At 40.9% G+C, this 57,671-nt stretch carries 50 protein-coding genes, 1 tRNA gene and 1 pseudogene; 29 read left to right on the top strand and 23 right to left on the bottom strand.

The window, feature by feature from the left end; genetic code table 11:
* The first annotated feature begins 367 nt into the window (after positions 1-367).
* Both FCR06_RS00455 and murI read left to right on the top strand, forming a co-directional pair.
* The gene (locus FCR06_RS00455; protein ID WP_138496902.1) at positions 368-2,257 is read left to right on the top strand and encodes an N-acetylmuramoyl-L-alanine amidase; all 1,890 of its coding nucleotides are present in this window, start codon (positions 368-370) and stop codon (positions 2,255-2,257) included.
* A 127-nt stretch (positions 2,258-2,384) separates the two neighbouring features.
* Positions 2,385-3,248 (top strand): glutamate racemase, encoded by an 864-nt coding sequence (murI, locus tag FCR06_RS00450; RefSeq protein ID WP_138496901.1) that lies wholly within the window; start codon positions 2,385-2,387, stop codon positions 3,246-3,248.
* Positions 3,249-3,324: 76 nt separating this feature from the next.
* On the opposite strand, the gene FCR06_RS00445 is transcribed toward murI, so the two are convergent.
* A complete protein-coding gene (locus FCR06_RS00445) occupies positions 3,325-3,522 on the bottom strand; it encodes a hypothetical protein (RefSeq protein WP_138496900.1) in 198 nt (65 codons plus the stop codon).
* A gap of 1,131 nt (positions 3,523-4,653) precedes the next feature.
* Here FCR06_RS00445 and sds point away from each other — a divergent pair.
* A complete protein-coding gene (sds, locus tag FCR06_RS00440) occupies positions 4,654-5,628 on the top strand; it encodes a solanesyl diphosphate synthase (RefSeq protein WP_138496899.1) in 975 nt (324 codons plus the stop codon).
* 712 nt (positions 5,629-6,340) lie between these two features.
* Here the strand turns inward: sds and FCR06_RS00435 are convergent.
* Positions 6,341-6,814 carry a hypothetical protein gene (locus FCR06_RS00435; RefSeq protein ID WP_138496898.1) on the bottom strand — a complete coding sequence of 158 codons (474 nt, stop codon included), beginning with the start codon at positions 6,812-6,814 and terminating at the stop codon, positions 6,341-6,343.
* A gap of 205 nt (positions 6,815-7,019) precedes the next feature.
* On the opposite strand from FCR06_RS00435, the gene hetZ reads away from it, so the two are divergent.
* From hetZ to FCR06_RS00415, 4 genes are all read left to right on the top strand, one after another.
* The gene (gene hetZ, locus FCR06_RS00430; protein ID WP_138496897.1) at positions 7,020-8,222 is read left to right on the top strand and encodes a heterocyst differentiation protein HetZ; all 1,203 of its coding nucleotides are present in this window, start codon (positions 7,020-7,022) and stop codon (positions 8,220-8,222) included.
* Positions 8,215-9,195 (top strand): PatU, encoded by a 981-nt coding sequence (locus FCR06_RS00425; protein ID WP_138496896.1) that lies wholly within the window; start codon positions 8,215-8,217, stop codon positions 9,193-9,195. The genes hetZ and FCR06_RS00425 overlap by 8 nt, the downstream gene beginning before the upstream one ends.
* A gap of 459 nt (positions 9,196-9,654) precedes the next feature.
* Entirely contained in the window at positions 9,655-11,970 is a 2,316-nt protein-coding gene (locus FCR06_RS00420; protein ID WP_223279995.1) for a DUF3488 and DUF4129 domain-containing transglutaminase family protein, read from the top strand.
* Positions 11,971-12,038: 68 nt separating this feature from the next.
* Positions 12,039-12,812: an NAD-dependent epimerase/dehydratase family protein gene (locus FCR06_RS00415; protein ID WP_138496895.1), complete on the top strand. Its 774-nt coding sequence runs from the start codon at positions 12,039-12,041 to the stop codon at positions 12,810-12,812.
* A gap of 84 nt (positions 12,813-12,896) precedes the next feature.
* Here FCR06_RS00415 and FCR06_RS00410 read toward each other — a convergent pair whose 3' ends face one another.
* On the bottom strand, positions 12,897-13,925 hold the full coding sequence (locus FCR06_RS00410; RefSeq protein ID WP_138496894.1) for a phosphotransferase enzyme family protein: 1,029 nt from the start codon (positions 13,923-13,925) through the stop codon (positions 12,897-12,899).
* Positions 13,926-14,175: 250 nt separating this feature from the next.
* On the opposite strand from FCR06_RS00410, the gene remA reads away from it, so the two are divergent.
* Entirely contained in the window at positions 14,176-14,442 is a 267-nt protein-coding gene (gene remA / locus FCR06_RS00405) for an extracellular matrix/biofilm regulator RemA (RefSeq protein ID WP_041233849.1), read from the top strand.
* A gap of 167 nt (positions 14,443-14,609) precedes the next feature.
* Positions 14,610-15,209, top strand: a complete 600-nt coding sequence (gmk, locus tag FCR06_RS00400) for a guanylate kinase (protein ID WP_138496893.1) — start codon at positions 14,610-14,612, stop codon at positions 15,207-15,209.
* A gap of 313 nt (positions 15,210-15,522) precedes the next feature.
* On the opposite strand, the gene FCR06_RS00395 is transcribed toward gmk, so the two are convergent.
* The 3 genes from FCR06_RS00395 to FCR06_RS00385 all read right to left on the bottom strand — a co-directional run bounded on the left by FCR06_RS00395 (position 15,523) and on the right by FCR06_RS00385 (position 16,984).
* Positions 15,523-16,044: a photosystem I reaction center protein subunit XI gene (locus FCR06_RS00395; RefSeq protein ID WP_138496892.1), complete on the bottom strand. Its 522-nt coding sequence runs from the start codon at positions 16,042-16,044 to the stop codon at positions 15,523-15,525.
* Between the two features lie 260 nt (positions 16,045-16,304).
* Positions 16,305-16,454, bottom strand: coding sequence for a photosystem I reaction center subunit IX (gene psaJ / locus FCR06_RS00390; protein WP_138496891.1), 150 nt, complete (start codon positions 16,452-16,454; stop codon positions 16,305-16,307).
* A 35-nt stretch (positions 16,455-16,489) separates the two neighbouring features.
* Complete coding sequence (locus FCR06_RS00385; RefSeq protein WP_138496890.1) at positions 16,490-16,984, bottom strand: Photosystem I reaction center subunit III; 495 nt, start codon at positions 16,982-16,984, stop codon at positions 16,490-16,492.
* A 159-nt stretch (positions 16,985-17,143) separates the two neighbouring features.
* Between FCR06_RS00385 and tsaD the strand changes: the two genes are divergently transcribed.
* Complete coding sequence (gene tsaD, locus FCR06_RS00380) at positions 17,144-18,187, top strand: tRNA (adenosine(37)-N6)-threonylcarbamoyltransferase complex transferase subunit TsaD (protein ID WP_138496889.1); 1,044 nt, start codon at positions 17,144-17,146, stop codon at positions 18,185-18,187.
* A gap of 57 nt (positions 18,188-18,244) precedes the next feature.
* Here the strand turns inward: tsaD and FCR06_RS00375 are convergent, their stop codons facing one another.
* Entirely contained in the window at positions 18,245-19,156 is a 912-nt protein-coding gene (locus tag FCR06_RS00375; protein WP_138496888.1) for an alpha/beta fold hydrolase, read from the bottom strand.
* Positions 19,157-19,386: 230 nt separating this feature from the next.
* The gene (locus tag FCR06_RS00370; protein ID WP_138496887.1) at positions 19,387-20,106 is read right to left on the bottom strand and encodes a hypothetical protein; all 720 of its coding nucleotides are present in this window, start codon (positions 20,104-20,106) and stop codon (positions 19,387-19,389) included.
* A gap of 502 nt (positions 20,107-20,608) precedes the next feature.
* On the opposite strand from FCR06_RS00370, the gene FCR06_RS00365 reads away from it, so the two are divergent.
* The 6 genes from FCR06_RS00365 (at position 20,609) to FCR06_RS00340 (ending at position 25,867) form a co-directional block, all read left to right on the top strand.
* Positions 20,609-21,160, top strand: coding sequence for a GNAT family N-acetyltransferase (locus FCR06_RS00365; protein ID WP_138496886.1), 552 nt, complete (start codon positions 20,609-20,611; stop codon positions 21,158-21,160).
* A gap of 293 nt (positions 21,161-21,453) precedes the next feature.
* Positions 21,454-21,527, top strand: a tRNA-Pro gene (locus FCR06_RS00360).
* 797 nt (positions 21,528-22,324) lie between these two features.
* Entirely contained in the window at positions 22,325-23,140 is an 816-nt protein-coding gene (locus FCR06_RS00355; protein WP_189523280.1) for a Tic22 family protein, read from the top strand.
* A 25-nt stretch (positions 23,141-23,165) separates the two neighbouring features.
* Complete coding sequence (gene prmC, locus FCR06_RS00350; protein WP_138496884.1) at positions 23,166-24,053, top strand: peptide chain release factor N(5)-glutamine methyltransferase; 888 nt, start codon at positions 23,166-23,168, stop codon at positions 24,051-24,053.
* 195 nt (positions 24,054-24,248) lie between these two features.
* Positions 24,249-24,854, top strand: a complete 606-nt coding sequence (locus FCR06_RS00345) for an L-threonylcarbamoyladenylate synthase (protein WP_138497155.1) — start codon at positions 24,249-24,251, stop codon at positions 24,852-24,854.
* A gap of 98 nt (positions 24,855-24,952) precedes the next feature.
* Positions 24,953-25,867 carry a sensor histidine kinase gene (locus tag FCR06_RS00340; protein ID WP_138496883.1) on the top strand — a complete coding sequence of 305 codons (915 nt, stop codon included), beginning with the start codon at positions 24,953-24,955 and terminating at the stop codon, positions 25,865-25,867.
* Positions 25,868-25,929: 62 nt separating this feature from the next.
* On the opposite strand, the gene FCR06_RS00335 is transcribed toward FCR06_RS00340, so the two are convergent.
* The 6 genes from FCR06_RS00335 to FCR06_RS00310 form a co-directional block, all read right to left on the bottom strand.
* Positions 25,930-26,397 carry a GNAT family N-acetyltransferase gene (locus FCR06_RS00335; protein ID WP_138496882.1) on the bottom strand — a complete coding sequence of 156 codons (468 nt, stop codon included), beginning with the start codon at positions 26,395-26,397 and terminating at the stop codon, positions 25,930-25,932.
* Between the two features lie 115 nt (positions 26,398-26,512).
* Positions 26,513-26,926 (bottom strand): hypothetical protein, encoded by a 414-nt coding sequence (locus tag FCR06_RS00330; protein ID WP_138496881.1) that lies wholly within the window; start codon positions 26,924-26,926, stop codon positions 26,513-26,515.
* Between the two features lie 71 nt (positions 26,927-26,997).
* Positions 26,998-27,969, bottom strand: coding sequence for a protein translocase subunit SecF (secF, locus tag FCR06_RS00325; protein ID WP_138496880.1), 972 nt, complete (start codon positions 27,967-27,969; stop codon positions 26,998-27,000).
* The gene (secD, locus tag FCR06_RS00320; protein WP_138497154.1) at positions 27,966-29,384 is read right to left on the bottom strand and encodes a protein translocase subunit SecD; all 1,419 of its coding nucleotides are present in this window, start codon (positions 29,382-29,384) and stop codon (positions 27,966-27,968) included. Before secD ends, secF begins: the two co-directional genes overlap by 4 nt.
* 183 nt (positions 29,385-29,567) lie before the next feature.
* On the bottom strand, positions 29,568-30,551 hold the full coding sequence (locus FCR06_RS00315) for an alpha-ketoacid dehydrogenase subunit beta (RefSeq protein ID WP_138496879.1): 984 nt from the start codon (positions 30,549-30,551) through the stop codon (positions 29,568-29,570).
* A gap of 651 nt (positions 30,552-31,202) precedes the next feature.
* Positions 31,203-31,496, bottom strand: coding sequence for a helix-turn-helix domain-containing protein (locus FCR06_RS00310; protein ID WP_138496878.1), 294 nt, complete (start codon positions 31,494-31,496; stop codon positions 31,203-31,205).
* 254 nt (positions 31,497-31,750) lie between these two features.
* On the opposite strand from FCR06_RS00310, the gene FCR06_RS34125 reads away from it, so the two are divergent.
* A complete protein-coding gene (locus tag FCR06_RS34125) occupies positions 31,751-31,876 on the top strand; it encodes a hypothetical protein (RefSeq protein WP_262984630.1) in 126 nt (41 codons plus the stop codon).
* Positions 31,877-32,151: 275 nt separating this feature from the next.
* On the opposite strand, the gene hemB is transcribed toward FCR06_RS34125, so the two are convergent.
* Together hemB and FCR06_RS00300 are read right to left on the bottom strand one after the other, a co-directional pair.
* Positions 32,152-33,132, bottom strand: coding sequence for a porphobilinogen synthase (gene hemB / locus FCR06_RS00305; RefSeq protein ID WP_138496877.1), 981 nt, complete (start codon positions 33,130-33,132; stop codon positions 32,152-32,154).
* Positions 33,133-33,777: 645 nt separating this feature from the next.
* Positions 33,778-34,137, bottom strand: a complete 360-nt coding sequence (locus tag FCR06_RS00300; protein ID WP_138496876.1) for a DUF4870 domain-containing protein — start codon at positions 34,135-34,137, stop codon at positions 33,778-33,780.
* A 124-nt stretch (positions 34,138-34,261) separates the two neighbouring features.
* On the opposite strand from FCR06_RS00300, the gene FCR06_RS00295 reads away from it, so the two are divergent.
* The 5 genes and pseudogenes from FCR06_RS00295 to FCR06_RS00275 all read left to right on the top strand — a co-directional run bounded on the left by FCR06_RS00295 (position 34,262) and on the right by FCR06_RS00275 (position 43,939).
* Positions 34,262-35,890, top strand: a complete 1,629-nt coding sequence (locus FCR06_RS00295; protein ID WP_138496875.1) for a peptide chain release factor 3 — start codon at positions 34,262-34,264, stop codon at positions 35,888-35,890.
* Positions 35,891-36,263: 373 nt separating this feature from the next.
* Positions 36,264-38,504 carry a M48 family metallopeptidase gene (locus FCR06_RS00290; protein ID WP_138496874.1) on the top strand — a complete coding sequence of 747 codons (2,241 nt, stop codon included), beginning with the start codon at positions 36,264-36,266 and terminating at the stop codon, positions 38,502-38,504.
* A 624-nt stretch (positions 38,505-39,128) separates the two neighbouring features.
* Positions 39,129-39,626: an RNA recognition motif domain-containing protein gene (locus FCR06_RS00285; protein ID WP_138496873.1), complete on the top strand. Its 498-nt coding sequence runs from the start codon at positions 39,129-39,131 to the stop codon at positions 39,624-39,626.
* 800 nt (positions 39,627-40,426) lie between these two features.
* Positions 40,427-41,662, top strand: a pseudogene (locus FCR06_RS00280) (glycosyltransferase family 4 protein); the annotation flags it as partial.
* 549 nt (positions 41,663-42,211) lie between these two features.
* On the top strand, positions 42,212-43,939 hold the full coding sequence (locus tag FCR06_RS00275; RefSeq protein WP_138496871.1) for an NFACT family protein: 1,728 nt from the start codon (positions 42,212-42,214) through the stop codon (positions 43,937-43,939).
* Between the two features lie 62 nt (positions 43,940-44,001).
* Here FCR06_RS00275 and FCR06_RS32305 read toward each other — a convergent pair whose 3' ends face one another.
* The gene (locus FCR06_RS32305; RefSeq protein ID WP_189523279.1) at positions 44,002-44,160 is read right to left on the bottom strand and encodes a hypothetical protein; all 159 of its coding nucleotides are present in this window, start codon (positions 44,158-44,160) and stop codon (positions 44,002-44,004) included.
* A 485-nt stretch (positions 44,161-44,645) separates the two neighbouring features.
* Here FCR06_RS32305 and sipA point away from each other — a divergent pair, with 485 nt between their 5' ends.
* Both sipA and FCR06_RS00265 read left to right on the top strand, forming a co-directional pair.
* A complete protein-coding gene (gene sipA / locus FCR06_RS00270; RefSeq protein WP_138496870.1) occupies positions 44,646-44,888 on the top strand; it encodes a regulatory protein SipA in 243 nt (80 codons plus the stop codon).
* 57 nt (positions 44,889-44,945) lie between these two features.
* Entirely contained in the window at positions 44,946-45,503 is a 558-nt protein-coding gene (locus FCR06_RS00265) for a peroxiredoxin (RefSeq protein WP_138497153.1), read from the top strand.
* Between the two features lie 498 nt (positions 45,504-46,001).
* Here the strand turns inward: FCR06_RS00265 and FCR06_RS32300 are convergent, their stop codons facing one another.
* The 3 genes from FCR06_RS32300 to FCR06_RS00255 all read right to left on the bottom strand — a co-directional run bounded on the left by FCR06_RS32300 (position 46,002) and on the right by FCR06_RS00255 (position 49,203).
* On the bottom strand, positions 46,002-46,163 hold the full coding sequence (locus tag FCR06_RS32300; RefSeq protein ID WP_189523278.1) for a hypothetical protein: 162 nt from the start codon (positions 46,161-46,163) through the stop codon (positions 46,002-46,004).
* 454 nt (positions 46,164-46,617) lie between these two features.
* On the bottom strand, positions 46,618-47,409 hold the full coding sequence (modA, locus tag FCR06_RS00260; protein ID WP_138496869.1) for a molybdate ABC transporter substrate-binding protein: 792 nt from the start codon (positions 47,407-47,409) through the stop codon (positions 46,618-46,620).
* Between the two features lie 489 nt (positions 47,410-47,898).
* Positions 47,899-49,203, bottom strand: a complete 1,305-nt coding sequence (locus FCR06_RS00255) for a chloride channel protein (protein WP_138496868.1) — start codon at positions 49,201-49,203, stop codon at positions 47,899-47,901.
* Positions 49,204-49,334: 131 nt separating this feature from the next.
* On the opposite strand from FCR06_RS00255, the gene FCR06_RS34695 reads away from it, so the two are divergent.
* Entirely contained in the window at positions 49,335-49,487 is a 153-nt protein-coding gene (locus tag FCR06_RS34695; RefSeq protein ID WP_138496867.1) for a DUF4058 family protein, read from the top strand.
* Between the two features lie 61 nt (positions 49,488-49,548).
* On the opposite strand, the gene ligA is transcribed toward FCR06_RS34695, so the two are convergent.
* Positions 49,549-51,585 (bottom strand): NAD-dependent DNA ligase LigA, encoded by a 2,037-nt coding sequence (gene ligA, locus FCR06_RS00245; RefSeq protein ID WP_138496866.1) that lies wholly within the window; start codon positions 51,583-51,585, stop codon positions 49,549-49,551.
* Positions 51,586-52,282: 697 nt separating this feature from the next.
* Here ligA and FCR06_RS00235 point away from each other — a divergent pair.
* The 3 genes from FCR06_RS00235 (at position 52,283) to FCR06_RS00225 (ending at position 55,218) form a co-directional block, all read left to right on the top strand.
* Positions 52,283-52,807 (top strand): HNH endonuclease, encoded by a 525-nt coding sequence (locus FCR06_RS00235; RefSeq protein WP_138496865.1) that lies wholly within the window; start codon positions 52,283-52,285, stop codon positions 52,805-52,807.
* Positions 52,808-53,000: 193 nt separating this feature from the next.
* Positions 53,001-54,491, top strand: coding sequence for an ABC transporter permease subunit (locus tag FCR06_RS00230; protein WP_138496864.1), 1,491 nt, complete (start codon positions 53,001-53,003; stop codon positions 54,489-54,491).
* Complete coding sequence (locus FCR06_RS00225; protein WP_317616787.1) at positions 54,484-55,218, top strand: amino acid ABC transporter ATP-binding protein; 735 nt, start codon at positions 54,484-54,486, stop codon at positions 55,216-55,218. Before FCR06_RS00230 ends, FCR06_RS00225 begins: the two co-directional genes overlap by 8 nt.
* Positions 55,219-55,554: 336 nt before the next feature.
* Here the strand turns inward: FCR06_RS00225 and FCR06_RS00220 are convergent, their stop codons facing one another.
* Both FCR06_RS00220 and FCR06_RS00215 read right to left on the bottom strand, forming a co-directional pair.
* Positions 55,555-56,193 (bottom strand): ThiF family adenylyltransferase, encoded by a 639-nt coding sequence (locus FCR06_RS00220; protein ID WP_138496863.1) that lies wholly within the window; start codon positions 56,191-56,193, stop codon positions 55,555-55,557.
* A gap of 24 nt (positions 56,194-56,217) precedes the next feature.
* A complete protein-coding gene (locus FCR06_RS00215; RefSeq protein ID WP_138496862.1) occupies positions 56,218-57,048 on the bottom strand; it encodes a hypothetical protein in 831 nt (276 codons plus the stop codon).
* 131 nt (positions 57,049-57,179) lie between these two features.
* Here FCR06_RS00215 and FCR06_RS00210 point away from each other — a divergent pair, with 131 nt between their 5' ends.
* The gene (locus tag FCR06_RS00210; RefSeq protein WP_138496861.1) at positions 57,180-57,572 is read left to right on the top strand and encodes a hypothetical protein; all 393 of its coding nucleotides are present in this window, start codon (positions 57,180-57,182) and stop codon (positions 57,570-57,572) included.
* Positions 57,573-57,671 lie beyond the last annotated feature (99 nt).

Raw genomic sequence — 57,671 nt, 5'->3', positions numbered from 1 at the left:
GAGTCATCAAAATATTAAACTCCCAAGTTTGATCATTCTAAATTACTCTCTTGCCATTAAGAAATTACTTATCTCTTCTCCTGCTTGACGCTAACTGCTAGCAAGCGTCAGGAGCTTACCTAAAAAATTTAGGTATTCTTAGAGCGGGACAGGAGTAGGTTGTTTGTTTATTGTCATCTGATGCTTTGGAGGTCTAATTTATCTAGGCTAATGGCATGGCAAAATCAGAGGAGCGTGCTATATTTTACGCCATTAGCTGTGTCTAGATCGCAGCGCAAAACTCAAGTGTGCGCGGTGACGGTGTGAGGATTTGCCAATATGTTGAGATCTTGACGGCTCCCATGAACGTGAATCAGGAGAAAGGACTGTGAAATTACACTGGTTACTACCCAGTACTATTGGAAGTATCTTCATGCTGTCGTCGCCAGCAATGGCTGCGAGACTAGAATCTTGGCGTTTTGATGTCAATCAAAACAAACTGGAAATTAATACTTTGGGGGATGTTCAACCCCAAGCACAACTAATTTTTAATCCGACTCGCTTGGTAATTGATTTGCCAGGAACGACATTCGGGCGTCCCGAGCTAACCCAACAAGTTGGTGGTGCAATTCGCGCTATCCGCATCGGGCAATTTGACGAACAAACAACGCGCATAGTCGTCGAATTGACCTCTGGTTATACTTTAGATCCTAAGCGAGTGCAATTTGTGGGTACAACTGGCACTCGCTGGATAGTGCAATTACCGACGCCAGAAGCGGAAAATATATCTTATACAAATACTCAAGAGCAACAAGTAGATACAGAAACTTCACCGAGAACATCTACACCAGCCCTCTCTCCGAGAAATATTTATAATGTGGTGACCACAGGCTCTAATCCACCTAACAACGGAACAGTAGTCGCCAGAGTTACTCAAATTGACAACTTACGAATCACAGGCGATGGCTTTTTTATCGCCACCAGTGGCGGTAATCCTCAGATTAAAGTAAATCGTAGCAGCGATCGCCAGGAAATTAACATCGACATCGCTGGTGCAACTCTATCACCAAATTTAGAGCAGCGAGATTTGCCGATTAATCGCTACGGGGTCAGCCGCATCCGATTTTCCCAACCAGAAAGTAGCCCGTCTGTTGTTCGCATGACCTTACAGGTGGACAAAAATGGTTCTGACTGGCGAGCAACTACCAGTAGTGCTGGTGGTTTCATAGTTCTGCCCAGTCGTGGTATTGCCCAGTTACCAAGCAATAATACTCCACGCCCCGTCCCACTTGCGAACAATTCACCTGCCACTATTGAGTCTGTGGAACTAACTGGTAATGGCACACAACTGTTAATTAGAGCCGATCAAAATTTATCTGCTACAGCCGGCTGGGACAGAAGCTCTGGGCTATTCCGCATCACTATCAACAATGCTCGATTAGCTCCCAAAGTTAAAGGCCCTAGTTTTAATAATAATAGCCCTATCCTTCGTGTTCGCCTGCAACCACAAGCAGCCAACATTGTTACAGTCTTGGTGCAACCAGCAGCCGGAGTGCAAATTGGCGAACTCAACCAAGTCGGCGACCAGCTTTTGGCTCTAGAATTACGACGCTCTACTAGCATTACACCGCCCATTGTTTTACCTCCTCTACCATCACTAAACCAAGGTCAACTTCCCAGCCCCACAGATAATCCTCGTCCTATATCTCAGCCACAGCCACGCCCCTCGGTTCCTAGAGGAAAATTGCTTGTAGTGCTTGACCCAGGACATGGTGGAAAAGACTCAGGCGCCCCTGGTTTGGGAGGACTCCTAGAAAAGGATGTAGTCTTGCCTATTGGTAGAAAAGTAGCAGCAATTTTAGAGCAAAATGGCGTACAAGCTGTGCTAACACGGGACGCTGACTTTTTCGTAGAACTTCAGGGACGGGTAGATATTGCTGAGCGAGTCAACGCAACTTTGTTTGTTAGCATTCACGCTAATTCGGTTGATAATCGCCCTGATGTCAATGGCTTAGAAGTCTATTATTACGACAGCGGTTATGCTCTGGCTGAAGTAGTTCGCAATACCATCCTCAATAACATTGGTACTTTGAAAGATCGGGGAACCCGCAAAGCTAGATTCTACGTTCTCCGGAAAAGCTCCATGCCCTCGATTTTAGTGGAAACAGGTTATATGACTGGTCGAGAAGATAATCCTAGATTAGCAACACCAGAGTATCAAAATCGGATGGCACAAGCGATCGCTAGTGGCATCCTCAAATACTTACGGCAGAGGTAGTATAGTACAAATTACTTATTCCAGAGTTTGTATTTAGATTTTTTGCGTACAGAATTTAGTGGTAAATTTGTAAATTCTCTGCTAAATTCTGTATCTTATATCCAAAAACCTAAATCAATATCTGCCTGTGTATTCATCTTCCATCTTTGAAGAAAATCTTGACTATTTTGCCGAGCGAGAACCCCAACGTGCCCCAATTGGTATCTTTGATAGTGGTGTGGGAGGACTGACGGTACTACGGGAACTATATCGTCAACTTCCTAATGAATCAGTTGTCTACTTTGGGGACACAGCTAGGCTTCCTTACGGAATTCGCTCACAAGCAGAAATTTTACAATTTACGCGTGAAATCCTCACCTGGCTACAACAGCAGCGGGTAAAAATGGTGATTATGGCTTGTAACACCAGTTCTGCGCTAGCATTAGAAATTGTGCGTCAAGAATTTAGCATACCTATACTAGGAGTGATCCTACCAGGGGCAAGAGCAGCAGTACAGCAAGGAAAGCGCATCGGTGTAATTGCCACTCCCGCAACGGCTAAGAGTAATGCTTATAAGCACGCTATACTCGAAATTAATCCTAATGTCCAAGTTTGGCAAGTTGGATGTCCGGAATTTGTGCCACTGATTGAGCAAAACCGCATTCATGACCCTTATACTGCCCAAGTAGCAAGAGGCTACTTGGAGCCTTTATTAGAACAGGAAATTGACACTTTAGTCCACGGCTGTACCCATTATCCTCACCTGACACCAGTGCTGCAATCGCTCCTCCCCTCCCAAGTCCAGTTAGTAGACCCAGCTGTCCATGTTGTCGCAGCTTGTGCCCAAGAACTAGACTTACTAAGTTTAAGAAATACCTACCTACCACTACCAACTCGCTTTGCCGTCAGTGGTTCTCCACAACAGTTTTCCCAGTCCGCAGTCCAGTGGTTAGGCTATACTCCTCTGGTTGAAGAGGTTTGCTTTACTGATATTGCTATTTCTCAACTTTAATAAAATTTATTCGTCCATAGTCATTGGTCATTAGTCATTTGCAAACAACAAACAACAAAGGACAAATGACTATGGCCTATTGACTATTAACCGCTTGAGTCACTTTCGTCCTTACTGATATCTCCTGCTCATGCTTTACTTCAACAGATGAAGCAAAATTTTTAGCAACAGTCTTTGCACCCGTCCGCTTTGCTAATGCTAATAACAGGTAGACTGTGAACAAATATCCAGACGCTAAAATAAAAATCATCATAGGTACACTTCCGTAAATCATTGTTCTACCAGCACCCTTAACAACAAAATTTCATTAAATTAGTAGAACTTCAGCCAACTAAGTACATTCTTGGTGTCTGTAGTTTGCTATGGTAAATCTACCTAGAGAGATTGGATTCTCTACGGACAAATAATTTATTATGCAACTTTTTGCAGACCATACATTCCACAGCAGTTAAGTTGCCTAGAGACAACCTAATACTGCAATTCTCAGCGGTCTACTGGATCTGCCTTATTTTTGCTCACACTACTGTCAAAGGATTAACCCTTGCGCCCAAAGCGCGCTAAAGGCATGTAGCTTTGAGCCAACAAGGGCATAAAGGAGACCTTTAATACCTACTTGACGTTAGCCTACCGTTAGCGACGTTTATTTAGCGTCTCGCAGAGAAGGAGCGTCACCCGAAAGGCTTCCCATAGGGATATCGCATAGCTCCCTACTAGGAGTTTTGCATATCGTTAGAAAAATTAAAGGAGCTATCCCCTGAATTTTACCAACGAATAGTTATTTTATACACACAACTTCTTACTCAGTAAAATTACTTATTAAGTAACTTTACTTTTGCTGTGTGAGTATTTTAAAAATTTAAAATTCCTATATTTTAGCGTAACACAATAGCCCTGAATTTTAAGCCTACTCGTCTGGTRAATTTCAAATTTTTTCAATGGTTAGACTTCAATTAGAAAAAAATTTAGTCTGAGACTAGTGAAACAATCCACATTTTGTCAATTTTGTCAATAATCAATATTACTTAATTTGATTTCGTTGTCTTTGTAAATGACAATGTAAAAATGCGACAGGTAAATACCCTGATATCTTGTACCAGTTGTTTGATTCCAATTTTTGTAGAATGGGCACTGCTAAACCCTGATTTTATTTTGTACACAAACTATTACAAAATCTTACAAAATCTGAGTTACACGAGCTTCGACTAACACTCTTCTCATATTTTCTAGAAGTCATATTCATTTTAAGCATAATTGCTTATTTACAAAACCAGTATTAGCTATATTTTCACCAATAGACTTATAAGTATGGGATTAGCTGATGAAAACTTTGCGCTGGCACTGGGTTATCTTAAAATGAGTAAAGGATATGTAAACTTTCGTAACCTAAGTCAGAGTCCGCCCATCCATGACCCCAGCCACCTCCCTGTTTACCCCTGTGGAAGCAGACCTGCGACAACTAGCAGATAACCTCAAACAGCTAGTTGGAAATCGCCACCCCATTCTGTTTGCAGCAGCCGAATATTTATTCGGAGCTGGGGGAAAGCGTATCAGGCCAGCAATTGTCTTGTTAATATCGCGGGCAACAATGTTAGATCGAGAAATTACACCACGTCATCGCCGCTTAGCTGAAATTACTGAAATGATTCACACAGCAAGCTTAGTACATGACGATGTGGTAGATGAATCAGATATGCGGCGAGGCGTTCCCACGGTTCATAGTTTCTTTAACAGTAACCGTATTGCCATACTAGCAGGAGACTTTCTTTTTGCCCAATCTTCTTGGTATTTAGCAAACTTAGACAATTTGGAAGTGGTAAAGCTGCTTTCAGAAGTCATTATGGATCTGGCTACTGGGGAGATTCAACAAGGATTGAAACGTTTTCATGCTAGTCTGTCTATTGAGACTTACCTTCAGAAGAGTTATTACAAAACAGCTTCCTTAATCGCTAACAGTTCTAAAGCAGCTGGCTTACTGAGCGAAGTCTCTAGAGAAACTGTTGAGCATTTGTATAGCTATGGCCGTCATCTTGGTATAGCATTTCAAATTGTCGATGACATTTTGGATTTCACCAGTACAGCAGATACCTTGGGTAAACCAGTGGGGTCGGATCTCAAAAGTGGTCATCTGACTGCGCCTGTCTTATTTGCTTTAGTAGAAAAACCATACTTAGAAGTCCTGATTAAAAGACAATTTGCTCAAGAAGGGGATTTAGAGCAAGCATTAGCACTGATTCAAGATAGTCAAGGTATACAGCAAGCCCAAGAATTAGCTGCCGATCAGACTAAATTGGCAATTGAACATATTGCAGTTCTGCCACCGTCAGAGTCCAAGCAGGCATTGATTAACATAGCTGACTATGCATTGAGTCGGCTCTATTAAATTACTTGTCAATCACGGAATTTTAGATTTTGAGTTTTGCGAAAAGTAGAGCCAGTACTTCCTCAGCGCCTTGGATCGGAATCTTTGTTTCCCAACTTAAAGCAACTGGCGTTGAGCGGAGGTTTCCTCCGTAGACGCTTTGGGGTGAGGGAGTCGCAGTCTTATCTACAAGACGCTACGCCTTCGTGTAGCGTTCCGAATTTTATTTTTTGTAGGTTGAGTTGAGGAACAAAACCCAACAGAGACCCAAATATTGGGTTTGGTTGCGTTCAACCCAACCTACAGTTAAGATTTTCATACTCTTTTTATGGTGGGTTGTACTTAGCAGAACTAAAGAAAAAATTGAGAATTGTTCGCTGCTAACTATTTTTTTATCAATTTTAGATATAGCAAAGACTTGAAAATACTAACTGTAGGTTGAGTTTACTGTAAGAGAAGCCAACAAATCCACAAATGTTGAGTTTCGTTGCTTAATCTAATCTACGAATAGTAAATAAAAAAATGAGAATTGTTCACTGCTAACTATTTTTTAATTAATTTTAGGTATTACAAAGCGATAGGGAAAAAAATGGTTTCTTGATTCAGCAAATTTTTTCAGGCAGATTAAAAATTGAAAATTTTTCCAAAATTTATGAGCACCAGAAATCGGTGCTCATAAACTTTCAAAATAGAGATTGGGTTGTATCGAAAAAATCTCACACCCAAAACTATTCTATGCAATATCAGGGGGTATGTGTTTAGGCGATCGCATCTGTCGTAGCTGTTGTTGCATGAGTTTTTCTAGGTCAGTTCGCTGAACTTGAAAGGTATGAGTGGTCTGACCCGGCGTTTCCAAAAAAACGATACTATCTACGGGTTCTAATGCCAGCAATTGAAACAAAATATGGGTAACCGGAACAATTTTAGTTAGCATTTGAGGGTCAAGCCCAGCAGTGGAAATTAGGGAGACATCCTGTATGGTAGGAAAAGCGTAAATCACCTGCTTTTCCAATTCTGGATTAGTACGATTGCTCAACGTAGTTAAAACCCAGTTGCCCTCCGAACTTTGGAGAATATAGTACTGGGAGTAACGTAATTTTTGAGCGATCGCTCTCAGGGCAGGAGCAATTGCTGTAATCAGATTTGGTGTTATACCATCGCGGGGTGCATTGTCAATCAGCAATTGAATTTGTGTTTGTAAATCCATAATGACTTGTATACGGCTCCTGGGTAATGGCAATAACATCTATCAAAATGTGAACAATCCCATAAAACTTGGGAATAATAAAATCAGACACATCTTCAACGTAGGATTGGTCTGCGTTTAGCTTATACGCAAAACTCAAAAAGCCAACACCCACGGTCGTACAGGTTGTATTTAAATACGTTAGGGTCTTTTGAAAACCGAGACTATGAATTCAGCCGCAACCGCAACTATTCCATCTGCAACTATTCTGGGAGAAAATTCTATTGGTGTGGAGGCGATCTTTCAACTCCTGTCCAGGGAGTTTCAGCAGTCAACTAAAGCTTCAAAACAAAATTGCCACGATATAGCAAGACGAATTACCACCGAAGTCTACCGGATTTGCAGTGAAAGCAAACGTATCCAAGCTTCTGGGACTGTAGAAAGCTCGGCACTCACCCTCGCTAGACATCGGCTGCAACAGTGTCTCAGGTACTATCAGTTGGGTTCAAATCGGGGCAGGGTAGAATTACACAGTACTTTGAGCGCTATTATTTATCGTTACATTAATCCTCCTCAGAAGCAATTAAGCTATCAAGGACGGCTGACTATAATTGAAGATTTTCTACAAAGTTTTTATCTAGAAGCATTAAACGCTTTTCGGCGAGAAAATCAACTCGGTGCTACTTATCGTCCACAAACGCTTCTGGAATTGTCTGAGTACATGGCATTTACCGAACGCTATGGTAAACGACGAATTCCCTTACCAGGCCGTCAGCAGCAGCTAATTATCCTGCGAGCGCAAACTTTCTCCCAACAGCAACCCCCTGAAACCAGCGTAGATATAGAACAAGCCGCAGAAGGTAGCAATAGTGAAGCTGACGGTTGGGAAGAACCAGCCATCCAGCAATTGCGCTCCACAATGGCAAGCCAAACAGAATCCGAACCCGAAGAAGACACATTGCGCTCCGTTGTGATTACTGAATTAATGAATTATCTCGAACAACGGCAACAATCTGACTGTGCTGATTACTTTTCGCTTCGTCTCCAAGATCTATCAGCACAGGAAATTGAGTCGGTTTTGAGTTTAACCCCTCGTCAGAGAGATTACTTACAGCAACGCTTCAAGTATCATTTAATTCGATTTGCTTTGTTGCATCGTTGGGAATTAGTTCACGAGTGGCTAGAAGCTTCATTGCATACCAACTTAGGCTTAACTCCTCAGCAATGGCAAGTATACACAGCACAGTTGGATAACAAACATCGGTCTTTACTAGAGTTGAAGCAACAAGGACAAAGCGATGAGAAAATAGCTAAAACTTTAGGGCTGTCAATGGCACAACTGCAAAAACGATGGTTTAAGATTCTTGAACAAGCTTGGGAAATTCGTAACTCATTAGTGTCCGGATCAAGTGCATCTACTCATGAATAGTGACTCAGAATCCTTACAACACGAGTGTCTCTATTGGTTATTGACAGATAATGTCAAAAACGGGGAGTATCCCTCGTTAGAATGTAAGGAAAATGACGGGGTAAAAAACCTCTACAACGAAGCCACTGCTTCAAAAAACAGTGAGCTAAAATTGAGAGGAAAGCCCCAGGCCTTTCAACTGGGAGAAATTCCTACTGTGCAAGATCGTTTCCAAGCCGTCCTTAAGCGTCGGTTACAAATCCAAATCCAAGACCACCCACCGTTGTTTCCTTGGGAAACACAATTAACTGACTATCCCGATTTTGTTGATGAGCCGTCAATGACGCTCGTTCCTACCTGGGGATGGATGGCACAACAGTCGAAGTTGAATTTGCCGATTCCCCTGCCAGAAAGAGTTTTTCGGCAACTGCTAGAACAGTGTCAGGCGTTGGTTACATCTTCAGTACCGCTGGGAGCAAAATTAGTTCAAGTGGTGGAGAACTTTTTTCCAAATGAGTCTCAGGCACTCAATGATATAGCGGGGTTAGTGCTGAGAAGCACCTATCGTTCAGTGAATACTCTGGATAAGATGCCTGAAATTCAGAGTGATTACTCAGATTTACAACCCCGTCAACAGATGGCTTTGTCATTGCTGGCAGCAAAACAATTGCTGGAAAATCTGACTCTACCACTTTCAGCAACTAGTCCAGTGGTAGAAAGACAATGGCTGACCAGTGTTGGTACTTTAAACATTAAAATAGAGTACCAATCTCTAGGTAAACTTACGAAGTTACTTGTTCGAGCTGATTTACCTGTTAAAGGAACTTTGACATTGCGGGGAAGTGGCACCATAGCAATGACAACATCTTCGAGTTCCGGATATTTAAGTGTAGAGTTAGGCTGCGAGCAACTTAACTCAATTTATACCCTAGAAGTTGAGTTTCCAGAAATAGACGAACAACCTTTGTTGTTTGTGATTAGCCCCACTATGTAGTCTAAATTGCTACCGCTAGCACACTACATCACTCAACGCCGATATATTAAGATGACTTTTCCCCTAGCTGTTGCTTTGGGGCTTTGTTTCTCTTTCGAGTACTGCTAGCAACAGGGTGCTTACTTAATGTAGGTTGCCATATTTTTGGCATATGTAGACTTACCCCATAACACCAATTTTGGATAAAAAAACTCTGGCAAATAGAATTCGCGGCGATACAAATTCTCCTTTGCCTGCACGGACTAGAGAAATTTAAGTAGTCGCAAAGCCTGGGGAAAGAGTTGATTGGGTGTGTTGTGCTGATTTCGCCACGCCTCTATTTTACCAAGCCATCAATTTTTCACTTATAGACGCTTAACAAACAGGATAAGAAAACTTCGCTCAACGGGAATACTTAAAAGTAGGCGGTCAGTTCCGTCTTTAGCATTGTTTCCGTGGGATCTACACCTTAGACTCGAAATGTTTAACTTATCTAGGATGAATCGGTTTTGGCGTCTCCCTACAGATAATTTCAGGCAGCAAAATACACAGGGTTCGCCTTTGACAGAAGTGGAAGATTCAATTTCCTTACGGGTGCTGGTGCTAGCGTTAGTTATTTTGGGAATTGTGGCAACGGATATCGCTGCTGAGACTTCATTCAGTCTTTGGGCGTTACCCTTGAGTATAGTAGGTGCGATTTGGAGTTACTATCGTCGCCGCGATCGCAATGTTGCAATAAAGTTCTGCATCGCCATCGGCATGTTAATAGCACTGGGTGCTTTCTTTGGGCGGTTAGTGACAGAGTTGAATGATACACGCTTAGGTTTAGCAGAGTTATTGATTCAACTACAGGTATTGCACAGCTTTGATACACCCCGCCGCAAAAATTTGGGTTATTCGATTGTCATCGGATTGATTTTATTAGGTGTGGCGGCAACACTAAGTCAAACTTTAGCATTTGCACCCGTGTTGCTGTTATTTTTAGCGATCGCTCTGCCAACTTTAGTGTTAGATTACCGTTCGCGTTTGGGTTTGCAGTCATTAAAAACGCAAACACAAAAAATACCTAAAGGGAAATTCTCAAGTTTAAATTTTAAATTTTTAATTATTAATTTTTTTATAATTGTTGGTCTCGGACTGGCAATTTTTGCTGTTTTACCAAGGTTACCTGGTTATCAATTACGAAGTTTTCCTGTAAGTTCTCCAATAGATATTAAAGGCAGTTTTACAGGACGTACTATTATTAATCCCGGTTATGTCCGTCAAGGTAATAGTAATAATCAACGTAATGGTACAGGACAAAACCAAACTGGTCAACCAGGAAAAGTAGATAATAATTTTTACTACGGTTTTAATAGCCAAATCAACCAAAACCTGCGGGGCGAGATGAAACCCAAGGTTGTGATGCGAGTGCGATCGCAAGCTGAGGGTTTTTGGCGAGTGTTGGCATTTGACCGTTATACAGGTAAAGGATGGGAAGTTTCTCGTAATGAAGATGTTACCACCATCAGACGATCGCCTTGGTCTTACCAAATTTTTATTCCCCCACCTTTAATTACTGGTAAAACTCAAGAAGTCGTACAAACTTATACAGTGGTGTCGGATTTGCCGAATCTAATTCCAGCAATGGCTAATCCCAAAGAGCTTTATTTTCCTACACCAATGATTGCAGTTGATCAAGAAAACGGCTTGCGATCGCCTGTGGAATTATCAGAAGGCGTAACTTATACAGTACTTTCCGAAGTACCATACCGCGATCGGACTTTGTTAGGTCAAACTTCTACTAAATATCCACCAGATATTAAAAACCATTATCTCCAAATCCCGCCCGAAATTGCCCAAAAAGTCAGGCAACGCACCGAAGAAATCCTCGCCAATTACAATCAACACCAGGTAGGAAAGTCGTCTAAAAGTCTGGATTCAGCTTATGAAAAGGCTCTTTACTTAGCTCAATACCTGAAGCAATACTACTCTGTTCCACAAAATCCCTTAGAACTACCTTATTTAGATGAAAAACAAGACTTGGTAGAAGCTTTTTTATTCAAGTACAAAGGAGGCTATCCAGACCATTTTTCTACAGTTCTCACGGTGATGCTGCGTTCCATTGGTATCCCAGCGCGGTTAGTGGCGGGGTTTAGTCCGGGAGAGTTTAATCCATTCACCGGGATGTATGTTGTCCGTAATACAGACGCTTACGTGATGACAGAAGTGTATTTCCCTAAATACGGCTGGTTTGCCTTCGATCCAATTCCCAATCATCCCTTAATACCCCCCTCAATTGAAGATACTGAGACTTTTAGCGTGTTGCGGCAATTTTGGCAGTGGGTTGCTGGATGGTTACCTTCTCCAGTAACAGGTTTATTGAATAATGTATTTGGGACAATATTTAACTGGATTGGTAGAGCGATCGCTTGGTTTTTAGCTTTATTCTCTCAAGGTTGGTTCGGTGTTTTGACTGGCTTAATCTTGAGTACTACCATAGCTTTCTTTGGTTGGCTGGGTTGGGGACAGTGGCGAGAGTGGCGTAATCGTCGATGGTTAAAGAAATTACCAGCGATGGAAAGCCTTTATCAACAAATGCTGCAATGGACAGCGCAAAAAGGTTTAGGTAAACATCCTGCACAAACACCGTTAGAGTATGCCAGAGTTTCATACCAACATCATGCACCAACAACTGCTGAGGTAATAGATGAAATTTGTCAAGCCTATGTTAGCTGGCGTTATGGTGGTCATACACCTAACTTGATACGATTGCGAGAAAGCTGGCAAGGTTTGAAAAAGACTGACTTGAGGTAATAGTAACTTAACTAAGCTGTGAGCGCCCCAGTTCTAAACTTTAAGTACTAATAAAACTGAAATTACTTATGAAAATATTAGTTACTGGCAACCAAGGAATGATTGGTTCGGTTGTTGAAAAAGTTTTGCGTGCTGACGGATGTGAAGTGATTGGCTTTGATATTGTAAGTAGTGATAATATTTTAAATCCAAAGCAAATCCGTTCTGCTATTCAAGGTTGCGATGCGATTATTCATCTAGCGGCACTGCTTGGAAGCCCAGAAGATTCACCAGATGAAATAATGGCAGTCAATCTTCTTGGCACTTGGTATATTCTAAGTGCGGCAGCAGAGGCAAAAGTGAAACGTATCGTTTTCTTTAGCAGCGTTGATGCATTGGGAATCTTCAAAGGTGAGAGAAAACCGGATTATCTTCCCTTGGACGAGAATCATCCTTGTTATCCAGCCACTCCTTACGCTGTTTCCAAGCGGCTTGGTGAAGAAATGTGCCGATATTTTACTGATAGTACAGGTATCTCAACTATTTGTTTGCGACCACCTGGTGTATTTAATAAAGAGACTTATGATTTTATTATTTCTAATCGGCGAGCCAATCCCGATTTTGAATGGGATCCATTTTGGGAATACGGCGCTTTTCTTGATGTGAGAGACGCAGCTGAGGCTGCACGCTGCGCCTTACACTGCCCAAATCCTGGTCACGTAACGTTGTTACTATGTGCGGATGATATTTCTTCAGCCCATCGAACTAGTCAAGAAATGGCTCAATCGCTACTTCCTGAAGTCGATTGGCGCGGTGGTTGTGAGTATGAACATCAACCTTATAAAGCTCTGATTAATAATTAACTTGCAAAAGATATTCTTGGTTGGGTTCCGCGTTATAAATGGCGAATGTAAAGTATTCTCTCACAACAACAAGCTGTTCCAAATCTAAGACTCGAATAAAAATGTCTCGCCTTTTAGATATTTACTACAAAGCTTTTCGGTAACATAGGGTATATCTTGTGACAAGCAATCATGTTCATTCGGCTGTGATGCGAGAAACGCAAAATTATCTATTGTTGCTGCAATAAATAATGTCTCTAAAAAATTTTGATAGTCATCAGACAGTTGGCGCACGTTGTGATAGCCACTAAGAAACGATTTCCGATTTTCGGGGAATAGATGTTTAAGTGTAGAAGCAATGTCATAAAGATAGTAACCAAAGCCACACCGGGAAAAATCGATTGCTCGCGCTTCACATACATGAAAAATGTAATTATTTTCATTCAGATCTGCATGAATTAAGCCCCAATTAGAGCGTGTTTTTTCTAGTGCCGTCATCACATCACCAATTCGCTGCACCACAGTCTCAAGCACAGTGAAATCAGCAACAGAGATTGTACCAACATCTACTAGCGATCGCAGCTCTATCAGTGAGGCGTATAATTGCTCCCAGTCATATTTTGGTCGTGTGAAGTCTAAAGGTAATTTCCAAAAGCTAGTATGCTGGTGCAACCTAGCCATAAGTTCGCCAACTCGCCAAGCCTGTGTCAGTGTGGGTTGGCTGTCGAGGGGAGAACCATCGACCCAATTTAGTAGTGTACAGTTTAGCGTTTCGCTGGTTTGAGCGATTGCAACAGAGGTAACGAAAGTGCCACTCTGGTTTTGCACCGGGTATGGCACGACTAAATCGGTATCTTCATGCAACGCGGTAAGCCACATTAGTTCCGATTCAATAACAGCCTGTTGTTGCCAAATGCGATCGCAGCACCGAGTAATTGGATAATGGATACGTAGAAGAAATAATCTTTGACCGTCAAACTCTTTGGATGTAGCAGAATTTTCACTACTGAAAGTGTCAACACGAAACGTCACATTTTCGCTATGACCCAAAAATACCAATTGACTTGCACTGATATTGTAGTCAGCCAGCGCAGTTAAAGCCAAACGCTTCCAATCGATTTTGCTTGGTGTCAATTTCCGAGCCAGATACTTATTTCAAACAATATAAATGTATGTCATTTGGATACCTTATACCAGTACTATTTTCACTATATCTTTGGGTATATTTTTAGGAAAATTAGCTAATAAATGGCTAAAAAAAGCAGACATTAATTTAAAAGCGAAGGCTGGCGTCTATTTAAGCGTTGTAACTCCTGTTTATTGGCGATAACATGTAAATAAGTTTATTACAAGCTTCTCAAACTACGTTTGTAGTTAGTTTTTTATGGACATTCAATTAATCAACATCGGCTTTGGTAACATCGTGTCTGCCAACCGAGTAGTTGCCATTGTCAGTCCAGAGTCTGCCCCAATTAAGCGGATTATTACCGATGCACGGGACAGAGGTCAACTGATTGATGCAACTTACGGTCGCCGGACTAGAGCTGTAATTATCACTGATTCCAGCCACGTAATTCTCTCAGCAATTCAGCCGGAAACGGTAGCGAATCGCTTTGTGATTTCCCGCGAGCATCAAACTGTAGATAATTGACTAGCAGTGGGTTAAAATCCCACTATATTTGCAGCATATCGGCATTACCATGTGAATTAGACGAATTTTTTGTCACCAATACTACAAATTCTGTAGTTAATGGTGGGCTTGGCCACAATTACAAGACTAATAAATAATATCTATTGATTAATTCACAGGTTAAACGGATGATCCGAGTTTTACCCATCCAGAGTAGCGCTACTACCAAAGAATCTCCTAATCCAGGCAGGTTAATTGTCTTAACTGGCCCCAGTGGGGTCGGTAAAGGCACTTTAATGCGATCGCTCTTACACCGTCATCCCCAACTGTATTATTCCGTATCAGTGACAACTCGTTCTCCCCGTCCTGGGGAAATTGATGGCATAAATTATTACTTTATTAATCACAGTCAGTTTGAACAATTAATTGCTGAAAGTGAATTATTAGAGTGGGCAGAATTTACAGGCAACTATTACGGCACTCCCCGAGAAGCTGTACTTAAGCAAATTAATTCTGGCAAATTGGTATTGTTAGAAATTGAGTTAGAAGGAGCAAGACAAATTCGTGCTTCCTTCCCCAGTGCCTTCAGCATTTTTATTTTACCGCCTTGTTTTGAGGAATTGGAGAAACGGATACGCCTTCGCGGTCAAGACTCTGAAGATGCGATCGCTCGTCGTCTGCACCGTGCCCACGAAGAAATTAAAGCCGCAAATGAATTTGACCTTCAAATCGTTAATGACGATTTTCAAACTGCTTTAAATGACATCGAAGCGGCTTTGTTTAAATAACACAGTATTTTTAACAACATACCCACCTTTAGCATTAATAAACAAAGGACACAAAGAAAAAGCTTTGTGTCCTCTTTTACAAAGCTCTCAGCGAAGGTTTCCTTTGCTCATAACTTTGTACTTTGTCATTTGTTATGTGTCATTTGCCCTTTGTTCTTTATCATTTTCTGTTTGTAATTACTAACCAATGATTAATGCTTCTCTACGAGAGGCTGCGCCAACGGCTTCTGATAACGAAGACGCTCTTGCTAGCTTGTTGCCCGCAGGGGTACGCTCAGCACAAGTGACCAATGACTAATAACTAATGATTAAATTAACCAAATAAACCTCGAATTAGTTCCAAATTCCCAATCAAAAAGTAAGCAACTACTGCACCACCAATACCACCAATTAAGAAAGAACTGGCAAAGTTATTCCAGCTTTCATTGGAGTTAAAAGCATCTGTCGGAGGATTGGGTACAGTAACACTAGCAAGTGCTTTCGGAGGATTACTATTGGCATATAAAGATAAAGCACCGGTTAAAACAACAACTAAACCGATCGCTCCTAATAAGCCAGCTAAATTCGCATCAGCTGTATCCCGCAGTGGACCCAATTTGGCAAAAGGACCGAACAGCCAGTAGCCATGAGCTGCTCCCACTTCTAGCGCACGTCTACCAGGACTCAGACCTGGACGATAGGCAGGTAAGTTATTAATGAACCACTTGATCAAGGGAGAAGAATTAATCGGGGTTTCTAGGTTACCTAACTGTGGATTGCGGAATGCTGGAAAAACAACTTCCTGATTTCTCGGATCGCTAGGAAGGTCTTTGGATGCATTTACTGCTTGCGCCATATTTTATGTTCGCCTCTCAATTAAAATAAATGGTGGCATTTTTATATTAATAATAATTGTAGCTAAAGATGTCTTTTACTTAGCAAGTTTAGAAAAATTAATTTAGCTTATTTAAAAACTGTGAAACTCGCGATATATAAATTAGATCGCGAGTTTCAAAAAACTCTTTTTGCTGTCTATTTGGGCGATAATTTTGCTTAGTTAGTTTAAACATACTAACTAAACAATTTTAGAGAATTATCCTAAATCTCATTTTCCACTTATGGTAGTGGGTGGAAAAGTAAATCTGGGAAAAAGCGGTTGAATTCAATCACAATACCTGCTGTGATTGTCAACCAGATAGTAGCTGCCACTGGCGCTGTGGAAATAAATTTAACCAAATAGGATGATTGGTCGCCTTTGTCTGCCATGAATTTAGTCTCCAAAATTAATTAGTGAAATCGATTTAGCGTGGGGAAACGGGAATTTCTGAATCTTTGGCTGCTAATTTATTAGAGAGTAATTCTTGGACTGCTGCTAGTGGCCAAGTAAAGCCTGAGGCCATTATGGGTAGTGCCAAAGCTAGGTCGATTTGGATTTCTTTTTGTTCGGGGTCAGATTCCTTTTTAATCGCTATCAGATAGGTACGACCTACCCAGCCAATCCAACCAGTAATATATAGAAATAGAATGCTAGGGATCAAAAAATCACCAGCACGATCTAAACGGCCATCAACAATCAAGTGGGGGTAACCCTCAGGGCCGCACAGCGCTTGAGAATAACGCTCAAACCGCTTTTGTCCTGATTGTGGGTCACTAGTAGTATTACGGGCATTAGCTGCTAGCTCTTGAAAAGCGGGAGTGTCTTTACACGGTGTCAAGTTAGCCCCTAAAGCTTTTGCTGGGGAGGCAAAATTGCACCAAAGACAAATCGCTAAAATCAAAGCAAACAATCGTCGCATAGAGTGTTTCCTTTTATTACAAAACAAAAAGTTCTTTGTACAAAACGAAGCGGCTTGTACAGTCTTTATTTGCATAACTAGGAAGTCATCATACTCTTGGGTGGGAACCGAGTAAAGTTTAAGTAAATAAAAGTTAAAGCTTCTCAATCAGAACTCTCAATGGCAACCGTTTTAGCAATAGAAACCAGCTGTGATGAAACTGCCGTCGCAATTGTGAACAATCGTCAAGTTTGCAGCAGCATCATCGCTTCGCAAATTCCAGTCCATCAGCAATATGGTGGGGTAGTACCAGAAGTGGCGTCCCGCCAGCACTTGGAAACGATCAATCAAGCGATCGCTCAAGCTCTACAACAAGCCAAACTAGACTGGGAGGAAATTGATGGAATTGCTGCCACTTGTGCCCCTGGACTCGTAGGAGCGCTGTTAGTAGGATTAACTGCTGCCAAAACCCTGGCAATGGTACATAACAAACCTTTTTTGGGAGTTCACCATCTCGAAGGCCACATTTACGCAACTTACTTGAGCGAGCCAAGTTTAAATCCCCCTTTCCTTAGCTTACTGGTTTCAGGCGGACATACAAGTTTGATTTATGTTAAAGATTGTGGTGTCTACGAAACGCTAGGACAAACTCGTGATGATGCTGCTGGTGAAGCTTTTGATAAAGTAGCGCGATTGTTAAAGCTCGGTTATCCGGGTGGTCCAGTGATTGACAACCTGGCGCAACAGGGGAATCCCCAAGCCTTTGTTTTACCAGAAGGAAAAGTCTCTTTACCTGGTGGCGGGTTTCATCGTTATGATGCAAGTTTTAGTGGGTTAAAAACGGCTGTATTGCGTTTAGTACAGCAACTAGAGAAAGATACTACACAAATGCCTGTAGCAGATGTAGCAGCTAGCTTTCAAGATACTGTAGCGCGATCGCTAACCAAAAGAGCGATCGCCTGTGCCTTAGACTATGGTTTAGACACAATTGCTGTTGGAGGCGGTGTAGCTGCCAATAGTGGTCTGAGAAAAAATCTCCAAGCTGCCGCTATTAAACATAACCTACGCGTCCTATTTCCTCCTTTGAAATTCTGTACTGACAATGCCGCCATGATTGGCTGTGCCGCCGTTGACCATCTATCGTCTGGTCATACATCTCCCCTGACATTAGGCGTTGAATCCAGATTAGCCCTGAGTCAGGTGATGAAGTTGTATCAATACTGAAGGACTGGGGACTAGGGACTAAAGAAAATTTCTTCCTAATACCCAGTCCCCAATGCCCTATTGACTCTTAACTACTGACCTGATGTAATCAGCTACTGCATCCGGCTGCTCTAACATAGCCAAGTGTCCGCAATTAGGAATTTCTAAAACATTGTCACCACAGTATTGAAACAATCTGTGAAAGCTAGCTAAATGGCGGACATACTTGGGTTCCATAACTTTGTCTTCAGCACCAGCCAAAAAATAAACTGGCTGCTTGAGTTGGGATACCAGCTCGGGTAAACGGTTGATTTCTTCTTCAGTTGTTGAGTCTAACAGAGTTCCTAGCGCCGCTTCTGGGTCAGCCACAACAAAATCAATCACCCGCTGACGCGCCCAGTAGCGCTCTAAAGGACGTGCCACACTGGCTCTGGTAAACAGCAAATCAATCAAAGGCACTTGGGAGAGCCAGCGCGGACGGATTTGTAAAAATTTCTGACCTGCTGAGCGAAACTGTTCAAAAGCTTCTTTAAGGTAAATACCACCACCAGCATTAATACAGATAACTCCCTTAACACACTCAGGTATTCGATCTGCTCCCCATAGAGCGATCGTACCTCCTAAAGAGTGACCAATTAGCCAAGCACTAGTAATATTTAGCTGTTTGAGAAGAATTGCTAAATCCTGAGCATAGCCAGCAGGAGTATAAAGAGAATCGAAAGGTGAGCCAACCCCACTACTGGAGAGCGGCGTCAGACTCACAGACGTTTGTGCCCGACTAAAATCGCTTTTTACCTGAGACTGGGATTCACCAAAACCTCGCAAATCATAGGACAGGCACTGCAAATCATCTGATAGGCGGGAAATMACAGGTTGCCAATATCCACGGCTATTGAGCCAACCGTGGATAAATACTAAAGCATCGGGGCAGGAAGTAGGAGCCGTTAGCTCGTATGCGTGTGGAACGCCTAAGATTTCAATAGTTGCCATACTTATATCGTACCCCTAAGGGTGGGTGCGACTAAATACGAAGTGTCAAGAGTCAAACGATTTTGGATTTTAGATAAACCCCACCTGATTGAAGGGTAGGGAAATAAATCCAGCAGATTTCAACAAGTCTGAAGTACACCATCTAGGTCTGCTAGCTAGGTAGAGAACCTATTCTATTTATTTTTAGGAGTTCCCTAAATCTAAAATTTAGCGAGGAACCAAGAGTGTTTTCATTTCCCTAACAACCTGTGTCGCACCCCTTCAGCAATTTTGTGACCCAGATATTCAGGAATCAGGCTTTCATTGGGCCCCAACAAGTAAAGAATTAGTCGTGTACGTCCGCGCCATACGAGTAAATTGGCATTGACTACCAACAGATCTTCTTGCCAAATGGCGTACATCACTTTGTAAAATAAGCCTGGTTGATTATCAGCTTCAATTACTAACGCAGGTAGATGAAAAACCGGATCGACATAGAACTCAGTTTGTACCTGCTCTAAGCCAGTGTCGAGATTGAATTCTACTGCCAGCATTTCTTCTACCTCAAACCGACCTCCTAAAGCCTCACGAATGGCGCGACAGACGTTTTCTGCGGTTTTATCGGTCAAGGCTTTACTACCACGAGATACCAACAGTTTAATGAAAACTAGCATCGGCGGACGGATCTGACCGTATAGACTCAAACCGTGGATTGTTAATCCATAAGCTGCTAATACACCAAAAATATCGCTGAGAAGAAAAGATTGGTTGCGGTACGCAAAATGCAAGGCACTTTTGCYACCTTCCGGTTTGAGTTCAATCACAGCGCGTCTAGTTTTATACAGACGGTAAGCCAGGCGTAAATTTTGCAGTTGAATCTCACTACTGACAAATTGCTCATAAAACTGGGGAAACGCTCGGTTAAAGCGCTTTAGGAGTTCGAGTGTCGAAGATTTTAAACCAGAAGCCATTGTTAAGGGTAGACTCGCTTGCTTTGGTCACCTGGGGACTAAGAAGTAGGTGTTGGGAACTGGAGAGTGGGAATTTTCCCAGATATTTAAATCTCTGAGATAGTATTCACTCTTAAACTAACGTGCATTTCAGCTGCATACCAAAAATTCACAGGATCTTTGCCATAATTGGGTTTTTCTGTTTTATTTGCAGAAAAGTCACAGCGGCGGCTTGGGTCGTTTCCTACAGAGTCAGACAGAGGAATCACAACAGGGCATAATTTATGAATTACTTATATTCTTCCCTTTTGCTGAATTTTTACTAGGCTTTACAACAAAATGCTAAAGTTGAAAATGATTGGTGTGAAACATGCCCTAACTGGCTGTTACCATTACGAATCTGGCAAACAAGCCAAAAATTTTGATTGCCAAGTGTAGTAAATAAAGCTAGCTATGTTAAGCATGAATCAACACTCAAAGAGAGTGTAAACCAATTCAGTTATATTACCCGAACCACGTTGGCATGGGTTTTTGGAAAACTTGGTTTAGTACTCCTGAGTCTGTAGCGACAACTAGGACAAACTCTTTTGAAGAACATACAGCGCAAACTGCGGGCAACTCCAGCCTTAGTAGTGTTAGCGAAGCTTCTTCAAAAGAGGCTCGTATCGTCTTCAGTACAGAGCGAGATATCGATCTGTATGAACTAGAAGAACTCTGTGATGCAGTTGGTTGGTCGCGTCGTCCTCTAAGAAAAGTCAAAAAAGCCATTGAGCATAGTTTTCTTGTCGCCTCAATGTGGCAAGTCAGAGGAAACCAAAAACGGCTCATTGGTTTTGCCCGCGCTACCTCAGATCACGCTTTTAATGCCACTATTTGGGATGTGGTAGTTCACCCAGATTTCCAAAATCAAGGACTGGGCAAGGCACTAATGAAATACGTTCTCAAAAAACTTCGCAGTGAAGAGATTAGTAATGTGACTCTGTTCGCCGATCCTCACGTTGTGGACTTCTACCGAACTATGGGATTTATGCCAGATCCAGAAGGTATAAAAGGCATGTTCTGGTATCCTCACTAGCACCCAATTCAATAAAACCCGATTTGCACAATAAATCAGGTACAGTAGTGAAGTCTATTATTTTGATCTAGTTTGGCAAGTTCAGCCGCCAAGCAATTTTATGTTTTCTAAAAAGAAGTTGGCAGAAAAACCTTTATTCTATGTAAAGATGTATTTATGTTGTCTATAAAGACAGTAAAGAAAATTATGAATGAGTCCTAATTATGTGATACTATGATTTTAATGCTTATGCAAAAGCGCGATCGCTTTAGTGGGAAGTTAAAACCGAACCGCAAAAAGTAGATAAATATTGCCGGGATGTAGCGCAGCTTGGTAGCGCGCCTGCTTTGGGAGCAGGATGCCGCAGGTTCAAATCCTGTCATCCCGATTTAGTTAATAATTTGATTAATCAAACCCAGACTTATTAATGAATTTGGGTTTAATTAAATGTAAAATTAGAAAAATTAAGTATATTAAATTGCGCTCAGCTACGGAGATTGTTAGCAAATCTCTATGTATGAGTATGTAGAATCAATTATTTTCTTGAGGTTTTGGTATCTGAGCAATCAACTAAATCTACAAAATCTCTGAAAAATTTCTGCCATCTAAAGAGAATAAATTAGAGTTTTGTTGCTAAGGTGTGCAATTAAGTTGTATATTTTTACGCATAAAATCAATTTTCTTGTTTTGCTCTTGGGTTAACTTTTGAGACATAGTAACTAAGTTTCCTCTTTTAAAAATCAGATACTCCTGATACTATTCATTGTATAAATTAAAGAAAATATTTAATTAATCCCAAATGGAACGATTGATAAAGTCATAGCGTCACCCATTATCAGAGAAAGTCAATAAGATGGCATTTATTAGCTTTCAGATCAAATAAAATTTCACTGTTTAACAAGCCATAAAATAGGCATCTACAAGATTTGGCAGTGAATAGCCTCACCAAATCGATAAAAACACAACATTAGTACAGTCAATTTGTAAAGGCGATACTATATCAACGCTAAATAGGTAGAATTATTTCACTTTGACTGTTGACTATTAACACTCAACTGACATACGACTTGTTTACAAATAAATTTTCACAACTAAAATAGATTGCTATATAACTGAAGCTAGTTGGTGCTGTGCAAACCCAACCATTTCTTTAATTGAATTGTATTGTTGATGCGAGGAGCAGTTATGAAATCATTCGTTCGTTGGAGTGCAACATTAGGTATAGCTGGGAGTGTCTTTTTAGTAGGGCTTTCAGGAATAGGCAATTTACCAGGGCTAGGCAATTTAGAGGCGGTAGCTTTACCACAAGATCAGGTAGTGAAAAAGCTACAGGAAGTACCCGTATTCACTCTCACAAATCCTAAAGGTGAATTTGTGGTTCTTTCGAGAAACAACCAATCTAAAACCATCTCTCAAGTAGGATTTTTTATTAGCAAGCAAGATGCTCAAAAATTTCTTGATAGTCGGCTGAAAAAAGAAAATCCTCAACTGGCAAGCACGCTACAGGTAAGACCTTTGTCTTTGGCAGACTACTATAAGATAGTCCTAGAAAGCAAAAAGAAGTCAGATTCAGTAATTTATACTTTAGTGCCGACACAACAACAGGTAGCGTCAGCAACAAGTATGCTGAATCAGAATGGTCAAAAAGTGCAGCAATTCAACGGTATTCCCTTGTTTGTGCCTAAATTTAAAAAAGATAATAGCTATCTGACCATTCCCCTAGCAAAAGGCAACGAGCGCTACATTCCTTTCTTTTTTGAGAAAGAGCAAGCAGTAGCTCTGTTAGACGAATTTAAAAAAGCCGTACCAAAGGAAGCAGACAACACTGAAATTCAGGTAGTGGATTTGTTAGGTGTTATGGAGGCTCTCAATAGTAGCAACGATCCAAGTATCAATAAAATTGTTTTGTATCCATCGCGAGAGTCGATCAATTTTATTCGCTCCCTAGCGGCGAATCAATCAGCTGGTAAGGCTTCGCCTGCGCCAGCTCCAAAAAAATAACGGTTACGCACTCCAAGGTTGAGGCATGGGGGAGAAACATCTGATATCTGGTCTACAACTTTGGCAGTGGCGGAATGCAGCAACTCAAGCAGCGATCGCCACTGATGTTTCACCAACAGAGGTAGATTGGCTACTCCAAGAAGTTGCTGGGTTAGACCGTTTGGCACTGCGTTTGGAGTCTTTTAAAAATTGGCCGCAAATTCAGATGCAATTGCCTCTAGTAGAGTTAGACCAGCTGTGGCAGAGGCGATTAAACGAACGCCTACCAGTGCAGTACATTGCCAAAGCTACACCTTGGCGTCAGTTTAAAATCGCCGTATCGAATGCGGTTTTGATTCCCCGACCAGAAACAGAGTGCTTAATTGATTTAGCTCTAGCAGCTGCTAGCAATAATTCAGGACACTGGGCGGATTTGGGTACTGGTAGTGGAGCGATCACCATCGGACTAGCAAATGTTTTGCCAAAAGCAATAATTCATGCTGTTGATTACAGTCTGGAGGCTTTGGCCATCGCCCAAGCCAACGCCCAAAATTTGGGTTTTGCTGACCGCATTCGATTTTATCAAGGTTCCTGGTGGGAGCCACTGGCATTCCTCAAAGGTCAGTTCAGTGGTATGGTGTCGAACCCCCCTTACATACCCACCAGTACCTTACCTAGTTTGCAACCAGAAGTAGTTAACCACGAACCACATCTAGCTTTAGATGGTGGCGTTGATGGCTTAGATTGCATTCGCCATTTGATTGAAATCTCCCCAAGTTATTTGCAACCTGGTGGATTGTGGCTGATTGAGATGATGGCAGGACAGGCAGATACAGTGCGAGAACTTTTAGAAAATCAAGGTGACTATTGTAAAATCCAAATTCACACTGATTTAGCAGGAATTGAACGCTTTGCCATAGCTTATAAAAGTTAGGAATTACTAAGTTTAGCATTGCTCAAGACTAATGTTATTTATGATGACCGAATAATTACTAATTCGGAATTCGTAATTTCTGGTTACTCTAGCAGACGCTACGCTAAGCAAGTGGCGCTCGTTAGTGCGTTTGCTGTTTTCTGGCGCTTCGTCCGCAACAATAGTAAAAGTTGTGGACGAATATTGTCAGTAAACATGACCCAAGTTTCTCTAGAAAATCTAATAGTCGGCGCACGCAGTGGCTTTTTGGTGAGCTTTCCCACAGATACGGTTCCCGCACTGGCGACGATACCAGAAAAAGCCGGATTAATTTTTATAGCTAAGCAACGCAGTCAGGACAAACCTTTAATTCTCATGGGTGCTAGTGCTGAGGATTTGTGGCCTTATGTCCAAGGTAGTGAGAATGAGTATAAAATTTGGCAAAAAATAACGGATCAATATTGGCCAGGAGCTATGACATTAGTTTTACCAGCAAGTCAGCGCTTGCCAAAAATCATGAATCCTACTGATCCAACTACAATTGGTATTCGAGTACCAAACAGTGTGATCGCTCAAACTATTTTGACGCAAACAGGCCCTCTTGCCACTACTAGCGCTAATTTCTCTGGTCAGCCGCCTTTGCAAAAAATGACTGAAATTACGGCTCAGTTTCCTAACGTTCTGACTCTGGCAATGACAGAATCCCAGGATGAAATGTCAGGATTGGGTATTCCTTCCACTGTTGCCAAATGGACTCAGATGAATTGGCAGATTTTGCGGCAAGGTGCAATCAAGTTAGATTTATCTGATAACCAGATATAGATAGCTATAATGTTGTTTCCCTGGTTTCAACAATTGAGAAATCCGGAAGTTGAATTTGTGCTGTTGTGGTCAATTAACAAGTTAATAATTGCCAAAATATGAATTGGAGTAACTGGATATATTTAGGAGCCGGAATCGCACTAGCTCTGGGTTTTCGTCAACTATTTGCGCGTTTGCCAAACACTTCATCTAGCTTATCGCCAGCAGCATCATTAGACCAACAGCAGATGTCATCAACATCGCAACAGATGCAGCAAACGCAGCTGGCATATTTCATGGCAAAAGAAATGAGCCAGTTTAAAGCTGGTTTTTTAGCGCGGACGACCCATGAATTGCGATCGCCTCTCAATGGTTTAATTGGCTTACATCAGTTAATTTTGTCAGATCTGTGTGAAAATCCAGCTGAAGAGCGAGAATTTCTTGTCCAAGCTCATGAGCGAACGCTGAAATTGCTAAAGCTAATGGATGAAATTCTTAACGTTGCTAGAATTGAGCATGGTACAAATAAACTAGATATTCAGCCCAGATCCTTAGCTGATATTTTGCACGAGGTTTATAACTTAACTTATATGCTGGCAGCAAATCGCAATTTTCCCTTGCAGTTGTTACCCGCAGACCCAKAAATTTATGTTTTGGCAGATTCTCTTTGGCTGCGCCAAATATTAATCAGTTTAATAGACACTGCGATTACTCAGATGGAAGAAGGTAGCATTTATATTTCTAGCAACACTGTCTCTACAAGTAATTTTGTTAATATTTGGCTGGATGTACCAACCCATGCCATACCCTGGAGTGAGCCAATTGACTCGATTAAATCTGAAGAGTTACCAAGTCAAGTTAACTTAGAGAACATTACTCTTTCTCCAGGAATGAGGGTATTAATCAATCAAACTCTGGTGCAAGTTCTCGGAGGAAAACTAGAAATCCTGCCTTCTCCAATTATCAAGGAACCACCTCAGCAATTAAGCAGACTACAAATTTCTATTCCCTTATTCAGTAGTGCTGAGTGTTAAGTGGGGAGTGAGGGAGCAGGGGGAGAATTCCTAGCTCAACACTCAATAGTCATCAGTCAGCACTATTTAGGTGATTGTTGAAGTTCAACTTCTGTATCAGCAAGAAAACTAAGGTTAGCTAAGTTATACAATACCATCGTAGTAGTAGTGTTGGATTGGAAACCAATCTTTTTGTAGAATTCGTGTTGGTGAGTAGTCATCAAATAAACGCGTTCAACCCATCTCATGCGGGGATGACTCAAAACGGTTTCCACTAAATTGCTTCCCAAACCACTACTTCGATACTCTGGATGAATCACAACATCCCAAATCGTTGCGCGATATATGCCATCAGATGTTGCTCTAGCAAAGCCAATCAGCCGCTCACTATCCCAAACACAAATCACTGGCTCGCTGTTGGCAATAGCTATACTTAAATCCTCAATACTGCGGCCTTTTGCCCAAAAAGCTGAAATATTTAACAATTCTTGAAGTTGGTAAAGGTCAATTTCAGACTTGCGATCGCTAAATTGAATTTGAKGATTGTTCATGTATGGCACTCACTTTGGCTGGATCTTAGCTATTCCTAAATCATATTTTGCTAGAAATTGCCGAATGTGTATATGTATATGCAACCAGAGAAAATTTACTCACCTAAGGCAATATTCAATGACAAACCCACTTCCATAAAGGATGAGTTGGCCCTTGCTGACGTATTCGATAAACTTGTTTTTCTAAACGTTGTTTTTCCTGCTCTGGTAATCCCAGTAAAATATTACGACTTTGCCAAACTAATACAGCAGCGGTCATTCCGATACAAAAAGCTAAACCAAAAGTAGATAGCGGGTGATAGAAAAGTCCATATCGCACTGATATCCAAGTAAAATATTGTTGCCATAAAGAAATTTCTGTACGTAAATTCCACAAGCTAATAGGGGCAATGGTGAGCCATAAACAGCCGACAAACAGCCATCTACCATACACTTGAAGCTGATGTAGCCTTTGTACTTGTTGAGCAAACGATGGGTCAGATTTCTCAAAGTCTGAGACAGTAGTTAATGGTTCTTCTGGTTGATCCATAGGGAATAAAATTGCAAGGGGTGAGTGAGTAATTCAAAATACTTTCACCCAATTTTGAAATATATACAAGTTTAAGTATCCTGTGAAGCAGATGTATCAATCTCAGTGCTAAGTAGTTCCTTGGGTTGACTCCTACGTTCTCGCCACCAAGCCAGGAGAGAACCGGCAATGAAAATACTTGAATATGCACCCATTGTAAATCCAATGATTAAGGCAAGGGCAAAGTTTCTCAAGGTTTCGCCGCCAAATAGGAATAGGGCGAATAATGTTAGCAAAACTGTTAACGTGGTATTGATTGATCGTGTTAAAGTTTGATTGATTGCATCATCGACAACTTTATTAATGCCATCGTTAGGATGTAGATTCAGTATTTCCCGAATGCGATCGTAAATTACCACAGTATCTGTCACCGAGAAACCAGTAATAGTTAAAATAGCAACAACGAAAAGGCTATCAACTTCAATACCTGCTACTAATCCCAAGATCGAGAAAGCACCGAGTGTAATCAAAACATCATGGAACAAGGCAAGAATTGCGATTACGGCATAATCTACCTGGAATCGCACACTTAAATAAATAACAATCCCAGCAAAGGAGACAACCAGAGCTAATAACCCTTGGGTAAATAGCTGACGACCAAGTGTCGCCCCAACGATGTCTATTTGAGTGGCTTTTGGGTCAAAGGCTCCAATTTTTTCACTCAAAGCTGTTTGTAACTGGGTGCGTTGTTCGACATTTAATGTCTTTGTGCGAATAGATATTCCCTGTTGGTTTTTACCAACAACTTGGATGCTACTATTATTCAGGTTCTGAGCGTCAACTACTTCTCTGACATCGGAGATATTAATTGGTTGAGTGCAGTTGTTTGGTTGTGCACAATCACGTTCAAATTGTAGTCGCGTACCACCAACAAAATCTAAACTGGGACGTAGCGGTGCGCCTAGTTGCTGCCAAGAAATCAGCATCGCTATAATGCTAATGATCATCAGGGTGGTAGAAATTACCCACCACAAGTTCCGACGTTTGATGACACTAAGTTTCATGACTGCACCTCTGCACCAGACTTAATTGACGTTGAAAGATTGGGACAAAATAACTCTGGCTTACGCAAGTTGGGAAATCCCAATGTTAGGAATAGCAGTGTGCGACTACAAGTAATGGCAGTAAATAAATTCACCCCTAAGCCTAGCGCCAATGTCAAAGCAAAGCCTTTAACTAAACCTGCTCCTAACCAAAACAGTGCGGCACAAGAAATTAATGATGTGACGTGACTATCTAAAATGCTAGACCAAGCTCGGTAGAATCCTGACTCTACAGAACGATATAAAGTTTTACTAGCACGAAGTTCTTCACGGGTGCGCTCAAAAATCAATACATTAGCATCAACTGCCATGCCGATACTGAGGATAAACCCAGCAATACCAGGGAGAGTTAATGTAATACCTAGCAAAGCGAAGGTGGCATAGGTCAATAGCGCATAGATAATCAAAGAAAAGTCGGCAATTAACCCTGGCAGTCGGTAGTAAACTAACATAAAAATCAATACTAATAGCAATCCGCCAATACCAGCGTAAATACTACGTTGAATACTATCTTTACCTAAGGTTGCCCCAACGGTACGGTTTTCAACTATTTCTACTGGTACAGGTAATGCGCCACCGCGTAGCTGTACACCTAAGTCATTAGCTTCTTGTGCAGTAAACCGACCTGTAATTACAGCAGAGCCTCCAGTAATACCAGTAGAGGCAAATTCAATACCGACGGTAGGAGCGCTGATCAGTTCATTGTCGAGAAAAACACCAATACTGCGCCCAGTACCAGCAAGGTTTTTTGTCAGTTGAGCAAAAAGTTCACCACCCTTTTGGTCGAAGCGAATGGCAACATTCCAATTGTTACCTTGAGTGGGTTCACCATAAGCATCCTTGAGGTATTTACCAATTAGCGGGGGATTGGTGCTTTCAAACAATTGGGCGATCGCTTGATTATTTTTGAGTAAATCTTCTTGATTTTTGGTAATTGCGGCTTTATCGTTACTGTTTCTCAACTCTTGTTGCTTTGCTTTCAATTGATTTCGCGATGCTTGGAAAGCTAACAGTTGAGTTTCTGTATTCTGCTTTTGCGTGCGAAATTCTAACTGCGCCGTACCTCCTAGCACCCGTTCGGCTTGCTCTGGGTCGTTGACCCCTGGTAGTTGCACCAATATCTTGTCTGCGCCGACTGTTTGGATAACTGGCTCAGAAACACCCAAACCATTGATCCGACCTTCGACAACTTTCTTCACACCTTCCAATTCTCGTTCAGTGATTTTGGGAATTTCCGCTGATGGTTTCACCTGAATTGTTAGCTGTGAACCTCCCCGCAAGTCAAGTCCAAGAGGTATCGGAATTGTAGCAATCACCGTTATTGCGGCAATTACCAGAACTAAAATCAAGATTAATAGCGATCGCTGTCTTTGCATACCATAACTCGCAACTGACAAAGGCTATAATAGCGCTCTTTTGTAGAGTTATGAATGGGGATTGGGGATTGGTAATTTGTAATTCGTAATGACGCTCGTTCCGACGCTCCTCCGTCGCTAACGCTTCGCTATCGCTAACGTAATTCGTAATTGAAAGTTTACCTCATCTCCAGTCCCCAGGATCTACACCCGCGAAGCTACCATTTTTTCTACAGCTTCCACTATTTGCTCTGGTTGGACAATTGTTAATCGCTCCAGATTACCGTTATATGGTGTGGGGATATCTTGGGAAGAAAGCCGCAGTACTGGTGCATCCAATTCATCGAATAAGCGATCGTTAATTGAAGCGATGACTTCTGCTCCTATACCCGCAGTTCGCATAGATTCTTCTACCACAATGACTTTATGGGTTTTTCTTACTGATGCACCAATGGTATCAAAATCTAATGGTTTAAGAGATATTAAATCAATAACTTCTGGATCGTATCCTTGTTTCTCCAAAGTTTTTACTGCTTGCAGTACATGATGGCGCATCCGGGAATAAGTTATAATTGTGACATCTTTACCTTGACGCACAAGTTCTGCTTTATCTAAGGGCAGCAGGTATTCTTCTTCTGGTAAATCTTCTTTTAAGTTGTAAAGTAGAACGTGTTCAAAGAACAACACCGGGTTATCATCGCGGATCGCAGATTTTAGTAGTCCTTTAGCGTTTCTGGGTGTGGAACAGGCAACAATCTTCAACCCTGGCACCGCTTGGAAGTAGGTTTCTAATCGCTGGGAATGTTCAGCCCCTAGCTGCCGTCCCACACCTCCAGGGCCGCGAATGACCATGGGAATTTTGAAGTTACCGCCAGAAGTATAGCGCAGCATCCCAGCGTTGTTGGATATTTGATTGAAGGCTAGAAGTAAAAAACCCATATTCATACCTTCGATGATGGGGCGCAACCCAGTCATGGCGGCTCCCACTGCCAAGCCGGTAAAGCTGTTTTCGGCAATGGGGGTGTCTAGAATTCGGAGTTCGCCATACTTTTGGTACAGGTCTTTGGTAACTTTGTAGGAGCCGCCGTAGTGTCCCACGTCTTCACCAAGAACAAATACGCTGGAGTCACGCGCCATTTCTTCGTCAATGGCTTCACGCAAGGCGTTGAAGAATAGTGTTTCTGCCATTTAGACCTTTTAGTACGATTATGGTTTTAGAATTTTATCGTGTGGCTGTGGCAAATACCGTGAGCGATCGCACTAGTTGGAGTTTGGTTGTTTAAATTAACCGCCCCAGGCATAGACCTAAGAATTGCTCAAAAGTTGCTTTATTAATTATTTGTAATATACATCTCCTGTAGTATTTGTTTAATTGCTATTTTCCCTCTAAACAGGGATAAATAGCCGAGACAACTATATCAGAGTTGCTACTCAATTCTCCTATGTACGTAAATACACGGTATTAAATGTCTCCTTACTCATCAAATAGATTCGGAGAACTTTGCTGATTTTTTATACTTCAGGTGCGAGAAATTTGTTCATCAAGAGTAAAATTCTATCTTTCAAGCAGTGGTAGAAGCGGAACTCTGTTCACTAAAGCAAAATTAAACTTTAAACTTTAGCTCCATAACAGGGGCACAATGAGTAGCTGATGGTCAAATGCCTGACTAGTGTTGGGTTCATATCAGCTTAATGCACCAATACCTGAGAAACATTAGGTTATCAATACAACTAACGAATCTTAAATTATAAATTGCAAATTAATAAATCTACATTCTTAAGTTAGATTTTTATCGGTTTTTCAAGTCTTTACCCCAAACAAGCCATATATTGAGCAAGTTATGAGCTACAAACTGGGGAATCAGTTACTAGAGATACTTGAGTGTGTGCAAAGCGTCTCGGTCTACCTGGCTTGCGTTTATGTCGCTGATTAATTGACTTTTCACTTGCCGTTGCCAACTCTTCAGGTGTACATTTGAACAGACGCAAGGCATCTAAATATTTTTTTGGCGTCATTGTAGGTTCAGTACGCCCAGCTTCCCAGTTGCGAACACTGGTTTCACTGATTGCAAGCCTGAAGGCAACCTCCGTACGGCTAAGACCAGCACGCTCTCTCAGGACTTGCATATCCATATCCCATGCTCCCCTCGAAAATATTGAATGCTTTTGTTAAATCAATTGACATTAAATGCCAGTTGAGAAAAATTTATTAACTATCTTCTTTTATAAGCGATCGCCTCGCCCTCTAGCAAATGATAAAATCTTTTATTTGTGTATTATCACTTACAAAATGTACATGAAATGTAATTAGTTAACATTTAAAAATCAACCAATTTAGTTATTATTCATCAAAAAAGCCCGAAACATCGTCTAGATAAAGGTTACGTTTGATCCGTAAGCGTGTAGCAGTCGCAGACATCGCAGTAATTGGGACAAATGCGGCTAAATCGGCATCTCAAACTAACTTGAATGATGAATTACAAATTATTTTAAATATGCCTACTCTAGAATAAATGAAAACGTTGTTTATCTTTAGTTTTTAGGCTATTAAAATGTATAGACCTGTGTTTTTATTGCGAATGGATGAAGGAACACAAAATTTTAGAAGAGTTTAGAATATTAAATTTTTAAATTTTGTACTTCATATTTAGGAATTCAAAATTTGAAATTTTGCATCAGTCAAACCAAAATACAACAATCTCACGCCCAAACACCAAAATACAAAAAATTTTGCACCTTCGCGTCTTGGCGTGAGATTTATTAAATCGTTACTATTCAATTGCCCACCCTACTTTAACCATCGCGCTGCATCTTTAGCATGATAAGTCAAAATCAAATCCGCCCCAGCACGTTTAAACCCAGTTAAAGTTTCCAAAACCACACGTTGCTCATCCACCCAACCATTCAGAGCCGCAGCTTTCACCATCGAATACTCACCAGAAACATTGTAAGCTGCAACAGGTAAATTACTCGCTTCCTTCACGCGCCAGATAATGTCCATATATGCCAAAGCTGGCTTAACCATGAGCATATCAGCACCTTCAGCAATATCTAATTCAATTTCTTTAATTGCTTCGCGACTATTACCTGGGTCCATTTGGTAAGTTCTTCTGTCTCCAAATTGTGGCGTCGAATCTGCGGCATCCCGAAATGGTCCATAATAAGCCGAAGCATACTTTGCAGCATAAGACAAAATCGGCGTGTCTTGGAATCCAGCTTCATCCAAACCTTGACGAATTGCTTGTACAAAGCCATCCATCATCCCCGAAGGCGCGATGATATCAGCACCGGCGTTTGCTTGGGAAACTGCTGTTTTTTTCAACAATTCTAGAGTTGGGTCATTTAAAACTCGTCCTGTTAAATCACCAACTTGCAGATAACCACAGTGTCCGTGACTGGTATACTCACACAAACAAGTATCAGCAACTATAATCAAATCTGGTACTGCTGCTTTTACAGCAGTTGCAGCTTTTTGGACGATACCACAATCATGCCAAGCACCAGTGGCATCCACATCTTTATCAGCCGGAATACCAAATAGAATGATTCCAGGAATTCCTAAGTCATAAACTTCTTTTGCTTCTTCGACAATTTTATCTACCGAAAGCTGGTATACTCCGGGCATCGATTTGACCTCATGAGCGATTCCTTCACCTGGTACGGCAAATAGTGGGTAAATGAAATCGCTTGTTGTCAAAACAGTTTCACGAACCATTCGGCGCAGTTGGGGATGGGTACGCAGACGGCGAGGGCGATGTGTAGGAAACATAGATTTTCTTCAGAAAAACAACGCAAATGGACACAAAACAAACCGTCACAAAAGCAGGATAAAACTTTCGTGCCATCAGACAGACTACAAAAAGTGCTTAACTGACATTTGCCCTACTCTTAATCGAGACTGTGGGGCAATTTTGTATTTTACAGCTTTGCTGACCCAATAATTAGTAATTAGTAATTCGTAATTCGTAATTCGTAATGACGCTCGTTCCGACGCTCCTCCGTCGCTAACGCTTCGCTATCGCTACTGCTTCGCTAACGTAATTTGTAATTAATGGTACAAACCTCTCAATTCATTGATGGAGATAAGAATAGCCATTTTTCAAGCCCTCGATTAAAGTATGGGGTGAAAAATTACGAATAACTGTTTTCGTAGCGTTAGCGACATAGAAGCGTCGTTATTAATTACAAATTATTGTGACATGTATCCAACGAACTAAAAAACATATTAAAAATGAAAATGGGCATAGGGCATTGTATCTATAAACAATAAATGATTCAAAATTGACAAATTAAAGATTTTTAGACCCTCTGCTGGTAAAAGCCGGCTATTAGTTGTGTGCATCAAAGTACAACAACAAAAATAAAAAATAACCCATAATTACCAATGCCCAATGTCAAATGCCGAGAATTTATGCTAAAAAACTCGGAAAATAAAGGGATAGCGAAAAGGTATATCAGGATTACTAAAAACCTGGGTGATTGCCCAAATTGTTAGTCCCCAATGCAAAAAATAGCCAATACCTGCTAATGGTCCCAGTAACAATAATGGTAAGACCAACCAACCGAATAAAATGAATAGCGCTCCTAAAATCGCTCCGTAAAACCAGACATTAAAGTGGAAATTGATCGATTCTTTGGCGTTTTCTTTAACAATAGGATCGTCAGATACGAGCAGTATGGCAATAGGTATACCTACAGATACAATAGTGGTACTAAAAAAAATGGCTCCATGAGACAAGGCCGATAAAAGCTTTCGCTTGTCTGTGTCGTACATTCGTTTCTCCTATTTAGTCAGATTATTGGTTATATTACGACCCTATCACGAGCATCGTTGTCTTAAGATTAAAAGACTTACCAAAGTCAAAAAAAATTAAGTTAAGTTACAAACAAATACAGTTATGTCAATTGAACTTGAGCCTGAACTAGATCGCGCAGTTGAACTTCGCCGCAACTTTGCAATTATATCTCACCCTGATGCTGGTAAAACTACACTGACTGAAAAGCTACTACTATACGGAGGTGCGATTCACGAAGCAGGGGCAGTCAAGGCACGACGGGCACAGCGCAAGGCTACATCAGATTGGATGGCAATGGAACAACAACGGGGTATTTCCATTACTTCCACGGTGTTGCAATTTGCATACCAGAACTGCCAAATAAATTTATTAGATACACCAGGACACCAAGACTTCAGTGAAGATACTTATCGAACTCTGGCTGCGGCTGATAATGCAGTGATGCTGATTGATGTGGCCAAAGGTTTGGAACCGCAAACCCGCAAATTGTTTGAAGTGTGTAAGCTGCGGGGTATCCCGATTTTTACATTTATCAACAAGCTTGATCGCCCAGGAAGAGAACCTTTAGAACTTTTGGACGAGATTGAGCAAGAATTGGGATTGCAAACTTATGCCGTAAACTGGCCGATCGGCATGGGCGATCGCTTTAAAGGTGTCTTTGACCGACACAAGCAACAAATTCACTTGTTTGAACGCAGTGCCCACGGCAGCCGAGAAGCTCGTGATACCATAGTAGAATTAGGCGATCAAAGAATAGAACAGCTGCTAGAACAAGACCTGTACTATCAACTGAAAAACGATCTAGAACTGTTAGATGGAGTTGGTCCAGAACTAGATTTGCAGTTGGTACATGACGGCAAAATGACGCCAGTGTTCTTTGGTAGCGCCATGACAAATTTTGGGGTAGAGTTATTCCTCAAGTACTTCCTAGACTATGCCCTCAAACCCGGTTCCCACAACAGCACTGTTGGCGAAGTTCCCCCCACATACCCAGAGTTTTCTGGGTTTGTGTTCAAACTGCAAGCAAACATGGATCCGAAACACCGCGATCGCGTCGCATTTGTCCGGGTCTGCACTGGTAAGTTTGAAAAAGATATGATGGTGAATCACGCTCGCACTGGTAAACTTGTCCGTCTATCCCGTCCGCAAAAACTCTTTGCTCAGGAAAGGGAATCGATTGATGAGGCTTATCCTGGCGATGTGATCGGTTTGAACAATCCCGGTGTTTTTGCGATCGGGGATACAATTTACACTGGGCAAAAGCTGGAATATGAAGGGATTCCGTATTTTTCGCCGGAATTGTTCGCAACTCTCAGAAACCCCAACCCCTCGAAGTTTAAGCAATTCCAAAAAGGCGTTGCGGAATTGCGTGAAGAAGGTGCTGTGCAAATTATGTATTCAACTGATGAAGCCAAGCGCGATCCAATTTTAGCGGCGGTAGGTCAGTTGCAATTTGAGGTGGTGCAGTTTCGTTTACAAAACGAGTATGGTGTAGAAACCATACTAGATTTATTACCCTACAGTGTCGCCCGTTGGGTTGAAGGTGGTTGGGAAGCATTAAATAAGGTGGGACGTTTATTCAATACCACTACATTCAAAGACAGTATGGGACGCCCAGTGTTGCTATTCCGGAATGAATGGAATTGCCAACAATTAGAGGGCGACCATCCAGAATTAAAATTAAGCGCGATCGCCCCAGTGTTTTCTAGTCAACAACCAGTGGAGGAATGAAGAAAAATACAGAATTCAGAATTAGTTAATTCAGAATTAATCAGCCAAAAGTTACGGCCAAGGCTTCCTGCAAGCTGAACTTTTCAAGAGAGTGAAAGTCCCAGTCTTTGATTGATTCAAGAGAATCAAATTAAAAATTTGATGGATCTTCAACTCACTTAATGCATCCGCTAGTAGTACAGAATTCAATTCTGACTGTTGACGAGAGCATTGGCAGTCTGGGGGTTTGCTCCTGAATTCTAACTCCTGAATTCTGACTCCTTTGTTCGCACAGGTGGACTTAGCTGGGCACAGTTGATTCCCACGGCATCTGAGGTTCGCGCTTTTGCCCAAACGTGGATCGTTTAGAAGAGATTGGAGTGCCAGAATTTGTATGCCTTCACATGCCAAATCGTCTTTGGAGGCTGGTTTAGTTGCCCTCAAGCAGGGAAATTACCAAACAGCGAWCGCTCAGTTAGAACCTCTTGCTAGCAGTGAGACTAATGCGACTGCTAATTTACAAGCAAGGGTTGGTTTAGTGATGGCTTATGCCCGCACTGGTGAAGTCTCCAAAGCGATCGCTTTTTCCCAAAGTCTGATCGAGAGTAACAATCCCCAAGTTCAAGAGTGGGCAACACGCGCTCTCGAACATTTGACAAAACGTAAAAAACCTGAAGTAGAATCAAAAAATGTTGAAACTGGATTTGTTGCCTTTGAGAATTCACCCCCAGATACTCCTGCATTAGAGGAGAAGCCAAAAGATGAAGTAACACAAACCAACACCCATAATATCCCAACGATGGTGCCACTAGCTAAACTCAAAGCTACTGTCACACCACCTCCACCTTCGCCGCCTCTCAACGGCTTCATGGGTTCTGTCACCCGCACCCAAGCCAAACTATTCGGCGTTATTTATTGGCGACAAGCACAACGTGCCAGGGCATGGCAACCTTTACGTAAGCCAAAATTAATTCCCTTGCGCCTGTTAGCAGCAGGAACATTCATCGCTCTGTTTTGGGTAATGCGAGAAATCCTCAAATTAATATTGGGATTTATCAACCAGGCTTTAGACAAACTTCCCTATGTAGAACCATTACAATTTTTATACAATGACCCTACGCGACTGTTGCTAATCGTGCTGGTAATTTTGATGGGAGCATCACCTTGGTTGCTGGATTTGCTGCTAGCAAACTTTTATGGTCAACGAGAATTTACCAAAGATATATTGAATGCTCATAGTCGAGAAGCCGTTCGGGTGCTACAACGTTGTTGCCAACAACGGCACTGGCCGTTACCCAAACTGCGAATTTTACCGATGGCTGCACCAATTATTCTTAGTTATGGTAGTCTACCACGGAACGCAAGGATTGTAATCAGTCAAGGGTTGTTAGAGCAATTAGCAGATGATGAAATTGCGATCATTTACGCCACTCAGATAGGGCATATTGCTCACTGGGATTTTGTAGTCATGTCTTTGTTGTTGCTGGTGACACTACCAACTTATAAGGTATATGAGCAAGTATCAAAGTTGGGTGATGGCATATCAGGCAAAATTTGGCGCACTCCTGTGACAATTGTGGCTAGTCTGATTTATGGAGTTTGGTGTTTGCTGACTGGGACTGGATTGTGGTTGTCACGGTTGCGGCATTATTATAGCGATCGCGTTGCAGCCGAAGTTACTGGTAATCCCAATGCTCTAATTCGGGCTTTACTCAAAATTGCTATTGGAATCGCAGCTGATATCCAAAAACAAGAACACACTAGTTGGCAGTTGGAAAGCTTAAATATCGTCGCACCGATTAGCCACCAACAAAGTCTTTCTTTAGGCACTATTGCCAGTAATCTCTCTTTTGAATCCTTTTTGAAATGGGATATTGTCAATCCCTATCGCCGATGGTTTACGATTAATAATAGCCATGCTCTAATAGGCGATCGCATCCAACGCCTCTGCCAAATAGGCGATCGCTGGCATCTAGATACCGAATTACATTTCCCTACCCAACAGGCATTAAAGGTTAAGCGTCAGTCTTTCTTATTACAAATCGCTCCCTGGTTGGGAATTCCTTTAGGGTTTTTGTTTGCTGGTTTGGTTTGGCTAACGTGGCAATTAGCATTCACTTTTCGATTTTTAAATCTCAAGTGGATCTATGAAGATTGGTCTTTCATTACAGGCTGCCTTTTGATTGGCTTTAGTATCGGTACAGTGATCCGGATTAATTCTTTCTTCCCCGATATTAAATCTGCCACTGTGCAAACTGATGACTGCCTGCCCAACTTATTAGCTGACCCTTCTGCCTTACCCATTGACAGCATCAGCGTGCGTCTTGTGGGCAAATTATTAGGTCGTCAAGGCACTAGCAACTCCTTAGCCCAAGACTTAATCTTACAATCAAGCGCAGGCTTAGTAAAACTACACCACGTTTCTTGGCTGGGACAATCACTCAATCACCAAGATTTGATTGGTCGGCAAATTATCGTCACAGGTTGGTTCCGCCGAGGAGCAACACCTTGGATCGATATTCAAACGCTAGAAACTCAAACTGGTAAAACCCTTCACAGCCCTCATCCCATTTGGTCTACTGCTTTAGCAGTTGCAGCACAAGCTTGGGGTGCATATATTTTTCTCACTGGTTAGTCATTTGCTTTGGACAAAGAACAAATGACAAAAGACAATGTAAACAAAAGTTGCAGGTTTTATTCCCAAGTGTTACATTTATTTACACAAACAATAGCAACCGACATAACTCAGCCTCATCGCTTTGTGATCAATTCGGATGCTTTTTCCCCCTTCCATACCTTTTCATCCTCTCAACACAGCAGCAAATTAACCAGCCACTGGCTGGTTTTTGTTTCTATAAATAGCGTCTTGAAGAAAAAATGTATTTTATGTTACGATGCAATAATACTAAAGTCGAAAATGTATGCGCTAAACTAGCTAGGTAGAAAATACCGTGGTAATGTAAAGAATGGTATTTTATTCTGCGAAAAAGGGCATTAAAGAAAGCGTGTACTTTGGCAGACAGTAGGCTATTAAATTTACAATTCTTAGAATTAAGGTGTTATTAGCTCATTATTGTAGTGTGAGCCTTTGGATTAATTAAGCTTGATCCCAACGAAAAACTGTATTGTATAGGTTGATAGTTTGGAACAAAAAAATTGGTTGGTGGCAGTCATTGTCAATAGCATCTATTTAAAAGCCAAAGCCAAGTAATGGTTTTCTCACCTTGCCATGTTCATTCATCTGTTGGAGGTATAGTTCATGTCCGTTCGCCTATATATAGGTAATTTGCCTAAAGAAGAAATTGATCGTCAAGATCTACAAGCAGTTTTTGCCGCTGAAGGTGATGCTGTAACTACTAAATTAATTAAAGACCGTAAAACTGGCAAATGCCGTGGTTTTGGTTTTCTGACGGTCAATAATGACGAACAAGCTGACCAAATAATTGAAAAGTATAATGGTCAGATGTTTAAAGACACTCCCATCAAGCTAGAGAAGGCATTACCTCGTACAAAGGGTGAGGAGGGCGAGGAGCAAGCTCCTAAAGCAGTTAATGTTGCTAGTAATAACCCTACTCCTAACACTAATAAAGAAGGTAGCCGTCGTGATAAAGGCTCTAAGAAGCCTCGTCGTGGCGGTGGCGGAGGTTCTCGTGAAAGCACTACGACTACAGAGTCAGACGCTATTCGTCCAGATCCCCGTTGGGCTTCAGAATTAGAAAAGCTCAAACAAATGCTAGCTGCACAAACTACAAATTAATCCTTAAGGGAGAGAAATTAAAAATTAAAAATCAGAATTATTTTTTTGATTTTTAATTTTTAATTGTTAATTCTTGTCTAGCTACTTAATTAAAAACTGTTTGCAGATAATTTTCTAACTGCTAGCAAATCCCGTAGATTTGGGTTTGCGTGTTGGTTGCTATTCCTATTTATAAAGCACAATTTGTCGAACGGTACTCAAACCAAAATAACTGGTAGCTTAATGGTATGAGATACTACAGCGCGTGTATGTTGTTTCAACATGAGCATTTTTAATTTTCATTTGACCTAGTGGTAGTAGATTTTAGTTAGTTCTTTCACCTATCATTTTCGCACCGATAGCAAAGCGGATAGTTGCTTGATTGCTTTGAGCAATCAACATTGTCCCTATCTATTGGAAGTACGACTATAAAAGGTATAAATGAAAAACTTTTTTGTGAGTCAGACTGGGGAAGTTGAGTTTTTTGCGATTTTTCCTTTAATCATGCTGAGTTCACCCAGCGTCCGTTAGCTGTTGTAATCAGCCAACTCTATGAAATTTGCTTCCTATTAAAAAATAAAGAATAGAATCTCATCTATCATAAGTATTATATATGTAATAAATATTTAGTATAAAAATAATTAAACATCTGGTACTTAATCTTAAAGCCTATTTCTGGCAGAAGATGTAAAAAAATATTATCTATACTAAATTAAACTCAACATTAATCAAAGTTATTAAATAACTCAGGTCAGCGTACTCTATATATACGTTAACTTGGGATCGGCTAAAACTTTGTTACAATCAGCAACACACAGACTATGAACTCTACCACCGAAAAACGTATTGCCTTAATTTCCGTCCACGGAGACCCAGCGATTGAAATAGGGAAAGAAGAAGCTGGAGGACAAAATGTTTACGTGCGCCATGTGGGTGAAGCATTAGCGCAGATAGGATGGAAAGTTGATATGTTTACCCGTAAGGTAAGTTTGGAGCAAGATTCAATCGTTCAACATAGCGAGAATTGTCGAACGATTCGTTTAAAAGCAGGCCCCTTGGAATTTGTGCCACGAGATGATATTTTTGGATATTTACCAGAATTTATAGATAATTTTCTTGAATTTCAAGGAAAAAACAGTATCTCCTACCAGTTAGTTCACACCAACTACTGGCTTTCCAGCTGGGTAGGTATGGAGTTGAAGAAAATCCAAGGAGTTAAACAGGTTCACACCTACCACTCTTTAGGAGCAGTAAAATATAATACTATAGAAAATATTCCGCAGATTGCCAGTCAACGATTAGCAGTGGAAAAACAAGTGCTTGAGACAGCAGAGCGAATTGTCGCGACTAGTCCTCAAGAAAAAGAACATATGCGATCGCTCGTTTCGACTAAAGGCAATATTGATATTATTCCCTGCGGTACAGATATTCAGCGATTTGGTTCGATTGGACGAGATGCAGCCAGATTAGAATTGGGAATTGATCCAGAAACCAAGGTTGTATTATATGTTGGTCGTTTTGACCAACGCAAAGGCATAGAAACCTTAATACGTGCAGTAAGCGAGTCTAAAGTGGGTGACTGTAACAAAGTGCAGTTAATTATTGGTGGTGGTAGTACTCCAGGTAATAGCGACGGGATTGAGCGCGATCGCATTGAGCAAATCGTTAACGAATTAGGGATGAGTGATTTTACCACCTTTGCCGGTCGTTTGAGTCAAGATGTTTTACCAACTTATTACGGAGCAGCTGATGTTTGCGTTGTTCCCAGTCACTACGAACCATTTGGACTCGTGGCGATTGAAGCGATGGCCAGCGGTACACCAGTGGTAGCTAGTGATGTTGGTGGACTTCAGTTTACTGTAGTTAACGAAGAAACTGGTTTATTAGCTCCAGCGCAAGATGTAGCTGCTTTTGCAAATGCGATCGACAGAATTTTGTTGAATCCAGAATGGCGAGACAAACTCGGTAAAGCTGGTAGAAAGCGCGTTGAAACTAAGTTTAGTTGGGATGGCGTTGCTAATCAACTGAGTGAACTTTACACTCAACTGTTGCAGCCACAACCATTAGCATCAACAGCGAAAGAATTAGTACATTCAGCAGCCGAATTAGTGCAATCAACAGCAAAAGAATTAGTGCATTCAACTGCCGAATTAATGCATTCAAAAGCAAAACAGCCAGTTTTGGTAGCTAAATAATTCTCTGGCGTTAGAGATAATGGTGAATGGGTAACTCGAAAGTCAGCAACAATTTTATTTTCCTAGTTCCTTAGTCACCATATATTTATTATAAATACTTTTCTAGGGTGAGTAATTTCTACTGTTAGTTTAATTAGTAGAATTTACTTACCCTATATATTTGCATAGAAGTTGATTGACAAATTTGCTTTTATATAGAACTTCTAAACGAGAAAGTGAAAATTATCGTTATGGTTGTCCTTTGTCACTTGTCCTTAGTTATTTGGTACAAAGGACTAATGACAAATAACCAATGCTTGACTCGATTAGGACTGCTATAACCGCTATGATAGTTGAGGTGTGCTATGCTTTGACTAAACGAAAATAAAAGCATAGCGATCGCTACCATTTGAATGTTAATAACTAATCGCTTTGCAACCAGTTGACTTTACCACTCTCACAGCTGCTTGTAGCGAAATTCGTGCAAACTGGCTACCATCACGCTTAGAGCAAGTTTATCAGCGCGATCGCTACACTATTGCCATAGCATTACGCACTTTGAAACAACGGGGTTGGCTAGAGATTTCTTGGCATCCTCAAGCTGCACATATTTGCATCGGTGATCCGCCACCACGAATTCCTGATACCTTCACTTTTAGCCAACAACTGATACACCAATTGGCTGGTTTGGCTTTAGTAGCAATTGAAGCGATCGCCCCTTGGGAACGAGTTATTGATTTACAATTTGCTCGGCGTCCTGGAGAAAACGCCCTATATCATATCTACGCAGAAATTATGGGCAAGTATAGCAACGTCATTCTCACTGACGCTAGCAATATAATTATTACTGCTGCCCATCAAGTCAGTCAGCAACAATCTAGTGTCCGTCCTATCCAAACCGGACAACCTTACGAAACACCACCAAAACTTATTGGGACTATCCCCAATTTGAGCGAATCTCAACAACGCTGGCAAGAACGCGTAAGCTTAGTACCAGGAGCAATCAAGCGGCAATTACTCAAAAGTTATAGTGGTTTGAGTGCAGCATTGTTAGAATCAATGTTATTAATAGCAAATATTCCACCAGAAATATCCACCGACACCCTCAAACCTGACGATTGGCAAAGATTGTTTGAGCGTTGGCAAGAATGGCTGCAAGCCTTGGATTCGAGCAAATTTCAACCCGCTTGGACAAAAGATGGCTATACAGTAATGGGTTGGGGTGGAGTGGAAAGCGTCAAAGACACTCAAGAATTACTCAACCGTTACTATAGCGACCAACTCTATCAACAGCTATTTTCTCAATTGCGCCATCAGTTGAGCCAGAAATTAAATAATATTTTGGCGAAATTACAGAATAAAGCTCAAACTTTTAAGACACGCTTGCAACAATCAGATCGAGCTGATGAGTATCGGCAAAAAGCAGATTTATTAATGGCTCACCTGCAAAACTGGGAACCAGGGATGAAACAGATAATTATMCCAGATTTTGAGACTAATCAGCCGATAGCGATCGCTCTCCAACCAGATAAAAATGCCGTCCAAAATGCCCAAAGTCTTTACAAACAGCACCAAAAACTCAAACGCGCCCGTTCTGCTGTAGAACCGCTACTTTTAGAAGCGCAGACAGAAATTGACTATTTGGAACAAGTACAAGCTGCGATCGACCAAATAGACAACTATCAAACAGCACAAGATTTGCAAGCTTTAGAAGAAATCCGCGAAGAACTGATTGGGCAAAAGTATCTTGAAGATCCAGAATACCGCGATCGCACCAATAATGAAACCTCTACAAGTAACTTTTATCATTATCTGACCCCTAGCGGCTTTGAAGTTTTAATCGGTCGTAACAATCGCCAAAATGACCAATTGACTTTTCGTGTAGCTGGGGATTATGACCTATGGTTTCACGCTCAAGAAATTCCAGGTAGCCATGTGCTACTACGTCTTGAACCTGGTGCTGTTGCAGAAGAAGCTGATTTACAATTTGTAGCTAATCTTGCCGCTTACTACAGTCGCGCCCGTCAGAGTGACCAAGTGCCAGTAGTATACACTCAGTTAAAACACGTCTACAAACCTAAAGGAGCAAAACCAGGAATTGCCATCTACAAGCAAGAGAGCATCCTTTGGGGAAAACCACAATTAGTCATTAGTCATTAATCATTAGGCAAACAGAGAGTGTTAACTGTTGACTAGACCTCTTGCATAAATATTTTTTTGTCTCACGCAGAGGCGCAACCGAAAGTCTGAGCGCCAGCTTCCGACGCTCGCAGACTCGCTAACGCTGTGCTATCCGTAGACGCTTTGCGGTGAGGGGGTCGCGGTCTTGGCGGTTTCCGTCGATTGCGATCCCCCGAACCCATAGGGCTTGCCGGAGGCATCAGAACTTTCCAAGACACAAACGCACAGAAGAGAACACAAAGAAGGACTTTTGCAAGAGGTCTACTGATGATTGATGACTGATGAGTGAGGAATTAAGAGTTATTTTCCTCATCCCCCCATCTATACCCTGCGTCGTACCGAATTATTCTTATAGATAGAGGCTTTTAAGTTTTGCTTATATCTTTTTTTGATGAAAATTTCTGAAAAATCTGTGTTGGCTGTTACAATATTGTTAAGAAAAGTTGCCCGTTGCATTTTAGGAACGCGCAATTGGGTTCTAACTCTCTTGAGAAGACAACGCAAAAAAATTTTTTAGGCCAGCTGTGGGAGGCTGGTCTTTTTGTTATTACTAATAAACTTTTTTTGGATTTTAGTTAGATGAATTACTAATTAATTCGTCAAATGTAAATCAAAGACGGCTTAAAATTAACCGTAATGCTCTATATATATCATTTCCAAAAATTATTTGCAAAATACAAATAAAATGTCTAAAGAATTCGCTATTGGTAGTAAAGTCCGTGTTATCGCATTACCACCCTATATCAAAACTGCTGAACCTATGCCTATGCTACGCCCTCCCGATGTGATTCATATTGGTGAAGAAGGTATAGTTATTGACCGTAGACCTGGTGGATATTGGGGTATTCGCTTCACAAGAGGAGCATTTCTTTTAGATAGCCAATATATCGAAAGCACAGATATTCCTCCCCAATCTGACTCAGAGTGAGATTAGTAGCAACCAAAAATTGTAAACTTATGTAAAGTTGTGATTTTGATTTTTACTATGATTTTCCGCCGCACTTTTTTGTGTATATTATTTGCCAGCTGTATTTCTATTATTAGCTGGCTGAATTTTACCCCTGGTGCTAATGCTCTTGGTGGTAAACTTCCTGCAATTAATCAACCCGCACCGGAGTTTACTTTGCCAACCAACACAGGCGATGGCAAAATCTCCCTCTCTGACTTTCGCGGTAAGTGGGTAGTTTTGTACTTTTATCCTAAAGACTTTACCTCTGGTTGTACTATAGAAGCTCGTCGTTTTCAGCAAGATTTACCCCAGTATCTCCAAAAAAAGACGCAAATTCTCGGTGTCAGTGCTGATGACATTGATTCCCACGCTAAATTTTGTGATTCAGAGGGACTAAAATTCCCGCTATTGGCTGACACTGATGGTTCAGTAAGTAAAGCTTACGGTTCGTGGCTCAGTTTCTTATCTATGCGCCACAGTTTTATCATCGATCCTCAAGGCATCTTGCGCCAGACTTTCGTCAAAGTTAACCCGAACATCCACAGTTCAGAAGTACTAGCACGATTAGAAAAATTGCAGTCCACAGCTTCTTAAATAATTAGCCTAAGTTAAAAATTCACTTTTATAGCTTAGGCTAGTAATTAGTTCTGATATTAAAATACTTTGCCATTTTTTAATACGTTAGGTTCACTTTGCTCAACTCAACCTATGAATTAAAATTTTTTTTAATTTGGCAAAGGTATTAATAACAATTTTAAAATTGATTGCAACAGATGAATTTACAAAATGCAGACACAGAAGTTCATTCCCAATCTAAAATATGTCTTTGAAAGGTCTATTAAACTGTTCCACATTTAAATTGCATAATGAGAGCGGGCAAGATGCCCACTCCACAAGAGTTATATAAATTTTAGATATGCAAACTAGATGTGGTTTAGCTTAGGAGTGGTATTATTGCAAGCTATTGCCGATTTTTAGTGGTAAGACTTTCCACAAAATCCTAAATGGTATTGGTTTGATTGTCAGTTTGCATACCAGGAATATTTTAGATTAATTTTTGTAGAATCTGTGTCTGCAAGAATATTGCTAAATTTAAATTATCAATCTAAAACCTCCGAATGTCGCATCCAGGATATTATTACCTAGAAGCTTCAGTTGAATTCCACCGATGATTGTCATCAATTCTAGTTGTGATAGTTTTCGTTCTTCAACTTGATTGTCTGGTTGCAAATCAGTAATTTTGATTCTGGACATATTTTTTCCCTGATATTTATTTCAAATACAAATAAATTTTCGTTTAACTAGATAGCAGTCTCATCAACCAAAAGTTATAAAGTTTAGTATTTCAGGGCTTTTTAAATAGACATTAGTGTCATTATCTCTTTTTAATTACTTATTGTCTCATAAACTCAAGATTACAGGCGTTAATTTGATTGATGTTTCTACAGGACACAGCATAAATCAAATAACTATTTAAAATCTTTAAAAAACCTATTTGATAATAATTTTTCTTTATAAACAGGACTTAGGGTACTAATGAGGGCGAACGTATCACGGTGCTAGTGGTTCATCTCATTGATTTTGTAAGTTAAATGCGTTTCAAGTGAGGACTTTAATTTGGAAATATTTAAGCACTAAAGTACTGACTACAAACTTATCAAAATTTTTGGGATGAACCACTAAGATTTATCCAACAAGCTGCTAGCTATTAACGCACGATAAACCCATATTTTTTGAGTATATCTTTAGCTTGAGCGCCAGATAAAAACTGGACAAACTCCTTAGCAGCAGAAGGATTTTTACTGCTTTTGAGGACAGCCATCGGATAGACTATCGGTGAGTGAAATTTATCATCAGCAGCGACTACAACTTTTACCTTGTTGGAGATTTTGGCATCAGTGGCGTAAACTAAACCAGCATCAGCATTACCAGTTTCTACCGCTGCTAAGACTTGACGCACATTATTAGCAAACACTAATTTGGGTTTGAGGCGATCGTAAAGTTTCAATTTCTTTAAGACTTGCTCCCCATATTGCCCTGCGGGTACACTTCTGGGTTCACCCATCGCAACTTTCTTAATCTTGCTATCTGTTAAATTGTAGAAGCTACTAATACCCACAACATCGTTAGGTACTATCAAAACCAGACGGTTATTTGCTAGATTAGTGCGGGTACCTGGTAAAAGCAGTCCTTTTTGTTCTAAAGCATCGACTTGTTTTTTGCCAGCCGAAATAAAAACATCTGCTGGCGCACCTTGCTCAATTTGTTGCTGCAAAGCACCAGAAGCCCCAAAATTATAAGTAATATTCACATCTGATTTACTTTGTTGGTACAGAGGCTTGATTTCTTCCATCGCATCTTTTAAGCTAGCGGCGGCTGACACAAGTATGTTGTTTGACTGGGCAATTACGGGAGAAGGAGTAACTAAGGGTATAGCAATTGCTACCAGTAATCCAGCAATTGCTATACCCAGGAAGCCAAGAATTTGTCTTCTTTTCATGGAAAAGGTGCTTGAGAGTTTTTTCGTAAAATTGATGCTAGGTAGAATCCTACCAAAAATACCAAAATTTACCCAACTATACCGGTAAAATCTTCATTGGATGTTCATCTACACACCTCATCGAATCCCCAAAACCCCATATTCTTCGTTTAGGTGTGTCGATGGGTTACAGGACAAGGGTTTGAGGTATGTATTTTACTTAATTTCGCACAAGATATATAATCTTTTTCAGAGGTGTGTCGATTTGGTGGCTGAAAGCCTTACGGGGCAAAGGCTCTTGAACGAAATCTTTACCGATTGCTTTAAATCGGAATTAATGGAAACCATTAAACAATAGTTCAACGCTACTGTAGGAATCTTCACTTTACCGATCGCCCTAAATCGGAATTAATGGAAACACACCACGACACGCGGCATTTAGCCGCTGATACGACTTTACCGATCGCCTTAAATCGGAATTAATATAAACATATTTTTTGATAAAGTTTTTTAACTTTGTATCTCTTCAAGAGATTGCTCGGATTTAAGTTGAGAAGCTATAAAGGGAACTTTTGGTGCGAGAAAAAACCCAATCAAACTAGCAAAAAGAATTGGCGTAATCGGACTAAAATTAGCTAATTTTGCTAACAACAAAGTCGTACTTATGGGTGTGCGTGTCACTGCTGCATTGATAGCTGCCATTGTACAAATCATAGCTAGTGCAGGATTCAGCCCCGGAATTAAAATTGCAATTGCTTTACCAATACAAGTACCGATAAAAAATAAGGGAATAATGAAACCGCCACGCCACCCACCAGTAACTGTAATGCTGATAGATGCCATCTTACCCAAAGCTAAAATTAACAGAAAAACAACTGAAAAATTAGTATTTAAGACTGACTCTAATTCTTCATGTCCGAAATAGCGCGTTAGGGGTAAGAAGCTTGCCAAAGTACCTAAGCCTAATCCTGCTAATGTGGTACGTAGATAAACTGGCCCACGAAGCATGGCTAACAGTCTGTCACAGCCGCGAAAAATAATCATAAAAATCCAGCCTGCAACAGCGCCGATGATTCCAAAGACGATAGCCAAAGCAAAATCATCGATATTCTGTAAACTGTATTGAGGAAAATGCCAGGTGGGAGCAATTCCTAAATGGGCGATCAAAGCAAATACTAAATAGCTAGCGCAACTAGAAACAATAGCTGGCATTAAAGCTTCGTAGTATTCAACGATATGCTGATGATGAAGAATTTCTAAAGCAAACATCGCCCCACCTAATGGTGCGCCAAACAAGGCGGTAAAGCCAGCTGCCATTGCTGCTAAAGTCGTAGTTCTCAAGTCTTCGCCCTCCAGACGGAGGCGATCGGCTACCCATGTACCAAAAGAACCTGTAACCTGTACTAATGGGGCTTCTGGACCTGCACTACCCCCAGCAGCGATACTAACCAAAGAAGTGAGAATCATCGCTGGATTTTTTCGTGTATCCAAACGTCCGCCACGGAAATGGATATTATCGACAATCACAGCAATTTCCCCAGGATTGCCTAAAAAATGAATTACCAAGCCAATAATTAATCCAGCTATTGGCATAACTATTAGCAGACTCACACCCTCAAACCTTTCTAACTGGTGAGTCATTATTTCTAAAACATTCCAGTACAAACCAGCAAATAGACCACAAACAGTCCCCAACACTATCCAGCGTAAAACCCATCGTGAAATGAAAAAAGGATTACGTCTTACTATTCCAAAAAGTTGTAAAAACTTCCAGCGTTGATTTTGATTTGCAGGAGTAGGGTTATTTGGTAGCACTGCTGATTTCCTAACTGAATGAATCAAAAATCTATGATATTTGACATTTCTGATAGTAGTGTAAATAAAAAATCTGCGCTCAAGCAAATCACTGTGAAAATCGCCTAAAGGCTCAACTTTAGCGATTTAATTTGCAAAATGAGATTCCTAAATTTAAAGTGCCGTTAAGAACTGGTGAACCCGAACCAATTATCAACTTAAAGGTGTTACTCAATGAGATTTATCACCAGGGCAGTTATGACTTAAGAATTAATTACAGCCGCCCTCCGATTCTGACAAGGTAGGAATCAGATACGGCTTGGATGAATGAGAGATTGTAACAGCAAGGATTGAAGTAGAGTGACATCAATCCTCAGCCATTTCTAATAACTGCGCTTCGCTTAACTGGGTAATTCCCAATGAAATGGCTTTTTCTAACTTAGAACCGGCATCTTCTCCTACTACCAAATAATCGGTTTTTTTGCTGACTGATTCAGTCACTTTTCCCCCAGATTTTTGAATCAACGCCTTCGCTTCATCCCGCTTCAAGGTTGGCAATGTCCCCGTAACTACAAAAGTTTTGCCGACGAACTTTTGATTGCTATCATTAACTGTTTGAGTTGATTCTGTACCAGTAAATTGCAATCCTTCTGTTTGCAACCGTTCAATTAACGTTTGGTTAGCATCAATCCGAAACCACTGATAAACAGATTGAGCAATTTCAGCACCAATACCGTAAATGCCTTCAATATCTGACTGTTTTGCTGTCGCTAATTTTTCTACATTGGAATATTTCTCAGTCAACAATTGGGCATTGACACTGCCAACATGACGGATGCCTAAACCATACAATACCCTTGACCAAGGTTGGTTTTTTGATTGAGCGATCGCATCTACTAATTTCTCTGCTAACTTTTGCCCCATCCTTTCCAATGCACATAATTTCCTTTCTGTCAACTCATATAAATCGGCAACGGAATGCACCAAACCTTTATCAACAAGTTGATATACCAACTTTTCACCCATACCTTTAATATCTAAGGCATCACGACTTACCCAATGTTCAATGGAACCTTTGAGAATTGCCGCACAAGAAGCATTGACGCAGCGAGTCACGGCCTCACCTGATTCTCGCACCACTGGTTGACCGCAGACTGGGCAATCTGTAGGCATAATAAAAGGTTCGGTGTCAGCAGGACGAAGTTCTTTGAGTACTCTTACGACTTCTGGGATGATTTCCCCAGCTTTGCGGACGATTACAGTATCGCCAATGCGGATATCTAATTGAGCAATGCGATCGCTATTATGTAAAGTAGCGCGGGAAACTGTTGTCCCTGCCAACTGTACTGGGCGCATCTGAGCTAACGGCGTTAAAGCCCCGGTTCTGCCCACATTCACTGCAATATTTTCTACACGCGTAGGTGCTTCTTCGGCTGGGTATTTCAAAGCTACCGCCCACCGGGGGAATTTCTGCGTAAAGCCTAGTTGTTCCTGAAGCTTGAAAGAATCCAACTTCACTACTACCCCATCAGTCATGTAGGGTAAATTCAGCCGTTCCGTATCCCAGTATTCATAATATTCTGCTACTTCTGTTAAAGAAGCACACAATTTATGGTTGGGATTTACTCGAAAACCAATTTTTTCTAATAACTCCAAGGCTTCCCATTGGGTATTAGCAATACTGGCGTCATCTCTACCAGGAATATGCAAAGTGTAACCAAAAAAATCTAATCGCCGCTTAGCGACTATGCGCGAGTCTAGTTGCCTGAGCGTACCAGCTGCGGCATTCCGAGGATTAGCAAATAATTGCTCGCCTGCTTTTTGCCTTTCTTCGTTAATTTGTTTAAACACTTCCAACGGCAAAAAAGCCTCGCCTCGGACTTCCACCCTTTCTAAAATTTCTAAACCTTCAAAATTCAACCGCAGGGGAATTGAGCGAATTGTCCGCACATTTTGGGTAATATCTTCACCCATGACTCCATCACCTCTCGTTGCACCCCTGACTAAAACCCCATTTTGGTACGTCAAAGCCAAAGCAGAACCATCAATTTTCAGCTCGCTGACATATTTCACTGAGTCTAGTTTGGGTGCTTGTCGCCGCCAACGTTGTTCCCATGCTTGCAACTCACTGATATTAAATGCATTTTCCAGACTGTACAGGGGAATATTATGCCGCACCGAGGTAAACTGGGTTGCTGGTCTTTCACCCACGCGCTGAGTCGGACTATCTGGTGTCGTTAATTCTGGATATTGAATTTCCAGTTGTTGTAATTCTCGATATAGCTGGTCATAGATTGCATCTTCCATAATTGGAGCATCTAAGACGTAATAAGCGTAGCTAGCTTGTTGCAATAATTGGCGCAGTTCTTCTGTGCGTTTTACTGGAGGCTGAATCTGTGTCATTAGACTTTTTGTAAAATATCTACGAATAAAAGTTAAAGATGATAAAACCTGCCATAAGCAGGTTGTGGATGTATAACCTTAGACTGATAGTCGAGTGGCTCTATCTGAAAATATAAACATCTACTTTTCTAGGTTACTAAATTTAATACCAATAGTCCCATTCATGGATACAGTTAATACCGTCCTCATTAATTGGATAAACTCGAGCTGATTCTTTACAGAAAATTCATTTGGGGCAACTAATGGCGGTGAAAGTGTCATAATTAGAGAATATGCTGTTCAAGCTTTGGATATTCGGCATATTATCTGTCCTCATCCTCCAGAAATATTGGCACTAGACAAATAAATACTACAAACTGTATTATAAATAGAAGTTAAAACTACAAATACTACAGAAGTCAGATGATAACCAGATTCTCTTTAACTATTGATAGCATGATGCATTGTCAACCGAGCAAGGATTCAAGCAGAGTACTTGGTGCATGTGCGTTTGAGAGGACGTATCGGTTATTGGGGGTTAAATCTGCAAGTGAAAGTATTTTCACGATCGCTCTAGTACTCAATTACGAGCGAATAATCGACAGCAGGAGGTGCAACTGTCTGATAGCACCTACGAACAGGCAAAAAGTATCAACTACCTGACCCCCGCTGCTGATAACCAGAAGTGGGGGTTATTTTTTTGAGGAGCTCTTTATCTATGCAAGTTCAGCAGCCGCACATACTACAAAATTCGGTGGTGGTGTTCTCCAAGAACTACTTACCATTGGCACGTATCAACATCAAACGAGCAATAGTACTGTTAGTTACTGGTCAAGCAGAATCATTGAATTTTGGCACTACAAAGCAGTGGGAAGTCCGCTCACCCAGTGTTGTACTACAAGTTCCGGAACACATTCGTTTGACAACGGGTAATCCAGAACGACACTGGAAAGTACCTCCTGTGAATCGTCGTGAAGTACTTAAGCGAGACAATCACACTTGTCAATACTGTGGTAGCGGTAAGCGTTTAACCCTTGACCATGTGATTCCTCGTTCCAAAGGTGGACAGCATAGTTGGGATAACGTTGTAACTGCTTGCGAGAAGTGTAACTCAACTAAGAGCGATCGCTTGCCTCATGAAGCATCTATGGTACTCAAAACCAAACCTAAAGCTCCAATTCACCCCGCCGTTGCATTTGCAGAACATTTTTGGAGCGTACAACGGATGAATGAAAGCGAGTAGTTCACTCGGCTATGTGTGTAGACGGGAAGATACAGCTATCTTAAGCTATTCCAACAGATGTAGAGACGTTGCATTGCAATGTCTCTATTCATATTTTTCGTCAAACTTGTAGAGAAATTATAATTTTTAAAATTCTGGCTAAATGAGAGTGGATTTATATAATTATCAAATCCACGAAATGATTCCCAAGTCAATGAGAATAACAAAAGTATGGCTATTAACGATATTCTTTGCAGTAATAGTAGCAATCAATATTATTGCAGGATATAGTGAGTCTCTCAAAGCTGCTTCACCTTTAGGGAAAGACACCCTAACGATGATTACTTCACCAGATTATCCGCCTTATGAATTTTATGATACTAAAACAGGCGAAAGTCAAATTGTTGGCTTTGATATAGATATTGCCAAAACCCTTGCCCAAAAACTAGGGTTTAAACTTCAAATTATGGAATCGGATTTTAATGGCTTAATTCCTGCACTCCAAGCAAATCGAGCAGACTTTGTAATGGCGGGGATGACTCCAACTCCAGAACGTCGAAAAAATGTTGATTTTTCTATTATTTATTATGAAGCCAAAGATACGATTGTTGCTGTTAAGGGTAGCAATCTCAAGCAGCCAGAAGATTTATTGGGAAAAAAAGTTGGGGTACAACTAGGAACTATACAGGAGCAAAATGCAAAAAARATTGCTCAAAAAGTTACAGGCATTCAAATAAAGCAACTTAATAAAGTTCCCGAAGTAGTTCAAGAAATCAAATCTGGGCGAATTGATGCGGCAATTGTTGAGGATACCGTTGCTAAAGGATTTGCCCAAGCTAATCCAGATTTAGAATTTAATATTATTCCTTCAGAAGAAGCAAGTGGATCGGCGATCGCCTTTCCCAAAAATTCTGCTTTTGTGGAACCTTTTAACAAAGTATTGCAACAAATGAAGGAGAATCGCAGATTAAATCAATTAGTAAATAAGTGGTTTTCTGAGAATATTATCACCGATACTACATCCTCAACTCCTGCCAAAAAAGGATTAAATTTTGACATCAGGAGAATATTTCCAGATATTCCCTTTATTCTGCGGGGCATCCCTTTAACTTTGTTATTTACGCTATTATCCGTAACATTGGGTTTAATCTGGGGAACAATACTCTCTCTATCTAAAATTATCGGGATTAAGCCGCTGACGTGGGTTGCTAATGCTTATACTTCTATCTTTCGAGGCACACCCTTGCTGTTACAATTAGCGTTGGTTTACTACGCAACACCCCAGCTTACAGGCTATAAGATTTCGGCCTTGGAGGCAGGGGTGTTAACTTTTACCTTGAATTCTGGCGCTTATATGTCGGAAACCATCAGGGGTGGAATTCAAGCAGTGGATAAAGGGCAAAGTGAAGCGGCGATGTCTATGGGTGTTCCCTATTGGTTGATGATGTGGGATGTGATTTTGCCCCAAGCATTGAAGAACATTCTGCCAGCATTAGTAAATGAAACTATTGGACTGCTGAAAGATTCCGCCCTGGTGTCAACAATTGGTGTGGTAGAAATATTACGCAGTGCCCAAATTGTCGGTGCAAATAAATATATTTATTTTGAACCCTTACTGTTTGCAGGATTAATTTATTATGTTTTGGTCATGGGTCTGACCTTCGGTGCATCTACTTTAGAAAGGAGATTACGGCAAAGTGAGTAATGCAATAATTCGCACGGAATTTTTGTGTAAATCCTTTGGTCAACTCGACGTACTTAAAGATATTTCCACTGAGATTAATCGGGGTGAAGTGGTTGCCATATTAGGGCCTTCTGGTTCCGGTAAATCTACCTTTTTGCGATGCATGAATTTGCTAGAACAACCCACCAGAGGAAGAGTCTATTTTCAAGAACAAGAAATCACAAATCCGAAAGCAAACATTGCTAAAGTTCGCCAGCATTTGGTGATGGTATTTCAACATTTTAATTTGTTTCCCCACATGACGGTGCTGCAAAATGTCACCTACGCGCCCATCAAGGTGAAAAAAATAGCTCAGCAAAAAGCACACAAAGATGGTTTAGAATTGCTAGCAAAAGTAGGTTTAGAGTCAAAAGCCCATGTCTACCCATCCAAACTATCTGGGGGACAAAAACAGCGAGTAGCGATCGCCCGCGCGTTAGCAATGGAACCACAGATGATTTTGTTTGATGAACCCACCTCTGCTTTAGATCCAGAAATGGTCAAAGATGTGCTGGAAGTAATGAAAGCTTTAGCCTTATCTGGAATGACAATGGCGATTGTTACCCATGAGATGGGTTTCGCTAAGGAAGTCGCCAATCGAATTATGTTCCTCGACCAGGGAATTTTAGCAGAAGATACAGCTCCGAGTGAGTTTTTCCAGAATCCTAAATGTGATCGCGCTAAGCAGTTTTTAGAAAAAATGCTTTAGCATTAATCAGATTGCAGGTTGTTACAGCTTTTTTTATGGATGTAAAGTGAGTGCATCAGCTTGCACTGCTAATGCATCGGCTTACATTGTTGATGCATCTGCTTACATTGCTAATGCATCGACCTGCATTGTTAATGCATCGGCTTGCATTGGCAATGCATCGACCTCCATTGTTAATATATCGGCTTGCATTGTCAATCCATCGACTTGCATTGTTAATGCATAGTCTCAAAGCCATGATAAAGCTTGTCTTATATCCCAATCGGAATGCTTGGTGTTATTTTCGCTGTTAATGGTTTATCAGTTAAAGCCTACTAGAAGTTTAGCGATCGCTATTTACAAAAACAAAGGTTGAACAGTCAAATCCTTCAAAGTGATGGTGAAGTTACGCCGTTCTGTTGTGGCAATAAATGAAACAATCGCTTCACATGCTACAGCAACAGTTAACATTACTAAGTTTCGTGCTAGCGGATAATCACAAACATCATCATTAACGTCGGAAGGAACGCGATAAACATCATTCCAAATTACCTCTGCATAATCAGCCGCTAGCCCAGTATGAAGACAAGGAATGCTAAATTGAGTGGCATAATCTTTTACTAATTGACGTGCTACGCTATTGTCAAAAGCATCAATAATTAATTGACTTTCTTGGAGTAGTTGATTTACATTTGCCGATGTCAATCCTTTGGTTTTGACATCAACTTTAGTACCAATTGCTCGATATAAATTGTTTGCCAATATTTTTGCTTTGAATGCTCCAACATCGGAACGGTAGTAAGGCTGGGTGGAAAGATTACGCTCCTCAATGCGATCGCGATCGATTAGTGTAAGTTTCTCAAAACCAGAGCGAGCCAAATTTTCAGCAATATTAGCCCCTAACGCCCCCGCCCCACAAATTGTTACAGGATAGTTTTTCAACTTTGCCATCACAGCATTGCTGCGATAAAGCTGTTCGTGAAAAAAGATACTCATAATAATTCGTAATTAATACACTTACTACTCTTGTTGTTCCATTACACCAACTAACGATTGCAAGTCAAAGTCGCGATCGTATCCACTCAGGCAAATACCAGAACTGATTACAGTCAAGTCAGTTTTAGCGATCGCACTACTGTGGCGAACACCATCGGCGGTTGTCCAGTCCACTGTCCAGTAATCACCGCGATCGTGAAACTGCTTTAATTCACCGCCACCCATCCGCAATGCCTTTCTTAATCGCTTTTCATCCTGTTGGGGTTGCCCAAAGCCTTGAATTTGCCGTGTTGCTAATTCATAGACTGTGCGAATTTCTGGCGTTATGCCTTTAAATTGCAATTCTTCAACGGGAATCAGTTGCTTAAGAGCTGATTGCAGAGTTTCAACAATAGCCGGATCGGTGCGGCGATCGATTTCCTCAAACCAGCAGGACTGTCCAGTCCAACGGGCAATGATTTGGTCAAAGATGATACCTTCGGTTACTAAATGGATGGCGATCGGTTTAACCATCTGCAACCGTTGACGCATATCTGCTTCATTCACGGGGTATGCTAACCAAGTTTGTCCCCGCAGTTGGTGTGCTAACCGCAGCCGTATTTGGGGAAAGTGTTGCAGGTATTCGGCAATTTGAGGTAAATCTGCCTCTTCCATAACCATTGCTATCTTTTCATCCACCGACTGAAAAATACCCCAACCTTCAAATTTACTAGGCTTTGGCGTGAAGGTATAGACCATCCCTGCTACTTTTGTGCGAACTCGTCCACCTTTTACACAAGGCGCAAGAAATTGAGTGTTACACAACTGTGCTTGTGCATCAGCGATTTGGTTAATTAGTTTACGAATGTTAGTCACAAATTATCGTTTTTTTAAGTAAAATTACATAAATAAGTTTAGAAATTTAAGTATATAAAAAATGTATCTTTTAAGTTCTATAGCTTTCCTACATTATTTCCCCTCAATAAACCCAAAAAAATAGAAAAAGCATGACTACCGAAATACAATCAATGTCAGAGTCTAGAAAAAAGTTAGCATCTGCTTATCGTGCAGTTTACGCAATTGGAATTTTGAGTATTTTTTTAAGTATAATATTCTTTGTTGTTGGTAATCGATTGCCTGATTATCTAATATTAGGAATTGGTTTTTTAGGTTTTGGTTTACTCTATCTAGTTCTCGGTTTTTTTGTACAACGTAAATCAAAAATTGCACTAGGTATTGCAGTAGGATTGATGTCGCTAAATGCGTTAACTGGTATTTACAATACGATTCAAACAGGTAAACCGTTTGGCTTGATTATTCCCATGATATTTTTAGGTCAGACTATAGAAGGATTTAAAGCGATACAAGTATTAAAGTCGAAGACTGAAAGTAAACTTTAATTTTATCGCTCAGTAGGGTTTAGATACCGAACTTTTCAAAAGAAGTTGGGTATCTTGGTTCTAACGAATAATTTAAGATTGCTGTATAATTACGCGTGC

The sequence above is a fragment of the Nostoc sp. PA-18-2419 genome (genome assembly GCF_005869855.1).
Taxonomy (GTDB): Bacteria; Cyanobacteriota; Cyanobacteriia; order Cyanobacteriales; family Nostocaceae; genus Nostoc.
The sequence above is the reverse complement of the archived record's forward strand: the minus strand, read 5'-3'. Positions and strand labels throughout refer to the sequence as shown.

What these genes read in the sequence shown, in the direction of transcription:
- FCR06_RS00415 (WP_138496895.1), top strand. Translation starts at nt 12,039, where the DNA reads ATGAAAATATTAGTTACTGGCAACCAAGGAATGATTGGTTCGGTTGTT.
- FCR06_RS00365 (WP_138496886.1), top strand. Translation starts at nt 20,609, where the DNA reads ATGGGTTTTTGGAAAACTTGGTTTAGTACTCCTGAGTCTGTAGCGACA.
- FCR06_RS00295 (WP_138496875.1), top strand. Translation starts at nt 34,262, where the DNA reads ATGTCAATTGAACTTGAGCCTGAACTAGATCGCGCAGTTGAACTTCGC.
- prmC (WP_138496884.1), top strand. Translation starts at nt 23,166, where the DNA reads ATGGGGGAGAAACATCTGATATCTGGTCTACAACTTTGGCAGTGGCGG.
- hemB (WP_138496877.1), bottom strand. Translation starts at nt 33,132, where the DNA reads ATGTTTCCTACACATCGCCCTCGCCGTCTGCGTACCCATCCCCAACTG.
- sipA (WP_138496870.1), top strand. Translation starts at nt 44,646, where the DNA reads ATGTCTAAAGAATTCGCTATTGGTAGTAAAGTCCGTGTTATCGCATTA.
- ligA (WP_138496866.1), bottom strand. Translation starts at nt 51,585, where the DNA reads ATGACACAGATTCAGCCTCCAGTAAAACGCACAGAAGAACTGCGCCAA.
- FCR06_RS00420 (WP_223279995.1), top strand. Translation starts at nt 9,655, where the DNA reads ATGTTTAACTTATCTAGGATGAATCGGTTTTGGCGTCTCCCTACAGAT.
- gmk (WP_138496893.1), top strand. Translation starts at nt 14,610, where the DNA reads ATGATCCGAGTTTTACCCATCCAGAGTAGCGCTACTACCAAAGAATCT.
- FCR06_RS00300 (WP_138496876.1), bottom strand. Translation starts at nt 34,137, where the DNA reads ATGTACGACACAGACAAGCGAAAGCTTTTATCGGCCTTGTCTCATGGA.
- FCR06_RS00210 (WP_138496861.1), top strand. Translation starts at nt 57,180, where the DNA reads ATGACTACCGAAATACAATCAATGTCAGAGTCTAGAAAAAAGTTAGCA.
- sds (WP_138496899.1), top strand. Translation starts at nt 4,654, where the DNA reads ATGACCCCAGCCACCTCCCTGTTTACCCCTGTGGAAGCAGACCTGCGA.
- FCR06_RS00315 (WP_138496879.1), bottom strand. Translation starts at nt 30,551, where the DNA reads ATGGCAGAAACACTATTCTTCAACGCCTTGCGTGAAGCCATTGACGAA.
- secD (WP_138497154.1), bottom strand. Translation starts at nt 29,384, where the DNA reads ATGCAAAGACAGCGATCGCTATTAATCTTGATTTTAGTTCTGGTAATT.
- tsaD (WP_138496889.1), top strand. Translation starts at nt 17,144, where the DNA reads ATGGCAACCGTTTTAGCAATAGAAACCAGCTGTGATGAAACTGCCGTC.
- FCR06_RS00385 (WP_138496890.1), bottom strand. Translation starts at nt 16,984, where the DNA reads ATGCGACGATTGTTTGCTTTGATTTTAGCGATTTGTCTTTGGTGCAAT.
- FCR06_RS00445 (WP_138496900.1), bottom strand. Translation starts at nt 3,522, where the DNA reads ATGATTTACGGAAGTGTACCTATGATGATTTTTATTTTAGCGTCTGGA.
- psaJ (WP_138496891.1), bottom strand. Translation starts at nt 16,454, where the DNA reads ATGGCAGACAAAGGCGACCAATCATCCTATTTGGTTAAATTTATTTCC.
- remA (WP_041233849.1), top strand. Translation starts at nt 14,176, where the DNA reads ATGGACATTCAATTAATCAACATCGGCTTTGGTAACATCGTGTCTGCC.
- FCR06_RS32305 (WP_189523279.1), bottom strand. Translation starts at nt 44,160, where the DNA reads ATGCCTCCGGCAAGCCCTATGGGTTCGGGGGATCGCAATCGACGGAAA.
- FCR06_RS00235 (WP_138496865.1), top strand. Translation starts at nt 52,283, where the DNA reads ATGCAAGTTCAGCAGCCGCACATACTACAAAATTCGGTGGTGGTGTTC.
- FCR06_RS00285 (WP_138496873.1), top strand. Translation starts at nt 39,129, where the DNA reads ATGTCCGTTCGCCTATATATAGGTAATTTGCCTAAAGAAGAAATTGAT.
- FCR06_RS00330 (WP_138496881.1), bottom strand. Translation starts at nt 26,926, where the DNA reads ATGGATCAACCAGAAGAACCATTAACTACTGTCTCAGACTTTGAGAAA.
- FCR06_RS00265 (WP_138497153.1), top strand. Translation starts at nt 44,946, where the DNA reads ATGATTTTCCGCCGCACTTTTTTGTGTATATTATTTGCCAGCTGTATT.
- modA (WP_138496869.1), bottom strand. Translation starts at nt 47,409, where the DNA reads ATGAAAAGAAGACAAATTCTTGGCTTCCTGGGTATAGCAATTGCTGGA.
- FCR06_RS32300 (WP_189523278.1), bottom strand. Translation starts at nt 46,163, where the DNA reads ATGTCCAGAATCAAAATTACTGATTTGCAACCAGACAATCAAGTTGAA.
- FCR06_RS00435 (WP_138496898.1), bottom strand. Translation starts at nt 6,814, where the DNA reads ATGGATTTACAAACACAAATTCAATTGCTGATTGACAATGCACCCCGC.
- FCR06_RS00425 (WP_138496896.1), top strand. Translation starts at nt 8,215, where the DNA reads ATGAATAGTGACTCAGAATCCTTACAACACGAGTGTCTCTATTGGTTA.
- FCR06_RS00310 (WP_138496878.1), bottom strand. Translation starts at nt 31,496, where the DNA reads ATGGATATGCAAGTCCTGAGAGAGCGTGCTGGTCTTAGCCGTACGGAG.
- hetZ (WP_138496897.1), top strand. Translation starts at nt 7,020, where the DNA reads ATGAATTCAGCCGCAACCGCAACTATTCCATCTGCAACTATTCTGGGA.
- secF (WP_138496880.1), bottom strand. Translation starts at nt 27,969, where the DNA reads ATGAAACTTAGTGTCATCAAACGTCGGAACTTGTGGTGGGTAATTTCT.
- FCR06_RS00395 (WP_138496892.1), bottom strand. Translation starts at nt 16,044, where the DNA reads ATGGCGCAAGCAGTAAATGCATCCAAAGACCTTCCTAGCGATCCGAGA.
- FCR06_RS00345 (WP_138497155.1), top strand. Translation starts at nt 24,249, where the DNA reads ATGACCCAAGTTTCTCTAGAAAATCTAATAGTCGGCGCACGCAGTGGC.
- FCR06_RS00220 (WP_138496863.1), bottom strand. Translation starts at nt 56,193, where the DNA reads ATGAGTATCTTTTTTCACGAACAGCTTTATCGCAGCAATGCTGTGATG.
- FCR06_RS00355 (WP_189523280.1), top strand. Translation starts at nt 22,325, where the DNA reads ATGAAATCATTCGTTCGTTGGAGTGCAACATTAGGTATAGCTGGGAGT.